Here is a 55840-nt window from a genome sequence, read left to right on the forward strand (position 1 = left end):
CCACGACGACAGCGCACAACTGGTCGCGCATTGCGACGATCTGCGGCTCGAACAGGTGCTGATCAATCTGCTCGGCAACGCGCTCGATGCAACGGCCGGCATACCGTCGCCGCGTATCTCGATCGAGATCGATGCGTCGGACAGCACGCTGTCGATTGCAGTGCGCGACAACGGACCGGGCATTCCCGACGACGTACTGCCGCGTCTGTTCGAACCTTTCTTCACGACGAAGGAGATGGGGCAGGGGCTGGGCCTCGGGCTCGCGATTTCGTCGTCGATCGCGCGCGACTGCGGCGGTTCGCTGACCGCGCGCAATGCGTCGGACAGCGGCGGTGCTGTTTTCGTGCTGACGCTGCGCCGCGCGCGGGCGACAGCCACCGACCCGCTTGTCGCGGGCTCCTGATTTCGGGTGACAACGATCATGGTCAACAACGGTCTGCAGGTGCTGTACGTCGAAGACGACGAACTCGTGCGGCGCGCCAGTGTGCAGAGTTTGCAGCTGGCTGGCTTCGATGTCGTCGGGCATGCGTCCGCGGAAAGCGCGGCGCGCACGATCGGGCCGGACTTCGCGGGCGTGGTCGTCAGCGATATCCGCCTGCCGGGCGCGAGCGGGCTCGATCTGCTCGCGCAGTGCCGTGAACGTGCGCCCGACGTGCCGGTGATTCTCGTCACCGGCCACGGCGATATCTCGATGGCCGTGCAGGCGATGCGCGACGGCGCGTACGACTTCATCGAAAAGCCGTTCGCGTCCGAGCGGCTGATCGAAACGGTGCGACGCGCGCTCGAACGCCGCAAGCTCGTGCTGGAAAACCTCGCGCTGCGCCGCGAACTCGCCGGACAGAGTTCGGTGGCGCCACGCATCATTGGTCGCAGTCCGGCGATCGAACAGGTGCGGCGGCTGATCGCGAACGTCGCGCCGACCGATGCGTCGGTGCTGATCAACGGCGATACGGGCGCGGGCAAGGAACTGATCGCGCGCAGTCTGCACGAACTGTCGCCGCGTCGCGATAAACCGTTTATCGCGGTCAATTGCGGCGCGATGCCGGAGACGATGTTCGAGTCGGAGATGTTCGGCTACGAGCCTGGTGCTTTCACCGGTGCGGCGAAACGCCGCATCGGCAGGCTCGAGCATGCGTCCGGCGGCACGCTGTTTCTCGACGAGATCGAGAGCATGCCGCTCGCGCTGCAGGTGAAGTTGCTGCGCGTGCTGCAGGATGGCGTGCTGGAGCGGCTCGGTTCGAATCAGCCGATCCGCGTGAACTGCCGGATCGTGGCCGCCGCGAAGGGCGACATGACGGATCACGTCGCGGCCGGCACGTTCCGGCGCGACCTGTTGTACCGGCTGAACGTCGTGACGATCGCGCTGCCACCGCTGGCCGAGCGTCGCGAGGACATTGTGCCGCTGTTCGAACATTTCCTGCTCGATGCAGCCGTTCGCTACGACCGGCCCGCACCGCTGCTCACCGACCGGCAACGGACTGCGCTGATGCAGCGCGACTGGCCGGGCAACGTGCGCGAGCTGCGCAATGCGGCGGATCGTCTGGTGCTCGGCGTGCCCGACGAACAGGCGACCGCGATGCCCGAACACGACGCACCGCAGCCGCTGAAAGAGCGGGTCGAGCAGTTCGAACGGGCGATGATCGCGGAGGCGCTGGATCAGGCGGGCGGTGCGGTCGCAGTGGCAGCCGACCGGCTACAGCTCGGCAAGGCGACGCTCTACGAGAAGATCAAGCGATACGGCCTGGCGGCGCGTGGGGATGGGGAGCGATGAGGTGCTGGTGTGACGCGGTATCGACGCGTGGCGCCGATACCGTATGCGGCGGAATCAGAATCAGGCTGCGCTGAGCGCCTTCTGGAGCAACTGGTCGAGCTCGGCGAACTGCGGCTCGCCGACATAGCGCTTCAGGATCTTGCCGTTCTTGTCGACGACAAAAGTGGTCGGCGTCAGTTGAACATTGCCGAACTGCTTCGCGGCGGAGCCGTCGTCCATTGCGACCTTGAACGGAAGCTGGCGCGTCTGCGTGTAGTTCGTCACGTACATCGGCGCGTCGTAGTTCATCGCGACCGCGACGAACTCGAGCCCTTGGCCCTTGAAGCGGTTGTACGTGTTGACCATCTGCGGCATTTCCTTCATGCAGGTGTCGCAGTTCGTCGCCCAGAAGTTGATCAGATAGACCTTACCCTTCAGGTCGCTGGTCGACACTTTCTGGCCGGACAGCAGCGTGAACGTCGCATCGGGGACGTGCTGCTGGCTGCCGAACGCGAAATAGCCGGCAGTCGCGATTGCGACGGCGACCACGGCGGCCGCGATATAGCGGAACGGGCCGGCACGTCGGGTAACAGGAGTAGGGCTCATGAGCAGACCTCGGATAGCGCGGGGCGCTGAAACGGCATGGGGCATTCAGATAGCGTCCGTATTGTAGCGTCAATCCCGGAACGCGGCATCGCGGCGGGCATCGGCGGATAATGTGTTTTTCGTTTCTGTCCTTTGGCTTTCAGGTCTCATGTTCCAGTCTGTTTTTCGTTTCCTTTCCTCTGGTGTCGCGCAATCCTTGTTTCGTCGTCGATCGGCCGTTCGTGCCGCGCTTTATGCGGCCGCTGCCGGCGTCGCGCTGGCTGCCTGCTCGCCGACCTACGACTGGCGCACGGTCATGAACGACGATAACGGCTACACCGTCGATCTGCCGGCCAAGCCGAGTGACGACGAGCGGCAGATCGTCATCGGCGGCACGTCGATGACGATGCGGATGCAGGTCGCCGAAGCCGACCATACGGTGTTCGCTGTCGGTACCGTGATGCTGCCGTCCGACGATCCGCAGATGCAGCGCGCAGCGCTCGACTTCCTGCGCTCGGGGCTCGCGCGCAACGTCGGCGCGGCGCCCGACGCGCACGCCGCGCAGATTCCGCTGGCAGTGGGCGGCCAGGTTCCCGGTATCGAGATGACGTACAGCGGCAAGGCCGGCGCGAAGCAGGAGCAGCGGATCATCCATGTACGGCTCGTCGCGCGCGGGCGTCACGTGTATCAGGCGGCGATCATCGGGAGCGCGGAGCCGCCGCAGGAGCAGGTCGACCAGTTTTTTTCGTCGTTCAAACTTTTTTGATGGGGCGACGCCGGCTCGAAATCGGCCGGTTGCAAAGGTTGGCTCCGGATTCGCACTGAAAGTTCCGCCGTAGCTTATTGCGCTAATAGGCGGATTTAATGGGGATTTTTTTGTTACCCACAGGGCTTGTGGATAACTTTGTTGAAAACTCCTCGCGGTGTCGTCCTGAGGCCCGTCCGGTGGGCATCGAGACGGTTTGCCTGAGATCTCGGCATCGAAAAAAAGACAATAAAATCAATGATCTTGAAGATCGGGTTAACGTGGACCTTTCAGTTGTATCGAAATCTGATCGATGCGTGTCTGTGTGCATAAGTCAAGTCTTGACAGCCGTTTTTTGCCCTTTCTTGACCATTCATCGCCCGGCCATTGCCCTTCGATACTGCACCGCTTCGGCAACCTGGCCCCCGTTTGGTATGTCGTCGCCGGCGAGATCGGCGATCGTCCGGGCGACTTTGAGCACCCGGTAGTAAGCGCGCGCTGACCAGCCGAAACGTTCGCCTGCGTCGCGCAGCAGCGCTTCGCCGTCGGCGTTCGGCCGACAGACCTCATCGACTTCACGGCCGCTCAGTTCGCGATTGGTTTTGCCTTGTCGTGCGAGTTGCCGGTCGCGCGCGACGCGCACCCGTTGCGCGATCGATGCGCTCGACTCGCCTACCATCGACGAGCGAGCCGATAGCTCGGCGGGCGACAGCGCAGGAATCTCGAGCTGGATATCGATACGATCGAGCAGCGGTCCCGACAGCTTGCGCAGATAGCGCGCTGCGTTATCGGGCGTGCAGCGGCAGCGGCCGTTCGGGTCACCGCGCCAGCCGCACGGGCAGGGGTTCATCGCTGCGACGAGCTGGCACGCGGCGGGGAAGTCGGTTTGCCACGCCGCGCGCGAGATCGTGATGCGGCCGGCTTCGAGCGGTTCTCTTAGCGTCTCGAGGACATGACGATCGAACTCGGGCAGTTCGTCGAGGAAGAGCACGCCTAAATGTGCGAGGGTGATTTCGCCGGGCTGCGGCGGATTGCGTCCGCCGACCAGCGCGCCGGCGCTCGACGAATGATGCGGCGCGCGGAACGGCCTGCGCCGCCAGTGTGCCGGCGAGAAGCCGGCCGCGCTCGCGGACAGCAACGCGGCAGAGGTCAATGCCTCGTCGTCGCTCATTGGCGGCAACAGGCCGGGCAAGCGCGCCGCGAGCATCGATTTGCCCGCGCCAGGCGGCCCGACCATCAACACGTGGTGACCGCCAGCGGCGGCAACTTCCAGCGCTCGCCGCGCTGCGCGCTGGCCGATCACGTCGAGCATGTCGGGCAGCGGTGCGGAGGGCGTGTTTTCAACGCTGACGGGAGGCTGCGCAGGCGAAAGACGCCCGTCTTCCGAACCCGCGAGATGTGCGCAGAGCGACAACAGATCCGGCGCACCGTAGACGACGACACCGGGCACAAGCGCAGCTTCCTGCGCGCTCGCGGCAGGCAGATACAGTTCGGCAGTGTGGTCCGGCGGCGTTTCATGTTCATGCGCGATGCTGCGCGCGACACCGCACGCCATCGCGAAGGCGCCACGCATCGGACGCAGCGCACCCGTCAGCGACAGCTCACCCGCGAACTCGCGATGCAGCAGCGACTCAGCGGGTAACTGGCCGCTTGCGGCGAGGATGCCGAGCGCGATCGGTAAATCGAAGCGGCCCGATTCCTTCGGGAGGTCGGCGGGCGCGAGATTGACCGTGATGCGGCGAACGGGGAAATCGAGGCCGCAGTTCTGCAGCGCCGCCCGCACGCGTTCGCGGCTTTCGCGAACTTCGAGATCCGGTAGGCCGACGATCGAAAACGACGGCAGCCCGTTCGCGAGATGAACCTCGACGGTTACTTCTGGCGCGCGGCCAGAGGCCGGCGCGCGACTGCGCACCACGGCAAGCGACATGTTTTCTCCGTCGGACCGTGCGCCCTGCGGCGCACCTTTCTCTAGAACACTGACGACGTCATGGCTCGCTTGCCGATGAGGCGTAGATCAGCGGGAGATCAGGACGACTGCGTAACGGGCAGCTTCTGTTCGAGTTCCGCGACCCGCCGTTCGAGTTCCTCGAGCCGGGAGCGCGTGCGCACCAGCACCTGGGTTTGCGTGTCGAATTCCTCGCGCGTTACGAGGTCGAGTTTCGAAAAGCCTTGCGACAGCATCGCCTTGACGTTGCGCTCCACGTCTTTCGCCGGCGAGTTCTTGAGCAGATCGCTGATACGCGCCTGAAAGTCGTTGAAGACGTCGTTCGGTTGTTTCATCGTAAATCCCCTTGATTGCACAAAAACCGTGCGTGTTTCATTACCGCTGTGCCCCGCATCGGCGCGTGACCGATGCTGGTGCATCGATGATGGGCGCCGGCTGACGGATGAACGCGTTTGGTGCGCACCCCGATGCCCGACCCTTGCGTTCACTCTAGCAACGATCCACGCGGCATGCCACCGCCCACCGCGTACGTTGGCCGTTCGGCCAGTCCCGCCGACAACCCTCCGCAGCACCGCGGGCGACAGTCTGCCACACACATGGCATGCGAGTTGCTGTTACTGCCCCGCGCGCATCCCGGGCGACCGGACGGCGCAGAAAAAGCGATCCGGCAAACGGGTTGCCCTGTCGACGTACCACGCAAACGGGTTACCAGAAAGTTACGCAGCAATTACGGGTTAGCAAGGTTACGCAACTAAAAGCGAGGCAGTCATGAAACTCATCACCGCAATCATCAAGCCGTTCAAGCTCGATGAGGCGCGCGAAGCCTTGTCGGCCATCGGCGTCTCGGGGATCACGGTTACCGAAGTCAAAGGCTTCGGACGTCAGAAAGGGCACACGGAACTGTATCGGGGCGCCGAGTACGTCGTCGATTTCCTGCCGAAGGTGAAGATCGAGGCCGCGGTCTCGGACGACATCGTCGATCAGGCCATCGAAGCGCTCGAGCGTGCAGCGCGCACCGGAAAAATCGGCGACGGCAAGATCTTCGTCACGCCGATCGAACAAGTGATTCGGATTCGTACCGGCGAGACCGGCGCGGACGCCCTGTAAAAAAACAGCGACAAGAGGAAACAGAGATGCGCAAATTATTGATGTCCCTGCTGATGGCAGGTTCGCTGGTCGCGGGCGGTATCGGCGCCGCGCTGGCGGATGACGCTTCGGCGCCCGTTGCCGCATCGGCTGCCGCTTCCGCGACGGCAAGCGCGCCGGACGCATCGGCTGCAGCGCCCGCTTCGGCACCTGCCGCCGACGCTTCCGCCGCCCCCGCGGCGAGCGCCGCCGCAGCACCTGACGCATCGGCTGCTTCGGCCGCTGCCGCAGCCGCCGCTCCCGCTGCGCCGACCGCACCGTTCTCGGTCGATTCGTCGAAGATCAACTCGGGCGACACCGCGTGGATGCTGACCTCCACCGCGCTCGTGCTGTTCATGACGATTCCGGGCCTCGCGCTGTTCTATGCGGGCATGGTCCGCAAGAAGAACGTGCTGGCGACGCTGATGCAAAGCTTCGCGATCACCTGCGTCGTGACGATCATCTGGACCGTCATCGGCTACAGCCTTGCGTTCACGCCGGGCGGCTCGTTCATCGGCGGCTTCTCGCGGGTCTTCCTGTCGGGCATGAACTACATCAAGGGCGACAAGGCCACGACGCTGACCGTCAGCCATCTGGCCACGTCGATTCCGGAATCGGTCTACTTCGTCTACCAGATGACGTTCGCGATCATCACGCCGGCGCTGATCACCGGTGCGTTCGCCGACCGGATGAAGTTCTCGTCGATGCTCGTGTTCATGTCGCTGTGGTCGATCATCGTCTACTCGCCGATCGCGCACATGGTGTGGGAACCGACCGGCTGGCTGGCCAGCGCGGGCATCCTGGACTTCGCGGGCGGCACGGTCGTGCACATCAACGCGGGTATCACGGGCCTCGTGTGCTGTCTGGTGCTCGGCAAGCGTGTCGGCTACGGCAAGGACGTGATGGCGCCGCACAACCTCGTGCTGACGCTGATCGGTGCATCGATGCTGTGGGTGGGCTGGTTCGGCTTCAACGCGGGCTCGGCAGTTGCGGCTGACGGCCGTGCCGGCTTCGCGATGCTGACGACGCAGATCGCAACCGCGATGGCAGCACTCGGCTGGATGTTCGCCGAATGGATCGCGAAGGGTAAGCCGTCGGTGCTCGGCATCGTGTCGGGTGCGGTGGCGGGTCTGGTGGCGATTACGCCGGCTTCGGGTTTCGTCGGCGTGATCGGTGCGCTGGCGATCGGCCTTGTGGCAGGCGTGGTCTGCTTCTGGTCGGCGACGTGGCTCAAGCACAAGTTCAAGTACGACGATTCGCTCGACGCGTTCGGCGTGCATGGCGTCGGCGGGATCATCGGTGCGCTGCTGACCGGTATTTTCGCGGTCAAGGACATCGGCGGCGCGGACGGCAGCGTGATCCTGCAGGCCAAGGGCGTGCTGACGACGCTGATCTACAGCGGCGTGGTGAGCTACATCCTGCTGAAGGTGATCGACAGGGTGATGGGCCTGCGCGTGACGGAAGAAGAGGAACGCGAAGGTCTCGACGTGGTGCTGCATGGCGAGCACGTCGAATAAGCGGATTTAACGGTAACAGGTAAGAGCAGCAGATTCGTCCGGCATGCGAGACCCTGCCGGACGAATCAGGCGCAGCGAACTGGCCCGCCCCTCGGCGGGCTTTTTTTCGTCCGTTGAACAGGCGTTGCAGGCATCTCCCAGGTGCCGCCGTTCTCCCTTTAAAGGGGCGACAGCCCCGTCCCAAGCCGCCAGCCGGCCGCCCCCGATAATCACGCGCTATCGCAGCGATATAAAACCTTGCTGACAGCAGGGTGGATGCGGGCTTGCGACTTGCGAGATCATCCCAACATGCAGGGGGCAAATACCCCGCTACCCTCTTACAATCGTTGCTTTAAGCCCGTGAGTGCTCAATGGTTCCGCACCTTGTCACCGCGTTGAATGGTCCGCTGCTCGAACTCGAGCGACGGATTCTCGACGCCACGCCTGCCATCGAACGCTGGTTCCGGCTCGAATGGCAGGAACATACGCCGCCGTTCTACTGTTCGGTGGATCTGCGCAACGCCGGCTTCAAGCTGGCGCCCGTCGACACGAACCTGTTTCCCGGCGCATTCAACAATCTGCCGCAGGAAGTGCTGCCGCTCGCCGTCCAGGCGGCGATGGCCTCGATCGAAAAAATCTGCCCGGACGCAAAAAATCTGCTGGTGATTCCGGAGCGTCACACACGCAACGCGTTTTATCTGGAGAATGTCGCCCGGCTCGCGATGATCATGCGCCAGGCCGGCCTGAACGTCCGCTTCGGCACGCTCGACGAAAGCATCTCCGGCCCGGTGACGATCGCGTTGTCCGACGGCCAGAAGCTCGTGCTCGAACCGCTCGAACGTTCGACGCGCCGGCTCGGCCTGAAGAATTTCGATCCGTGCTCGATCCTGCTGAATAACGATCTGTCGGGCGGTATCCCGCCCGTGCTCGAAAATCTGCACGAGCAGTATCTGCTGCCACCGCTGCATGCGGCGTGGGCAGTGCGCCGCAAGTCGACGCACTTCTCGTGCTACGACGAAGTCGCGAAGAAGTTTTCGAAGATGGTCGACATCGATCCGTGGATGATCAACCCGTATTTCGCGCACGTCGAAGATGTCGACTTCCAGGCGCGCACCGGCGAGCAACCGCTGGCCGATGCGATCGACGGCGTGCTGAAGAAGATCGCGAAGAAGTATCGCGAGTACGGCATCTCCGAGAAGCCGTACGTCGTCATCAAGTCCGATGCGGGCACGTACGGAATGGGTGTGACGACGGTGCACGATGCATCGGAAGTCGCGTCGCTGACCGCGCGCGAGCGCACGAAGATGTCGGCGACGAAAGAAGGCCTTAACGTTCGCGACGTGATCGTGCAGGAAGGCGTGTACACGTTCGAACGGATCGGCGAAGAGGTTGCCGAACCGGTCGTGTACATGATCGACCGGTACGTAGTCGGCGGTTTCTATCGCGTGCACGGTAGCCGCGAACGCGATCAGAATCTGAACGCGCCCGGCATGCATTTCGTACCGCTAGGTTTCGAACACACGGCGCTGCCGGATGCGCATGCGAAACCCGGCGCTGCGCCGCCTAATCGCTTCTATATGTACGGTGTCGTCGCGCGGCTTGGATTGCTGGCAGCATCGGTGGAACTGGAAAGAACGGACCCGGAAGCCATTCAGGTCTGACGTGCGCGGCGGCGTCAAGCTGCCCGCATGTCGATCGACCATCACAAGCGAAGCCCGCGAGGGCGCATCAGGGACTTCATGGACATTCTCTTTATCGCGGACCCGTTGGACCGCTTCAAGATCTACAAGGACTCCACCTACGCGATGATGGCGGAGGCGGCGCGGCGTGGTCACACGCTGTATGCGTGCGAGCCGGAAGATCTCGCGTGGACCGGCTCGGATGTCGAGGCGAACGCACGACGTTTTGCGATCGTCGGCGACGAGGCCGATGGCCACCGTTCGCCGTGGTACGAAGCGCAGTCGGCAGCGGTGCGGTCGCTGAAAAGCTTCGGCGCGGTGTTGATGCGCAAGGACCCGCCGTTCGACATGGAGTACGTCACGTCGACGTGGCTGCTCGAACTGGCCGAACGCGGCGGCGCGCGCATCTTCAACAAGCCGCAGGCGATCCGCGATCACTCGGAGAAGCTCGCGATCGGCGAGTTTCCGCAATTCGTGGCACCGACGCTGGTCACGCGCGACGCCGCGCGTCTGCGTGCGTTCCACGCGGAGCACGGCGACGTGATCCTGAAACCGCTCGACGGGATGGGCGGCATGGGCGTGTTTCGCGTGAAGGCCGACGGGATGAACCTCGGCTCGATCGTCGAGATGCTGAGTCACGATGGCGCGCGGTCGGTGATGGCGCAGAAGTTCATCCCCGAGATCAAGGCGGGCGACAAGCGCATCCTGCTGATCGGCGGCGAGCCGGTGCCGTATTCGCTTGCGCGGATTCCGCAGGGCAACGAAGTGCGCGGCAACCTGGCCGCAGGCGGCCTCGGTGTCGCGCAGCCGCTGACGCCACACGATCGCGAGATCGCCGCGACGCTCGGCCCTGTGCTCGCCGCTCGCGGCTTGTTGCTGGTCGGGCTCGACGCGATCGGCGACTGGCTGACCGAAGTGAACGTCACCAGCCCGACATGCTTCCGCGAAATCATGGATCAGACGGGCTTCGACGTCGCCGCGATGTTCATCGACGCGCTGGAGCGCGCGGCAGGCTGAAGTAGAAGCGCAGCAACGGCGATCGCCGGGCATTGCAACAAACCGCAACACCGGCGGGCACGAACCCGCCGGAAGCGCGAAAATGGGCTGGTACAATGCCGGCTCCCGAGGCTTGCCCCCGGATGCCCGTCGCGTCTGACTAAAACCTGACGAGGCTTCCGGCACCGGATGCCGGGCACGGTCACTGCATCGCGATCCATGAGTCGTTCGTGGACCGACGCATTCCGGCTCTTTCGACCATCGGCCGATCGAAAGGGTTGTCACAGGCGAACTGGCGCGCGGTCGCGCGCCGCGCCAGACCGCGAATCAGGCCGTTTAGCTGCAAGACTGACATGGCAGGCATTCTGATTATTGCGCACGCTCCGTTCGCTACCGCGCTTCGCGAGTGTATTGCTCACATTTACGGCGGGCTTCCGGCCCGCATCGGCGCGATCGACGTCACGCCCGATTGCGATCCCGCGCAGATCGTCGCGCTCGCGCATAGCGAGATCGACCGTCTGAAGGAAGAGAACGGCGCGCTCGTGCTGACCGACATATTCGGCGCAACGCCGTCGAATATCGCAGGCCGGCTCGCGACCTTGCCGGACGTGCGCGTGCTCGCTGGCGTGAATCTGCCGATGCTGGTGCGCGCGGTCTGCTATCGCGCGACGCCGCTCGACACGCTCGTCGACAAGGCGCTCGCCGGTGCGACCAAAGGCGTGCATTCGATCAACGCGAACACCCCGGCTCCGACGACAGTCGCCTGTGCGAACGATTGCCTCGCGGCCGCGCAGCCCGAAGCCGCGATCGCGCAGAAATTCCATTCGTAAGACCGTTACCGTTTCATTCTCGAACAACACACACCGCGCCTCGGACCCAATACATGCTGCAACAGGAAACGACCATCGTGAACAAGCTGGGGTTGCACGCGCGTGCCTCGGCCAAGCTGACGCAACTCGCCGGCAACTATCAGGCGGAAATCTGGATGAGCCGCAACGGTCGGCGCATCAACGCGAAGAGCATCATGGGCGTGATGATGCTGGCGGCGGGCATCGGCAGCACGGTGCTGATCGAGACCGAAGGCACGGACGAGAAAGACGCGATGGATGCGTTGCTCAAACTGATCGCCGACAAGTTCGGCGAAGGTCAGTAAGCGATCCTTACGCGCAGTCGATGCATGAAACGCCGCGCTTCGCCGCGGCGTTTTTTATTGTCGCGCTACGCTATTTCGCGAACCCTGCGATGTTGCGTCGCACATAGTCCTCTTACGCGTGAGCGTGCTGCGGAATTTATAATGGCCGTCGGGGTCTGAGAGCATTGCAGCGGTTTGCCGCGGCATCACACAACTAGAGGAGGTGCGCGTGTCGTTCACGCTGCATGGAATTCCCGTGTCACGCGGTATCGCCATCGGGCGGGCCTATCTGATCGCCCCGGCTGCACTCGACGTTGACCACTATCTGATCGAACACGCCCAGATCGAGGGCGAGATTGAGCGTTTCCGCTCCGCGCAGCAGCGCGTGCATCTCGAACTCGACGCGCTGCGTGCGGATCTGGCCGCCGACGCGCCCAGCGAAATGGGCGCGTTCATCAATGTCCATTCGATGATCCTGAACGACGCGATGCTCGTGCAGGAAACGATCGATCTCGTGCGCACGCGCCGCTACAACGTCGAGTGGGCGCTGACCGAACAGCTCGAACGGCTGTCGCGCCATTTCGACGACATCGAAGACGAATACCTGCGCGAGCGCAAAGCCGACATCCAGCAGGTGGTCGAGCGTGTGTTGAAGGCGCTCGCGGGTGCGTCGGTGCTCGACGGCGTACACGGCAGTTGCGAAGAGATGATCGTCGTCGCGCACGACATCGCGCCCGCCGACATGATGCAGTTCAAGACGCAGACCTTCCAGGGCTTCGTCACGGATCTCGGCGGCCGTACGTCGCATACCGCGATCGTCGCGCGCAGTCTCGGCATTCCGGCCGCAGTCGGCGTGCAGCAGGCGAGCGCGCTGATTCGCCAGGACGATCTGATCATCGTCGATGGCGACCACGGCATCGTGATCGTCGATCCGGCGCCGATCGTGCTCGAAGAATATTCGTACCGTCAGAGCGAAAAGGCGCTCGAACAGCGCAAGCTGCAGCGCCTGAAGTTCTCGCCGACGCAAACGCTGTGCGGCACGCGTATCGAACTCTGCGCGAACATCGAGCTGCCGGAAGACGCACGCGCGGCCGTCGATGCGGGCGCGATGGGCGTCGGCCTGTTCCGCACGGAATTCCTCTTCATGAACACGAAGGATCATCTGCCGGAAGAGGAAGAGCAGTTCGCCGCGTATCGTCGCGCGGTCGAGTTGATGAATGGTCTGCCGGTGACGATCCGCACGATCGACGTCGGCGCCGACAAGCCACTCGATTCGATCGGCGGCGGCGACGGCTACGAGACAGCTGCAAACCCGGCGCTGGGTCTGCGCGCGATCCGCTGGAGCCTGTCCGAACCGCAGATGTTCCTCACGCAGTTGCGCGCGATCCTGCGCGCGTCGGCGTTCGGTTCGGTGAAGATCCTGATCCCGATGCTCGCGCATGCGCAGGAAATCGACCAGACGCTCGATCTGATCCGCGAGGCAAAACGTCAGCTAGACGACGCGGGCCTTGCGTACGACCCGAACGTGCGCGTCGGCGCGATGATCGAAATTCCCGCTGCGGCGATCGCGTTGCCGCTGTTCTTAAAGCGGCTCGATTTCCTGTCGATCGGCACCAACGATCTGATCCAGTACACGCTCGCGATCGATCGCGCGGACAACGCGGTCGCGCATCTGTACGATCCGCTGCATCCGGCGGTGCTGCATCTGATCGCGTTCACGCTGCGCGAGGCGAAGCGTGCGGGCGTGCCGGTGTCGGTGTGCGGAGAGATGGCCGGCGATCCGGCGTTGACGCGTCTGCTGCTCGGCATGGGGCTCACCGAGTTCTCGATGCATCCGAGTCAGTTGCTGGTCGTGAAGCAGGAGATCCTGCGCTCGCATCTGAAGACGCTGGAGAAACCGGTCGCCGACGTGCTCGCATCGTTCGAACCGGAAGAGGTGCAGGCGGCGTTGAAGCGGGTCGCGGCGGCCTGAGCGTGACGCGGTGTAGAGAAGCGCGCTAGGCGGCCGCGTGTCGCTTGCCGCAGACCGGGCAATCCGGCTGCCGCGCGACGCGCATCGTGTTCCATTCCATCCGCAGCGAGTCGAGCATCATCAACCGGCCGACGAGCGGCGTGCCGATACCGGCGATCACACGCAGCGCCTCCGCAGCCTGCATCGCGCCGATGATGCCGACGGTCGGCGCGAACACGCCCATCGTCGAGCACGCGACTTCCTCGAACGGCTGGTCTTCCGGAAAGATGCACGCGTAGCATGGCGATGCATCGTCGCGGAAATCGAACGTGCTGATCTGGCCGTCGAAACGCAGCGCGGCACCTGACACCAGCGGCACCCGATGCGCGACGCACGCGCGATTGATCGCGTGGCGCGTCGCGAAGTTGTCGGTGCAGTCGAGCACGACGGTTGCGTGAGGCACCGCCGCATCGAGCCACGCATCGTCGACGCGTTCGGCCACCGCGTTCACGATAACTTCGGGATTCAGCTGCGCGATCGCATCGCGTCCCGACTCGACCTTCTTCCGTCCGACCGACGCCGTCACGTGCAGGATCTGCCGCTGCAGGTTCGTCAGATCGACGGTATCGGCATCGACCAGCGTGATCCGTCCGACACCGGCAGCCGCGAGATACATCGCGGCCGGCGACCCCAGCCCACCCGCACCGACGACGATCGCATGCGCGTCGAGAAAACGCTGCTGCGCCTCGATGCCGAGTTCGTCGACGAGGATGTGGCGGGAATAGCGGAGAAGTTGATCGTCGTTCATGGCGGGGCGCGTTGTCTTTATCGTTATTCTAGTCGCGCGGGGGAGCGTGTCTTCGCAGCAGGGCTGCGAAGACACGTCATGCGGAGGGTTACTTGCTCTGCGACGCCGGCACCGGTGCCGACGCAGGCGCCGAACCGGAAGCACCCGGCGTGACCGGCAGCGCCGGTTTCACCGCGACCGGCGCGGAAGCCGACTGGGCCGGCTTGTTCTGCGCGAGCCGGCGTTCCATCGCCGACTTCGATTCCTGCACCGGCTTGCCTTCCAGCTTGTTCAGCGCCTGTTGCAGCATGAAGTCGTCGGTGGAACCGAACTCGATCGGCTTGCGATCGCGTTCCTTCTGACGCTGTTCCGGCGTCTTCTTGTCGTTCTGCTCTTCGAGTGCGCGCAGCTGGTCCATGCGCTCCTGCTCGCGCTGTTCCTGCTCCTTCTTCTCGTTCGGATCCTGCGTGTTCGCAAGGTGGTTCGAGTAGTCGACTTCGCGCGTGACGAGTGCATCGTCCGGATCGCCTTCGGCGTACTGATCGACCGGAATGTCAGGACGGATGCCCTTGTTCTGGATCGAACGGCCGCTCGGCGTGTAGTAGTACGCGGTGGTCAGACGCAGCGCGGTGTCGGCCGTCATCGGACGCACGGTCTGCACCGAGCCCTTGCCGAACGTCGTCTTGCCGACGATCAGCGCACGATGCTGATCCTGCAGCGCACCCGCGACGATTTCCGACGCCGACGCGGAGTACGCGTTGGTCAGCACGATCATCGGCACGGTCTTGAAGACCGCCGGCAGACCCTTCAACGGATCGCTGTCGAAAGACGGCAGACGATAGTTGTCGTAGTTGTCGCGGTACACCTGCTTCGAATCCGGAATCTGGCCGTTGGTCGACACGACTACCGAATCCGGCGGCAGGAACGCGCCGGCGACGCCGACCGCGCTTTGCAGCAGACCGCCGCCGTTGTTGCGCAGATCGAGGATCAGGCCTTTCAGGTTCGGCTGCTGGCGCGCGATGTCCTGCAGACGCGCGGCGAGATCAGGTGTGGTGCGTTCCTGGAAGCTCGTGATACGGATATAGCCGTAGCCCGGCGCGAGGATCTTCATCTTCACGCTCTGGACCTTGATGATCGCGCGCGTCACCGTCAGCGGGAACGTGCGGTCGTCGGTCTTGCGGAAAATGGTCAGCGTGACCTTCGTGCCCGGGTCACCGCGCATCTGCTTGACCGCCTGGTCGAGCGTCATGCCGCGTACCGGCTTGTCGTTGATGCGCGTGATCAGGTCGCCCGGACGGATGCCGGCGCGGAACGCGGGCGTGTCTTCGATCGGCGAGATCACCTTGATGAGCCCGTCTTCCGCCGAGATCTCGATACCGAGACCGGCGAAGCGGCCCTTGGTCTGTTCCTGCAGTTCCTGGTAATCGGTCTTGTCGAGATACGAGGAGTGCGGGTCGAGGCTCGAGACCATGCCCTTGATCGCGGCGGTGAGAAGCTTCTTGTCGTCTACCGGCTCGACGTACTCATGCTTGATCTGCCCGAACACTTCGGCGAAGAGACGCAGCTGGTCGAGCGGCAACGGAGCGGAAGCGGCTTGCTGGGCCGACGCGGATAACTGCAAGGTTGCAAATACGCCGGTGGCAAGGCCCGCGGCGATCAGGCCGATGTTTTTCAGATTCTTTCGCATAGAGTGGGGCGGTCGGAAGCGCGTGGCAGCGTCAGGTAGAAAAGCGACGGACAAGTATAACTGCACACCTGCCCGGCTGTGGGCGAGGGCGCAATCGCGTTTCGACAGCGCTCGTCGGGGTGGGTTCGGGTTTTTGCGCCTGGGGCAGCAAAGAAATGTGCGGTAATGAAGCGCCGGACTGGCTTATTCGGGAAGTCGGGCACGCCGGCAATACGACACGGCGCACGCGTTACCTGCGTGCGCCGCTGCTGCGATCAGCCGGCCTTGCCCTGCTTCGCGACGGCCGCCTGGGCTCGCGCGATCGCTTCCTGGTCGCCGAGATAGTAGTGCTTGACCGGCTTCAGGTTCTCGTCGAGTTCATAGACGAGCGGGATACCGTTCGGGATGTTCAGCCCGACGATGTCGCTGTCCGACACGTTATCGAGATACTTGACCAGCGCGCGCATCGAATTGCCGTGCGCGGCGATCAGCACCTTGCGGCCCGACTTGATCGCCGGCGCAATCGATTCGTTCCAGACCGGCAGCACGCGCGCGACGGTGTCTTTCAGGCACTCGGTGAGCGGCAGATCCGCGCGCGGGACTTTCGCGTAGCGCGGGTCGTTGTACGGGGCGCGCTCGTCGGACGCATCGAGTGCGGGCGGCGGCGTGTCGTAGCTGCGGCGCCAGACCAGCACTTGCTCGTCGCCGTACTTCTTCGCGGTCTCGGCCTTGTTGAGCCCTGCCAGCGCGCCGTAGCTGCGCTCGTTCAGACGCCACGCATGCACGACCGGGATGTACATCAGGTCCATCTGGTCCTGCACGTGCCACAGCGTGCGGACCGCGCGCTTGAGCACCGACGTGTACGCGATGTCGAACGTGTAGCCCGATTCCTTCAGCAGGACGCCCGCCTGCTGCGCCTCGCGGTTACCCTGTTCGGTCAGGTCGACATCGACCCAGCCTGTGAAGCGGTTTTCCTTGTTCCACGTAGATTCGCCGTGGCGGATGAGAACGAGTTTGTACATGGTGCCGGTCGGTAGTAAGGAAGCGGTAAAGCGTCGCGTCGCTGGGGGGCGAAACGAAGCGGCAGCATCGCTGCAGTGGGTTATTTTATAATGCGCGGATTGCCATTTCCGATTTCTCTCTTTTCCGGCGGTTTTTCGTGAAGTTCTTCACCGATTACACAAACCTTGTACTCATCGCTGTCGCCCTCATCTCTGGAGCATTGCTCCTGTGGCCGGCGATCAGCCGCCGCGGCCGCGGCGGGCTGTCGTCCGCCGAAGCCACGCAGCTGATCAACCGGCGCAACGCCGTGGTGGTCGACCTGCGTTCCGCGGAAGATTTCGCGAAGGGTCATCTGCCGTCGGCGCGGCATCTCGAGTTTGCCGAACTGCAGGCCAAAGTCGGCCAGCTCGTGAAGAACAAGAGCAATCCGGTCCTGCTGGTGTGCCAGACTGGCCAGCAGTCGAACAAGGCGGTCCGCGTCGTACAGGATGCGGGTTACGCCGAAGTTTATGTGCTGCAAGGCGGTGTCAACGCGTGGCAGCAGGCCGGCATGCCGGTCGTGAAGCAAGGAGCAGCGAGATGAACAAGGTAGTCATGTACAGCACGCAGGTGTGCCCGTATTGCCAGATGGCCGAACGTCTTTTAAAGTCGCGCGGCGTCGAGCATGTCGAAAAGGTGCTCATCGACAAAGACCCGGCCCGGCGTGAAGAAATGATGACACGTACCGGCCGCCGTACCGTGCCGCAGGTGTACATCGGCGACACGCACGTCGGCGGCTACGACGATCTCTCGGCACTCGACCGCAAGGGCGGTCTGATGCCGCTGCTCGAAGCAGAAGCCGCGTAAGCGCTTGTCGCAGCACGCATGTCTGGCCGCGACGCGGGCCGGGTTTGCGGCGGCATGCTGTCATGCGCGGCGGCGCGTAGCACCCGAACTGGCGGACCATGGCGACATGGCCCGCCGTAACTCCATCCACGGAACCACTCCATCATGTCTGACGAGAATAATCAGCCGTTCTTCAATATCCAGCGCGTCTATCTGAAGGACATGTCGCTCGAGCAGCCGAACTCGCCGGGCATCTTCCTCGAGCAGGAAATGCCGTCGGTCGAAGTCGAAGTCGACGTGAAGGCCGAGCGCCTCGCGGACAGCGTGTTCGAGATCATCGTCACGGGCACGGTCACGGCGAAGGTGTCGGACAAGGTCGCGTTCCTGATCGAAGCGAAGCAGGCCGGTATTTTCGACATCCGCAACATCCCGGCGGAACAGATCGATCCGCTCGTCGGCATCGCCTGCCCGACCATTCTGTTCCCGTACCTGCGCTCGAACATCGCCGACGCGATCACGCGTGCCGGCTTCCCGCCGATCCATCTCGCGGAAATCAACTTCCAGGCGCTCTACGAGCAGCGTCTCGCGCAACTGTCGCAAGACGGCGCGCAAAGCACCGCAACGCACTGACGTGAACGCACGGTGCCGGGTATGAAGGTTGCCGTTCTCGGCGCCGGTGCGTGGGGCACCGCTCTCGCCGGCCATCTGGCCGCGCGTCACGATGCGGTGCTGTGGGCGCGCGACAGCGCGCTCGCTGCCGAACTCTCCGCGTCACATCAAAATGCCCGCTATCTGCCGGGCGTCGGGCTGCCGCCCGCATTACGCTACGAAACCGATCTCGCCGCCGCGCTCGCGCACGGTGCCGCGGACGACGCGCTGTGCGTCGTCGCGACCCCGGTCGCCGGGTTGCGCGGCATGCTGCACGCGATGCGCGATGCGGCGTCGGTGCCCGCGCATATCGTCTGGTTGTGCAAGGGCTTCGATGCGGACACGCAGCGTATGCCGCATCAGGTCGTCGCGGAAGAACTCGGCGGACATCGCAGCAATGGCGTGCTGTCCGGCCCGAGCTTTGCGCGTGAAGTCGCGCAGGGCTTGCCGGTTGCGCTGACTGTCGCGAGTACGTCGGCGGCGTGCCGCGAGCGCACGGTCGCCGCGTTCCATCACGGCGCGATGCGTATCTATACCGGCGACGATGTCGTCGGCGTCGAAGTGGGCGGTGCGGTCAAGAACGTGCTGGCGATTGCCACGGGTATCGCCGATGGTCTCGGCCTTGGGCTGAACGCGCGCGCGGCGTTGATTACGCGCGGCCTCGCTGAGATGTCGCGCCTCGGTGCGACGCTCGGCGGTCGAACGGAAACCTTCACCGGTCTCACGGGGCTCGGCGATCTGATCCTCACGGCTACAGGTGATCTGTCGCGTAACCGTACGGTCGGTGTGCAGCTTGCCTCGGGTCGTACGCTCGACGACATCCTCGGCGCACTCGGCCACGTCGCCGAAGGCGTGCGCTGTGCACAGGCGGTTCTTGCGATTGCACGCGCGCACGGCATCGATATGCCGATCACGCAGGCGGTCTGCGCGGTGCTGTTCGAAGGGGTTGCGCCGCGCGATGCGGTGAGTGCGTTGCTGCGAAGGGACTCCAAGGCGGAATAGCGGGGCTGACGTCGTAGCGTCGTTGTTCTTCTTTGCCCTGAACGCGGCTTCGTCATCGCGATGCGATGTTGGCGTTCGCGCTTTAGCTGCGGGTCAGAGTTGGCGCTGTAGTGCTTGCTCTGATCCTCGCAGAGCGCCCCGCCCCATCGGCACGTTCACCCCCACCTCGCTGTCCACGTCTCAATCGACGCCGCGCACACGGAGGTCCTCATGTTCACCACAGGCCATTGCACGCTCGAAGCGAGCGTCGTCGACATCACGACGCTCTCCGTCGATGCGATCGTCAACGCGGCGAACACATCGCTGCTCGGTGGCGGAGGCGTGGATGGTGCGATCCATCGTGCGGCAGGCCCTGACCTGCTACGCGAATGCGAAGCGCTCGGCGGTTGTGCGACCGGCGATGCAAAGCTCACCGCCGGCTACCGGTTGCCCGCGAAGCACGTGATCCATACGGTCGGTCCGGTATGGCACGGCGGCGCACGCGACGAAGCGACACTGCTCGCGTCGTGCTACCGACGCTCGCTCGAACTCGCACACGACGCGCACTGCACGAGCATCGCGTTTCCCGCGATCAGCTGCGGCGTCTATCGTTTTCCCGCCGACGAAGCGGTGCGCATCGCGGTAACGACAACGATCGACGTGCTGCCCCGCACGTCAAATATTCGTCGCGTGATCTTCGCGTGCTTCGACGACGCGATGTTCGCCCGCTACGAAGCGGAACTCGCGCGCCGTTATTCGCCGCCCTCGAAGCCGGCCTGACGCCACGCTTCGAACACCACGATCGCCACCGTATTCGACAGGTTCAGGCTGCGGTTGTCCGGCCGCATCGGGAGTCGCACGCGCTGATCGGGCGCGAAGCGGTCGAGCACCGTGTCGGGCAGTCCACGCGTTTCCGCGCCGAACACGAACCAGTCGCCCGGCAGGAAGGTGTGCGCGTGAAAGCGCCCCGAACCGCGCGTCGTGAACGCGAACATGCGCGCCGGGTCCGGCGCTTCGGCAGCGACGAACGCGGACCAGTCCGCATGCACGTGCATCTGCGCGTACTCGTGATAGTCGAGACCGGCGCGACGCATCTTCGCGTCGTCGAGCGGAAAGCCGAGCGGTTCGATCAGATGCAGCCGCGCGCCGGTGTTGGCGCACAGGCGGATCACGTTGCCCGTGTTGGGCGGAATTTCGGGTTCGACGAGAACGACGTTGAACATGATGGAGTCGGGTAGAAAACGTTGATCCGGGTTGAGCTAGTCTTTCGGCGTGCGTAGTGCGACGAAGCCGGTCACGCGCCGTGCGCCTGCCGCCTTCAGCATGCGCGCGAGCGCGTCGAGCGTCGCGCCGCTCGTCATCACGTCGTCGACGATGCCGACGTGCAGACCACGCACTGGCTTCGCCACCACGAACGCCGCACCGACGTTGTGACTTCGCGCGATGCGATCCAGCTGCGATTGCGGCGCGGTGTCGAGCGTGCGCACGAGCAGCGTCGCGTCGGCGGGCACCGCGAGCGCACGGGCGAACGGCCGCGCGATTTCCCACGCCTGGTTGTAGCCGCGCTCGACGAGCCGTCGTCGCGCGAGCGGCACGGGCGCGATGACGTCGAGCCTGTGCGATGTATCGAGCGCGTCGTCGGCAGTCCGAGCGAGACGCCGCGCAAACTCTTTCGCGAGCATCAGCCTCGCGCGGAATTTCAGCCCTAGCGCGAGCGCATCGAGCGGCGGACGGTAATCGGCGAGCGCGAAGGTCGCATCGAACGGCGGCGGCTGCGCGATGCACTCGGCACAGCGATAACCGCTCGCGGCCGCACGCCGGAAACCACCGAGCGGTATCGCGCAGACCCGGCACCGCAACCGCGGCTCGTTCCAGTACGCGGCATCGCAACCGGCACACAGCGTACGCTGCGACAAATTGCCGCACAGTGCGCACATCTGCGGCAGCAACGCATGCATGACGACCGGCAGTGCTGCGTCGACGCGACGTTTCGCATCCGCGAGACGGATCGTCAACGACGAACGGAATGACGACAGAGCCGGCAATGACATGACTGGACCGCCCGCGAAGGCCTCCCACGCTGAACGGACAGGAGCGAACGAGTATACTTCGCACACTTCGCCCGTACGACTCCCATGTCCTCAGCTCCTGCAAAATCTAGCCGTCCGGCCTACGATTCCCGGCGCCTGCGGCGGATTTTCGACCGCCGTGCCGCCACCTTCGACGACGTGGCGTTTCTTCCACGCGAAATCGCGCAGCGCATGCGCGAGCGTCTCGACTACATCAAGGTAAACCCGTCCAGCGTGCTCGACGCAGGCTGCGGCGCGGGCGACGATCTGCCAGCGCTGCGCGAGCGTTTTCCCGAGGCACCGGTATTCGGCACGGACCTGTCGCACGCGATGCTGACCCGCGCGCTGCATCACGATGCAGGCGACACGAGCTGGCGCCGCTTCCTGCCGGCATCGATCGGCAGGGCGCTCGGCACACGCGGTCCGCGTTTTGCGCAGGCCGATTTCTCCGCGCTGCCGTTCGCTGCCGGCGCATTCGAATTCGTCTGGTCCAACCTCGCGCTGCACTGGCATTCCCGTCCCGACCTCGTGTTCCCCGAGTGGCAACGCGTGCTCAAGGTGAACGGTCTGCTGATGTTCAGCACGCTCGGGCCCGACACGCTCAAGGAATTGCGCGGCGCGTACGCGCAGGTCGATGCGGCGCACGGCATCGGCTCGCGTGCGCACGTGATCGATTTCGTCGATATGCATGACCTTGGCGACATGCTCGTCGAAAGCGGCTTCGAGATTCCGGTGATGGACCAGGAGACGCTGACCATCACGTACCGCTCGCCCGAGTCGCTGCTCGCGGATGTGCGCCGCTGGGGGGCATACCCATTCGAGCGCGACCAGGCAGACAGCCCGCACGCCGCACGCCGCCTGCATCGCGCGCTGCTCGCCGCGCTCGACGCACGCCGGCAGGCCGACGGCACGATCGCGCTGACCTTCGAGGTGATCTACGGCCATGCATGGAAAGCCGTGCCGCGCACGACCGCCGAAGGACACGGCATCGTGCGACTCGAGGACATCGGACGCGGTCCGACAAAGAATCGTTGAAGCGGTAAAGAGGGCATCCGTTATGTCTGGAATTCGCGGCGAAGAAGCGTTGACGAAGGTGCGTCAAAACGGCGCAGAGGCTTGTCGCGCCTGGCTTGCGGGCCGATAGACGCTTGCTTGTGGATGCCATTGAACCCGCCTATAATGCGTCAGTTTGTCGCTCGGGGTCCCACATCCGCAGCGGCAGGCCCGAAGCGCCGGAGGGCAATTCATCGCTATCATCGGCGCCGGTTCGCGGGAGGCAGCGATGGAAGCAACTGATCTGCTGACGGAGTCTGAGCCGGTCTTGCGAGACTGGGTCATGAAGCGCAACTGTTCGGTGTCGCCGCGGCAGTTCGTGTATTTCTATGTGTCGCTTGCTGCGTTCTCGTTGTTGATTGCACTGCTGCTGGTTTTACGTGGCGCCTGGCTGGTGCTGCCATTTACCGGTATCGATTTGCTGGTGGTCGGTGCGGCGTTTGCCATATATGCGCGCCATGCTGTCGATTACGAACGCATCCGGCTGTTTCCCAACCGGCTCGTCATCGAACAGGTCAGTGCCGAACGCGTGACGCAGTTCGAATTCAATCCGCGCTGGGTGCGGATCGAACCGGGCAAGACACCGCGTGACCGGATCAGGCTGGTGTCGCGTGGAGAAACGATCACGATCGGGCAGCATCTTGCGCAGTACCGGCGCGCGCAGTTCGCCGCCGAATTGCGCATGTGGCTCGGGCGGTGCTGAAACGGTTTCGCCGTAACGGTCAGCTGTAGCGGCTGACCGTGTGTCGTAGCGAGGAGGCACGACACAACCTTCCTGCGGGGTCGAGGGTTTGAATGCAAAATTTGGGTAAGGAAGCTATGAAAACAATCAAGCGAGCCCTGTCGGGCGTGCTGGCGTTCAGCGGATTGCTCTTCGCCGGTGCGGCCTTGGCAGTCGGCGACAGTCCTGGCGGTCCCCGCGTCAACGAGATTAATCTCCAGCCGCCCGCATCCAGGATCGCCGAGGAGCTCTACGGCCTCCATACATTCATGCTGATCCTCTGCACGGTGATCTTCATCGGCGTGTTCGGCGTGATGTTCTATTCGGTCTTTGCGCATCGCCGGTCGAAAGGCCACAAGGCGGCCAATTTCCACGAAAGCACCACTGTCGAAATCATCTGGACCATCGTCCCGTTCATCATCGTCGTGTTGATGGCGCTGCCCGCCACCAAGACCGTCGTCGCGATGAAGGACACGACGAACGCCGACCTCACCATCAAGGTCACCGGCTACCAGTGGAAGTGGGGCTACGACTACGTGAAGGGTCCGGGCGAGGGCATCAACTTCCTGTCCACGCTGTCCACGCCGCGTAGCGAAACGAACGGCACCGCGCCGATCACCGACACTTACCTGCAGGAAGTCGATCACCCGCTCGTCGTGCCGGTCAACAAGAAGATCCGCATCATCACTACCGCGAACGACGTCGTTCACTCGTGGTATGTCCCGGCATTCGGCGTGAAGCAGGATGCGATTCCGGGCTTCGTGCGCGACACGTGGTTCAAGGCCGACAAGACCGGCACGTTCCGCGGCTTCTGTACCGAACTGTGCGGCAAGGAACACGCGTTCATGCCGGTGGTCGTCGAAGTGCTGTCCGATGCGGACTACACGAAGTGGGTCGACGACGAGAAAAAGAAGATGGCGTCCGCGGCTGACGATCCGAACAAGACCTACACGCTCGCGGAACTGACCGAGCGCGGCGCGAAGGTCTACGCGGCGAACTGCGCGGTGTGCCACCAGCCGAACGGCAAGGGCGCAGGCGCATTCCCGGCACTCGACGGCAGCAAGATCGCCAACGGTCCGATCGCTCAGCACGTGAGCATCGTGCTGCACGGCAAGGGCGCGATGCCGGTGTGGGGCAACACGCTCAACGACGTCGAGATCGCTTCGGTGATCACGTTCGAACGTAACTCCTGGGGCAACCATACCGGCGACGTACTGCAGCCGAAACAGGTGGCCGATGCCCGCAACGGCAAGATGCCGGAAGGTGGCGACCATCTCGCGAGCAGCTCGGCAGCGGCAAGCGATGCAACGGCCGCGAGTGGCGCGGCTGCGTCTGATAGCGCATCGGCTTCGGGCGCCGCGGCATCGAGCGGTGCGGCTGCATCGGACAGCGCATCGGCTCCGCAGGCTGCATTGCCCGCGACGGTCTATTTCGAAACCGGCAAGAGCACGCTGCCCGCCGACGCGAAAGCGGCGATCGACGCAGCGTCGGCTTACGCGAAAGCACATCCGGATGCGAAGTTCACGCTGTCGGGCTTCACCGACGCGACCGGTTCGGCGAGCACCAACGCCGACCTCGCGAAGCGCCGTGCACAGGCCGTGCGCGATGCGCTCAAGGGCGCGGGCATCGCCGAAGACCACATCGTCTTGAAGAAGCCGGAAACCGTCACGGGCGGCAGCGATGCGAAAGAAGCCCGGCGTGTCGAGATCAGTCCGGCTGCATGATGCGTTTGCAGACAGCCGCAGCAGTATTCGTTTTAGGAGATTGTCATGTCTAGCATCGGACACGATGTAGCCGCGGGCCACGAACACGTGCACGGCGACCATGCGCACGAGTTGCCGCACGGTTGGCGCCGCTGGTTGTTCGCGACCAACCACAAGGACATCGGGACGCTGTACCTGTTGTTCTCGTTCATCATGTTCCTGTCCGGGGGCGTGATGGCGCTGTTGATCCGCTCCGAGCTGTTCGAGCCCGGCCTGCAGATCATGCGTCCGGAGTTCTTCAATCAGCTCACCACGATGCACGGGCTGATCATGGTGTTCGGCGCGATCATGCCGGCGTTCGTCGGCTTCGCGAACTGGATGATTCCGCTGCAGATCGGCGCGTCGGACATGGCCTTCGCGCGGATGAACAACTTCAGCTTCTGGCTGCTGCCGGTTGCCGCCGTGCTGCTGATCGGTTCGTTCTTCGCACCGGGCGGCGCGACTGCCGCGGGCTGGACGCTGTACGCGCCGCTGTCGACGCAGATGGGCCCGGGCATGGACTTCGCGATCTTCGCGATCCACATCATGGGCGCGTCGTCGATCATGGGCGGGATCAACATCGTCGTGACGATCCTGAACATGCGCGCACCCGGCCTCACGCTGATGAAGATGCCGATGTTCGTGTGGACGTGGCTGATCACCGCGTACCTGCTGATCGCCGTGATGCCGGTTCTGGCGGGCGCGATCACGATGGTGCTGTTCGATCGTCACTTCGGCACGTCGTTCTTCAACGCGGCCGGCGGCGGCGACCCGGTGATGTACCAGCATATCTTCTGGTTCTTCGGGCACCCCGAGGTGTACATCATGATCTTGCCGGCGTTCGGGATCGTGTCGCAGGTGATCCCGGCGTTCGCGCGCAAGCCGCTGTTCGGCTATAGCTCGATGGTGTACGCGACGGCGTCGATCGCGATCCTGTCGTTCATGGTCTGGGCGCACCACATGTTCGCGACGGGCATGCCGGTCACGGGCCAGCTGTTCTTCATGTACGCGACGATGCTGATCGCCGTGCCGACGGGCGTGAAGGTGTTCAACTGGGTCGCGACGATGTGGCGCGGCGAGCTCACGTTCGAGACGCCGATGCTGTTCGCGGTCGGCTTCCTGCTGGTGTTCACGTTCGGCGGTCTGTCGGGCCTGATGCTCGCGATGGCACCGCTCGACATCCAGTATCACGGCACCTACTTCGTGGTCGCGCACTTCCACTACGTGCTGGTGGCGGGGTCGCTGTTCGGGTTGTTCTCCGGGTGGTACTACTGGGCACCGAAGTGGACCGGCTGGATGTACAACGAGACGCGCGGCAAGATCCACTTCTGGGCGTCGATGATCTTCTTCAACCTCGCGTTCCTGCCGATGCACTTCGTCGGGCTCGCCGGCATGCCGCGTCGTTATGCGGATTACCCGGCGCAGTTCACCGACTGGAACCAGGTGATCACGATCGGCGCGTTCGGCTTCGGTCTCGCCCAGGTCTACTTCCTGTTCGCAGTCGCGCTGCCGGCGTATCGCGGCGGCGGCGAACTCGAGAAGGCATCGGACAAGCCGTGGGACGGCGCGACGGGCCTCGAATGGACCGTGCCGAGCCCGGCTCCGTTCCATACGTTCGAAAATCCGCCGACGGTCGAATAAGCTTTGCGCGCAGTGCGTTCCGGTTCGGCATCAGTCGGCCCGGAACGCCGCACGGCAGATAAGCCACGAACCGCGGTTCATGAATGAAGCAGCCAGATAGTCCAGCATGACCGGGAATCCACAAAAAAGACGTACCCCCGAGCAGATCCGCGCGGGCAACAAGCGGCTTGGTTTGATCCTCTTTGCTATCGCCGCCGTTTTCTTTGTGGGTATCTTCATCAAGCAGTGCTTTTTCGCGTGACGTGTGTGCGCGACGTCTGCCAGATGTTCTGCTGAGGTAGTGAGGTAGTCGATGTCGAAGCCGCCGGCCGAGGCCGATCGCTCTTTTAATCGCACGATGCGGGTGAAGCTCGTCGTCGTCGTGGTGCTGATGTTCGGCTTTGGGTTCGCGCTGGTGCCGATGTATCGCGCGATCTGCCGGGTCACCGGCATCAACAACCTCGTGCAGCGCGATGCAACCGCGCGCGAGGCGAAGAACACGCAGGTCGACACGAGCCGCACGATCTCGATCGAATTCGATGCGAACGCGCGCGGCCCGCTCGGTTTCAAGCCGGAGCAGCACAGTCTCGACGTGCATCCCGGCGCGGTGACGACAGTGATGTACGAGGTCTCGAACCAGCAGGCGCGCGCGATCCAGGCGCAGGCAATTCCGAGCTACGCGCCGCAGCAGGCGACCGAGTACTTCAAGAAGATCGAATGTTTTTGCTTTACGCAGCAGACGCTCGCTGCGAACGAGACGAAGCGGATGCCGGTGGTGTTCGTCGTCGATCCGAAGTTGCCGAAGGACGTGAAGACGATCACGCTGTCGTACACGTTCTTCGAACTGAATACGCCGGCGCCGGCCGTGCGCGATACCACGGGCGAGAGTCCGTCGTAAGCGATGGTGTGAAGCAAGGCTGAAACGAGGCAACGAAGATGGGCGACGACAACAGCAAGGGCAGTAGCGCAAGCAGCTTCGGCCGCTCGATGAAAGCCGTGATGTGGTCGTTTTTCGGCGTGCGCAAGCGCCGCGACCTCGAAGCGGATGCCACGCAGCTGAATCCGCTGCATGTGGTGATCGCAGCGCTGATCGGCGCGGCGATTTTCATCGCGATACTGATCGTGGTCGTGCGGCTGGTAGTCGGCTGATGCACGGATGACGCGCGGCGACGCATGAAGAAGCAGAGAGTGAACGGCGCGCTACCGACGCGCCGAAGAAGATACAGCCGGAGCTTCCGGAACAACTGGACTGAAGTGGAGAATCAAGCATGAGCGGTCAAAACGAGAGCCCGTACTATTTCGTACCGCACCCGTCGCGGCATCCGATCACCGCAGCCCTTGGGCTGCTGGTCATTCTCGGTTCGCTGGCGGCCTGGGTGAACGGTGAGACGTGGGCGCCGATTACCGCGCTCGTCGGCCTGCTGTGGCTGTTGTTCGTGCTGTATCACTGGTTCGGCGATGCGATCTCCGAATCCGAAGGCGGGATGTACGGCAAAAACGTCGACAAGTCGTACCGCTGGAGCATGAGCTGGTTCATCTTCTCCGAAGTGATGTTCTTCGGTGCGTTCTTCGGTGCGCTGTTCTACGCACGTCAGATCGCGCTGCATCAACTCGGCAGCCTCGACTACAAGCTGATCTGGCCGGACTTCTCGGCGGTGTGGCCGAACAACGGGCCGGCGGCGCTCATATCGACCTTCAAGTCGATGACGCCGTGGCCGGTGCCGACGATCAACACGGCGCTGCTGCTGTCGTCGGGCGCTACGCTGACGGTGTCGCACCATGCGCTGCGTGAAGATCATCGCAAGAAGGCAATCGCGTGGCTCGCGGCGACGATCGTGCTGGGCGTGACGTTCCTTTTCCTGCAGGGCTTCGAATACTTCCACGCGTACAACGAACTCAACCTGACGCTCGCGTCGGGCGTGTACGGCTCGACGTTCTTCCTGCTGACCGGCTTCCACGGTTTCCACGTGTTCCTCGGCGGAACGATGCTCACGGTGGTGCTGGTGCGGATGATCCGCGGACACTTCACCGCAGAGCATCACTTCGCGTTCGAAGGCGCCGCCTGGTACTGGCACTTTGTCGACGTCGTGTGGCTCGGGCTGTACGTCGTCGTCTACTGGCTGTAAGAACGGTTGACCCGTGCGCGGCGAGGCGCTGCGCACGACATCCGCCGCCGCGAGTCGAACTGCGGCGTGCGGTGCAAGATGCAGAGTGACTGCGCCGCCCTCGACCGTGTCCGGGCGGCGTTTTGTTTTGCGGCGCGGTGTGTGTTCACCGATGCGTGCTCACGACACGCACGAAGAGGCGCGACATGCTGTCGCAGCAGCACGCCCGCGATGCGGCGTAGAGTCGCGTAGCGCGACGGCCTAGCGTCCGTACGGAATGCCGGTGGACTGAATCCAGCCCATCCAGTGTGCGAACAGGATGAACAGGAACAGCGAGATCGACAGCCCTACGCGCATGGCAAGCGACCAGACCATCCGCTTCGTGCGGCCGCGGTCGTGCATCATGAAGTAGAGCGCCGAGACCATGCTGGCAATGATCAGGACGAAGGCGATGGGAACGAGTATGTGCATGAAACCCACTTTGAATCGGAATCGCGGAAACGGTGTGACCATTATCGCACCGCACATTCCGTACCGCGCACGATGAAGATCCGCTGGATTCCCGCGCTGCTGATTCTCGTCGTGGTCGCGTTGACGGTGCGGCTCGGCTTCTGGCAGCGCGATCGCGCGCATCAGAAGGAAGCGCTGCAGACGCACATCGTGCAATTCGAGCACGCGGCGCCGGTCGCGGTAGGGTCGCAGCGCATCGACCTGAAGGACATCGAATTCCACCGCGTGCGCGCACGCGGGCAGTTCATGCCGGACCTCGTCGTCTATCTCGACAATCGCCCGTATAACGATCAGGCGGGCTTCTATGTCGTGATGCCCTTTAAACTCGCGGACGGCGGCTACGTGCTCGTCAATCGCGGCTGGTTGCCGCGCAATTCGAGCGACCGCACGGCGATCGAGCCGTTCGATACCCCGAAGGGCGACATCGAGATCGAAGGCATCGCGCGCGCCGATGCGAGCAAGGCATTCGAACTCGGGCAGGGCGGCTCGGCTGCGCATCAGAAGATCCGCCAGAATCTCGACGTCGCCGCGTATGCGACGGAAACCGGTCTGCCGCTGCAGCCGTTCGTGATCCAGCAGGTCAGCGACGATGGCGATCGGCTGGTGCGCGACTGGCCGGCGCCGACCACCGGCGTCGAGCGCAATTACGGCTACATGCTGCAGTGGTGGGGCATGGCGATTGCCGCGATCGCGTTCGGGCTGTATGCGGCGCGGCGCGCGGCGAAGAAAGAGCAGCAGGTATCCAGTTTGTAGAGCGCGATGCGTTGACGCTTTACCGCATGCATCGTTTTCTTTTGAAAGAGGTCAGCAGTGTCGATACGAACTTCCCGTACGTCGCCTTCCGGCGAAGCAGCCGGCAGCGGCGCCCGTCAACCGGGCAACAAAGGCAGTAACGGTGGCAAGGGCAACAAGGGCTCGTGGAAGCGTGGCCGCTGGATGCTGCTGCTGCTCGCGATCATCTGCGCGGCGCCCGTGATCGGCTCGTACGTGACCTACTACATCATCAAGCCGACCGGCGGCACGACGAGCTACGGCACGCTAATCGAGCCGCAGCGTCCGATTCCCGAGTCGCTCGTCGTCACCGGCGAGGACGGCAAGCCGATCAAGCTCGCGTCGCTGCACGGTCGCTGGGTGATGATCTCGATCGACAGCAGCGCATGCGACAAAGCCTGCGCGACGAAGCTCTATTTCATGCGCCAGATTCGCGTGGCGCAAGGGGGCGAACGCGAGCGCCTGGTCACCGTGTGGCTGCGCACCGATGCGAACCCGGTGCCGGACGTGATCCGCACCGCGTACCCCGACACCGGCAAACTCATCGCGGATCCGGCTGCGCTGGCCGCATGGTTGCCCGTCGATGCGGGCACGCAGCTCACCGATCACATCTACATGGTCGATCCGAACGGCAACCTGATGATGCGTTTCCCGAAGGATCCCAATCCGGGCAAGATCAAGGGCGACGTGACGAAGCTGCTGAAGTGGTCGAGCATCGGTTGATGCGACGGCTCGCATCGCGACAAGGGTAAAGAGATGTTCGTACTGCAACTGGGCCTGATCGGCGTGTGCATCGCGCTGCTGCCGCTGTCCTACGTGTGGGTCAAGGCCGACGACAACAAGTTTCGCAAGCTCGTGTGGGTCACGACGTTCCTCACGCTCGACCTCGTGATGTTCGGCGGCTTCACGCGGCTGACCGATTCGGGGCTCGGCTGTCCGGACTGGCCCGGTTGCTATGGCACGTCGTCGCCGTTCATCGCGCACGCGGCGATCAGCGCCGCGCATGCGGCATTGCCGAGCGGTCCGGTCAGCATGACGAAGGCGTGGATCGAGATGATCCACCGTTACTTCGCGATGGCGATCGGCGTGCTGATCGTCGCGCAGACGTTGATCGCATGGAGTGCGCGGTTGCGGCGCAAGCCGCTTCACGTGTCGCCGTGGTGGCCGACGTCGCTGCTGCTGCTGATCCTCGTGCAAGGCGCGTTCGGCGCGTGGACCGTGACGATGAAGCTGCAGCCGGTGATCGTCACGACGCATCTGCTGCTCGGGCTCGCGTTGCTTGGCGGCCTGGGCTGGCTGGCCGCGCGGATGACGCCGTTGCCCGCTTACGATCCCGGCGCTGCGCGCTGGCGCACGGCCGCGCTCGCGGGCCTCGCGCTGCTGATCGTGCAGATCGCGTTCGGCGGCTGGGTCAGTACGAACTACGCAGTGCTCGCGTGTACCGACTTCCCGACCTGCAACGGCCAATGGATCCCGCCGATGGACTTCGCGCACGGCTTCCATCTGTGGCGCGCGCTCGGCATGACCGGCGACGGCGAGGTGATCACGCAGGACGCACTCGTCGCGATCCACTGGACGCACCGCACGTTCGCGTTCGTCGTGATCGCGTACCTCGTGTGGTTCGCCGCGAAGATGCGCCGGTTCGAGTCGCTGCGGCGGCCCGCGAACGGCGTGCTGCTGGTGGTCGCGATACAGTTCGCTACCGGTCTGTCGAATATCGTGCTTCAATGGCCGTTGCCGGTCGCCGTCGCGCACAACGGCGGCGCTGCGATCCTGTTGCTGCTGCTCGTTATGCTAAACTTTCGAATCGCTTTTAGCCGTCCCGGCCGCGCCGTGTTGCCTGCGCGCGATGCCGCGCCAGCGTGACCCACATGGACAGCACAACACTCTCCCAATCGCCCGGTAGCCGGATCTCCCAGTATCTCGCGCTGACCAAGCCGCGTGTGACGCAGCTTGCGGTGTTCTGCGCGGTGATCGGTATGTTCCTGTCGACGCCGGGCATGGTGCCGTGGACGGTTCTGATCGGCGGCACCGTGGGCATCTGGCTGCTGGCCGGCGCCGCGTTCGCGATCAATTGCCTCGTCGAACAGAAGATCGACGCGAAGATGCGTCGCACCGCATGGCGTCCTTCAGCACGCGGCGAAATCACCACCACCCAGATCCTGCTGTTTTCCGCCGTGCTCGGCGGTCTCGGCATGTGGACGCTCTACACGTTCGCCAATCCGCTGACGATGTGGCTCACCATCGCGACCTTCGTCGGCTACGCGGTCATCTACACGCTGCTGCTCAAACCGGCCACGCCGCAGAACATCGTGATCGGCGGTGCGTCGGGCGCGATGCCGCCGGCGCTCGGCTGGGCTGCCGTGACCGGCCACGTGCCGGGCGATGCGTGGATTCTCGTGCTGATCATCTTCGTGTGGACGCCGCCGCATTTCTGGGCGCTCGCACTCTATCGCCGCAAAGACTACGAAAACGCCGGCCTGCCGATGCTGCCGAACACGCATGGCGAGAAGTACACGCGGCTGCACATCTTCCTGTACACGGTGATTCTGTTCGCCGTGACGCTGATGCCATTCATCTCCGGGATGAGCGGGCTGTTCTATCTGATCTCGGCAGTGCTGCTCGGCGCGGTGTTCCTCGCGTATGCGTGGAAGATCTACCGCGAGTATTCGGACGCGCTCGCGCGCAGCACTTTCCGCTATTCGATCGTCTATCTGTCGCTGCTGTTCATGGCGCTGCTGATCGACCACTATGCGCGCGTCGTGATCGGCGCGTAACACCATGCTCACATCCTGGTTTGCGCGGGCCTCGCGCGTCGCTCTCGTCGCGTGCGCGCTCGGCGGCGTGGCGCTCGTGTCCGGCTGCGGCAAGCAGCCACCGTCGTTCGAGAATCTCGACCTCACCGGCAACACGCAGTTCGGCAGCGACTTTTCGTTGCCCGACACCGACGGCAAGGTCCGCACGCTCGCCGACTACAAGGGCAAGGCCGTCGTGCTGTTCTTCGGCTATACGCATTGTCCGGACGTGTGCCCGACGACGATGGCCGAACTGTCGCAGGCGTTGCAGCAACTCGGTCCGGATGCGGCGAAGCGCGTGCAGGTGCTGTTCGTCACGGTCGATCCGCAGCGCGACACGCCTGCTTTGCTCGCGCAATACGTGGCAGCGTTCAATCCGTCGTTCGTCGGACTGCATCCCGCCGACGATGCGCAACTCGTCAAGATCACGAAGGACTTCCGCGTGTACTACGCGAAGGTGCCGGGCAAGACGCCCGACAGCTACACGATGGATCACACGGCCGCGAGCTATGTGTTCGATCCGTCCGGCAAGCTGCGGCTGTTTGCACGCGACGGCCAGGGCGCCGGCCCGTGGGTGCACGATCTGAAACTGCTGCTCGACTGAGCGTGTGTTTCTTCGCGCACGGCGTTCGGTCCGTGCGCTTCTTCCTTGATGATCTTTATACCGGCTCGGGCAGCGTCACGCCTGCAGCGAGCCGCGTCGCCTTGAATTCCGTGATGTCGTAACGCGCGAGCTGCCGTTGAGCAAACGGATCGGCGGCGAGAATCGCGTCGAGCCTGTCGCGCTCGATTCCCACCGCGACGATGACGCCGCCGTCGCGCGGCACCTTCGGTCCCGCCATCACGAATACGCCTGCTTCGAATTGCTGCGCGAGAAACGCGCGGTGTGCTTCGAGTTCGTCGTCGACGCGCTCGAGCGGCGCTGTGTAGGTGATCGAAATGACGTACATGATGGGACCTCGCGATGAAGGAGACGGGCGCGCGCCCGCGATTCGCCATTATCTGTCAGTGGGCTTCGTGGTGCTGTGGCGCCGGCCTCTTGCGCCGCTCGGCGGGCTGCATACCGATATGAGATCGCGATATTTCACTTCCCGCCGCGCGTATGCGACCATCTGCGGCCGAGCTGGCGACACCGCACAACGCATCGCAAACCCGTCGCCGGCGTGTTACCCGAGTTACCCGAATCCGACATCGATCGGACAAGCGAGAAAGAAATGCAGCGCAGACATATCCTCAAAGCCCTCTCGGCAGTCGCGGTTACGGCCGCATTCGTCACCAGCATCGGCGTGCATGCCGAAGACAAGCCGATCAAGGTCGGCACCATCAGCGGTCCCGACGCGCAGATCTGGGCCGTCGTGCAGAAGGTCGCGAAGCGCGAAGGGCTCGACGTGAAGGTCATCGAGTTCAACGACTACGTGCAGCCGAACGCCGCGCTCGACGCAGGCGACCTCGATGCGAACAGCTTCCAGCATCAGCCGTACCTCGACAGCCAGGTGAAGCAGCGCGGCTACAAGATCGTCAACGCGGGGCTCACGTACATCTCGCCACTCGGCATCTACTCGAAGAAGCTGAAGTCGCTGAAGGATTTGCCGCAGGGCGCGAAGGTCGCGGTGCCGAACGATCCGTCGAATGAAAATCGCGCGCTGCTGTTGCTGCAGGCGCAGGGCGTCATCAAGCTGAAGGCCGGCGCGGGCACGAACGGCGGCAGTGCGACGCCGCTCGACGTCGCGGAGAATCCGAAGAAAGTGAAGCTCGTCGAACTCGACGCGGCGCAACTGCCGCGCTCGCTGTCGGACGTCGACGCTGCGGCGATCAACACGAACTACGCGCTGGCTGCCGGTCTGCAGCCCACTAAGGATGCGATCGCGCTCGAAGACGTGCACAGCCCGTACGCGAACCTGATCGCCGTGCGCGCGCAGGACAAGGACAAGCCGTGGGTGAAGAAGCTGGTGGCGGCGTATCAGTCGGAAGACGTGCGTGCGTTCATCAAGACGCAGTTCAAGGGCTCGGTTGTGCCTTCGTTCTGATGATGGGCTGATCGATGTCGATCGGGTGAGCGGTACTTAAGCCGCACCGGATGCGATACGAAAAAGCGCCGTGGGATGCCACGGCGCTTTTTCTTTTTGCGCGACAGGGATTGCCTGGTACGGATCGCACGCAGCGTCCGCTCCGCCCGCTACAAATCCCGCTCCCAATGCTCGATCGGCAGATCCCGACCAAAGCGCCACTCGGAAGTATTCGCTGCGCACACGAAGCCCCTGCGCTCGCAAAGTCGCCGCGCGTCGTGCAGAAACGGCGTGGTCCACAGCGTGAGCTTCGTGTACCCGGCGCGTGTCGCGAACTGCACGCATTCGTCGAGCAGTTGCGTACCGATGCCGAGGTGCCGCGCTTCCGGTTCGACGTACAGCAGCCGCACGCGCGCGACGGTCGTCGACACGCACACCACCATCGCCGACCCGACGATCGCTCCAGCCTGCTCGGCGACCCAGCCGGTTTCGCGCAGCGGGTCGCGGTGTCGCAGGAAATCGGCGACGACGCGCGACAGCATGCCTTCGAACGTCGGATCCCAGTCGTACTCGGCGGCGAACCACTGCGCCTGACGATGCACGAGCCAGCCATATTCGCCGGGGCCCACCGCGCGCAGCGTCACGGGGCTGCGGCGCAACTCCGGATCGAGCAGCCATTCGATGCGTTGCATCGCATCGATCAACCATTCCTGCGACTCGGGCGGAATCTGCGCGAGCACGGCCGCGACTTCCGCGCGCGCGGCTTCGTCGAGCGGCTGCCAGATCGTCATGCCGGCGTCGGTCAGCGACAGCAGCGACTGTCGCGCATCGCTTTCCGACGGGCGGCGCGTCAGCAGATTGCGACGTTCGAAACTGGTGAGCAGGCGGCTCAGATAGCCGCTGTCGAGCCCGAGATTGCGCGTGAGCGCCGCAGCGGTCTGCGCGTGTCCACGCGCGAGTTCGTGCAGCACGCGCACCTCGGTCAACGAGAAAGCGCTCTTTTGCAGGTACTCATGCAGCGCGCCGATGTGCTGGGTATAGAAACGGTTGAAGTGGCGGACGGCCTCGGCGCGCCGCTGCGCTTCGGAATCGTTCAAAACGCGTGCCCCCGGAAATCTTGCGGATCAAGGCAGCACTATATGGCATTGCATCGGATAGTTGAAACGGGCCAGACGGCCGCGCCGGGCAAGCGCTGGTATTAGAGAGGTCTCGTGAGTGGTGCGCAAGGCGGCTCGCCGGTACGGACCAGTCTATCGAGGTGGTCTTATCGTGTGGCCCGAATACGGGTAAATCCTGGGCAAGTTCGAGCCCACTCCATATCGCGATAAACTCTTTGTAAGCCTTTACCAGTAAGGATTTCAGGCGATTTTCATCGATAGATACCAGTTTATTGACTGGTACTAAGTTGGTTATATAATGGGCTCGCTTTCGATGGCCCCACACCATCGCTTTTTCTCGGCCAGGTCTTCTGAACGGATTCGCCGGAGCCCCATGGAAACACGCTGGTCCGCGCTGACGCCCGACGCGCGCAACATCACTCCGCTCTACCTGCAGCTCGCTCGCAATCTGGCGACCGCGATCCATTGCGGCGTCTGGTCGGCGGGTGAGGCGTTGCCGTCGGAGCGCACGCTGTCCGATGCGATCGGCGTGTCGCGGATCACCGCGCGCAAGGCGATCGAGCTGCTCGTCGAGCAGGGCTTGATCCGGCGTGCACGCGGCGCGGGCAGCTTCATCACGCCGCGCGTCGAGGACCCGCTGTCACGCCTCACGGGCTTCACGAAAAAGATGGAACAGCGCGGCTTCCGTCCCGATTCGATCTGGCTCGAGCGCGACATTCGCCCGGCGAATCGTGACGAGGTCGTGCATCTCGGGTTGTCGCCGGGTGCGGCGGTTGCGAGTCTGCGTCGGTTGCGTCGTGCGGATGGGATCGTGATGGCGGTCGAGCATTCGACGCTGCCCATCTCGATCGTGCCGGACCCGCAGGCGGTCGGCACATCGCTGTACGGTTTTCTGGAGCAGCGGGGCCACGCGGTGGTACGCGCATTGCAGCACTTCCGTGCAGTCAACGCGACGAGCGAGATCGCGTCGCTGATGGACATGGAGCCGCGCACCGCGCTGCTGGTGATCACGCGCATCGGCTTCAGCGCCGATCAACGCGCGATCGAACTGACGGACACCTACTGCCGCGACGACTACTACGACTTCGTCGCCGAACTGCGTAGCTAGCGAGTAGCGAGCTAGCGACGCGGAAATTTTCGTGCGGCACGGAACAGCGCGCCATACGAACAGTCATGCATTGCATCACGCATCATCAGAGAGACTCATGCTGACCGGAAACATACTGACGCCCGAAGGCTGGATCCACGGCACGCTCGAATTCGAGAACGGCCGCATCACGTCGCTCACGGGCAACGCGGCGGACCCCGCGAACAACGACGCGCCGTACATCCTCCCTGGCTTCATCGATCTGCACGTGCACGGCGGCGGCGGCTCGGACGTGATGGAAGCGGGCGACGCGATCGACACGATCACGCGCACGCACGCACGCCACGGCACGACGAGCCTGCTCGCGACGACGATGACCGCGCCGCGCGAAGAGTTGATGAACGTCGTCGCCGGTCTCGCCAGCGTGACGCGCAACCGGACGACGAACGGCGCGCGCGTGCTCGGCGTGCATCTCGAAGGGCCGTATATCAATCCCGGCAAGCTCGGCGCGCAGCCGGACGCGGCGGTATCGGCGGTACTCGACGAAGTGTTGAAGTATCTGTCGATCGCGCCGATCCGCGTCGTCACGCTCGCACCGGAAATCGCCGGCCACATCGAGATCATCTCGGAGATGGCGGCGCGCGGCGTACGCGTGCAGCTCGGCCATTCGCTCGCGACCTACGACGACGCGGTCGCCGCGCTGAAGCACGGCGCGTGTGGCTTCACGCATCTGTTCAACGCGATGTCCCCGCTGCATCACCGCAATCCGGGGCTCGTCGGCGCGGCGCTCGCGCACGCCGAATACGCGGAAATCATTCCCGATCTGCTGCATGTCCACCCGGGCGCGATCCGTGCGGCGATGCGCGCGATTCCGCGTCTCTACGTGGTCACCGACAGCACGTCGGCAACCGGCATGCCGGACGGCGAATACCGGCTCGGCAGCCAGCATGTCACCAAGTGCCTCGGCGGCGTGCGTCTCGCCGACGGCACGCTCGCAGGCAGCACGCTGACGATGGATCAGGCGCTGCGCAACCTCGTCTCGCTCGGCCTGCCGATGGCCGACGTGTCCAACCGCCTGTCGCGCTATGCCGCCGACTACCTCGGTCTCGAAGACCGCGGCCGTCTCACGCGCGGCGCGTGGGCCGACGTCGTCGTGTTCGATCGCGAACTGGCACTGACCGCGACTTACGTCGAAGGAGAATCGATTGTCGAATATGCTTAAAGAGGCGCTGGCGTCCGCCGATACGGTCGCCGCGCAGCTTGCCGATCCGTCGCGCGTGCAGGCGCTCGCGACCCGTCTCGCCGAAGCGCCGCGCGATGTCGCGCTGACCGTCGCGCGCGGCAGCTCCGATCACGCGGCGAGTTACTTCGCGAGCCTGACGATGAGTCGTCTCGGCGTGCCGGTCGCGTCGCTGCCGATGTCGGTCGCGACGCTTCAACAGGCGCCGCTGAAAGTGCGCGGCCAGCTCGCGCTGGCGTTCTCGCAGTCCGGCAAGAGCCCCGACCTGATCGGCACGATGATCGCGCTGCGCGATGCGGGTGCGTTGACCGTCGCTGCGGTGAACGCGCCGGACTCGCCGCTCGCGGATGCGTGCGAGTGGCATCTGCCGCTCGCGGCCGGTCCCGAACTGAGCGTCGCGGCGACGAAGAGCTACATCGCGATGCTGTCAATGTCCGCGCAGCTGGTCGCGCACTGGCAACGCGACGACGCATTGCTCGGCGCGCTCGACACGCTGCCCGATGCGCTGCGTCGTGCGGGCACGCTCGACTGGTCTGCTGCAGTCGACGCGCTGCGCGGCGTCGAGCGGATGATCGTGATCGGCCGCGGTCTCGGCCTCGCGATCGCGCAGGAAGCCGCGCTCAAGCTAAAGGAAACCTCGGGCATCCAGGCCGAAGCGTTTTCGAGCGCGGAAGTGCGGCACGGTCCGATGGAACTGATCGATCGAGACTACCCGTTGCTCGTGTTTGCCCCGCGCGGTCCCGAACAGCAGGGCCTCGTGCAACTCGCACAGGACATGAAAGCGCGCGGCGCACATGTGCTGCTCGCCGCGCCCGACGACGTCGCCGACGGTGTTGCCGACATCGTGCTGCCGGTCGTGCAGACCGCGCACGCGGCGCTCGATCCGATCGCCGCGATCCTGTCCTTCTACGTGATGGCCGCGGCGCTCGCCGCCGCTCGCGGACGCAATCCCGATGCGCCGCGCCATCTGAACAAAGTCACTGAAACTCACTGATCGAGATAGCGGATGCGACGTGTCGAGGAGTCCCGTTTGATGAGCCCTGCTGAAGGCCATTTTGTTCTGCTCGCGCCGCTGACCGGTCCGGTCGTGCCGCTCGAGAAAGTCCCCGATCCTGTGTTTTCCGGCGGTATGTTCGGCGACGGCATCGGCATCGATCCGCTCGCTGGAAAGCTGGTTGCACCGTGCGACGCCGTCGTGATGCATCTCGCGCGCACGGGTCACGCGGTGACGCTGCGTACCGAAGAGGGCGCCGAGATCCTGCTGCACATCGGTATCGATACGGTCGAGCTGAACGGCAAGGGCTTTGCGCCGATGGTCGAACAGGGTGTGCCGGTGCGTGCCGGCGACGTGCTGATCGAGTTCGATCAGGATCAGATTGCGTGTGCGGCGCCGAGTCTCGTGTCGGTGATCGCGATTGCGAATTCGGATGCGTTCGAGATCGTCGAGCGTGTGCAGGGCGGCATGGTCGTCGCGGGTGAAACGCCGCTGCTCGTGCTGCGTGCACGCGACGGCGCGGCTGCGCAGGCATCGCGTGAAGCGAGCGTGGTGGTCGATGAAGCGCGTCGTCAGGTGACGCTCGCGCATGCGGGCGGTCTGCATGCGCGGCCTGCTGCGCGTGCGCGTGAAGCGGCGCGCGGTTTCGATGCGAAGGTTGAAGTGCGTTACGACGGTCGCAAGGCGCCGCTCGAAAGCGTCGTCGGTTTGCTCGGTCTCGGTGCGGGCGAAGGCGCGACCGTCGAGCTTCTTGGTGTCGGCGCGCAGGCGCAGGCCGCAGTCGATGCGGTCGCGGCGGAACTGCTGCGCGACGCGCATGGCGAGGTCGAAGAAAAACCGGCACGGCTGCGTTCGCCGGCGCTTGCATCTGCGCAGGCGGCGGCAAGCGGCACCGCGCTCGCGCCGAACACGCTCGCAGGCGTGTGCGCGGCGCCAGGCGTTGCGGTCGGCAAGCTGGTGCGCTGGGACGACGCGGACATCGATCCGCCCGAGCTGGCGAGCGGCACGTCCGCTGCCGAAAGCCGGTTGCTCGACAAGGCGCTCGCCGCCGTCGACGCGGAACTGAACACGACGGTCCGCGATGCATCGCAACGCGGTGCGGTGGGTGAGGCGGGCATCTTCGCCGTGCATCGCGTGCTGCTCGAAGACCCGACGCTGATCGACGCCGCACGCGATCTGATCAGCCTCAACAAGAGCGCGGGCTTCGCGTGGCGCGAAGCGATCCGCGCGCAGATCGCGGTACTCGCGAAGCTCGACGATGCATTGCTCGCCGAACGTGCTGCCGATCTGCGGGACATCGAAAAGCGCGTGCTGCGCGCGCTCGGTTACGCAAACGCGACGACGCGCGCACTGCCCTACGAAGCCGTGCTCGCCGCCGACGAATTCACGCCGTCGGATCTGTCGTCGCTCGATCGCACACGCGTCACCGCGCTCGTGATGGCGCGTGGCGGTGCGACGTCGCACGCGGCGATCATCGCGCGGCAGATCGGCATTCCCGCGCTCGTCGCGGTCGGCGATGCGCTGCATGCGATTCCGGAAGGCACCGAGGTCGTCGTCGATGCATCGGCAGGGCGGCTCGAACATGCGCCGACCGCACTCGATGTCGAACGTGCGCGTACAGAGCGCTCGCGTCTGGCCGGCGTGCGCGAAGCGGATCGCCGCACGTCGCAGGTTGCCGCTGCGACCCGCGACGGCCGCGCGATCGAAGTCGCCGCGAACATCGCGACGCTCGACGACGCGAAAGTCGCCGTCGACAACGGCGCCGATGCGGTCGGCCTGCTGCGTACCGAACTGCTGTTCATCCATCGCCAGGCGGCTCCGACCGTCGACGAACATCGCGCGAGCTATCAGGCGATCGTCGATGCGCTGCAGGGACGCACGGCAATCATCCGCACGCTCGACGTCGGCGCGGACAAGGAAGTCGATTACCTGACGCTGCCGCCCGAGCCGAACCCCGCGCTCGGCTTGCGCGGCATCCGGCTCGCGCAGGTGCGCCCCGATCTGCTCGACGATCAACTGCGCGGCCTGCTCGCCGTGCAGCCGATGGGTGCCGTGCGCATCCTGCTGCCGATGGTCACCGACGCAGGCGAACTCGTGCGACTGCGCAAGCGCATCGACGAATTCGCACGTGCGGCGGGCCGTACTGAATCGATCGAAGTCGGTGTGATGGTCGAGGTGCCGTCGGCCGCGCTGCTCGCTGATCAGCTCGCGCAGCACGCGGATTTTCTGTCGATCGGCACCAACGATCTCACGCAGTACACGCTCGCGATGGACCGCTGCCAGGCCGATCTCGCCGCGCAGGCGGATGGGCTGCATCCTGCTGTGCTGCGGCTCGTCGATACGACGGTGCGCGGCGCGCAGAAGCACGGCAAGTGGGTCGGCGTGTGCGGCGCGCTCGCGGGCGATCCGCTCGCGGTGCCGCTGCTCGTCGGACTCGGCGTGACGGAGCTGTCGGTGGATCCGGTGTCGGTGCCGGGCATCAAGGCGCGCGTGCGCAACCTCGACTACGCGCTGTGCCGGCAACGCGCACAGGACGTGCTCGCGCTCGATTCGGCGCAGGCGGTGCGGGCGGCCAGCCGTGAAATCTGGCCGGTGGACTAAGAGCAACGATAAAAGCAGCAACATTTAACGCAAGACAACGACTCGACCAAGAGACAAAGGAGTGGAGGTATCGATGGATGGAAACCCGTTTCTGAAAGTGCAGCGGCTTGGCCGCGCACTGATGCTGCCGATCGCAGTGCTGCCGGTAGCCGGCCTGCTGCTGCGCTTAGGCCAGCCCGATGTGTTCAACATCAAGATGATCGCCGACGCGGGCGGCGCGATTTTCGACAACCTGCCGCTGCTGTTCGCCATTGGCGTCGCGGTCGGGTTCGCGAAGGACAATAACGGCGTCGCGGCACTCGCCGGCGCGATCGGCTATCTGGTCGAAATCGCGGTGATGAAGGACATCAACGACAAGCTCAACATGGGTGTGCTGTCGGGGATCGTCGCCGGGATCGTCGCGGGGATGCTGTACAACCGCTACAAGGACATCAAGCTGCCGGACTACCTCGCGTTCTTTGGAGGGAAACGCTTCGTGCCGATTGTCACGGGGGTGGCGTGTCTCGTGCTCGGCATCGTATTCGGCTACGTGTGGCAGCCGGTGCAGGGCGCGATCGATCTCGCCGGCCACTGGCTCACGACGGCCGGCGCGCTTGGCGCATTCGTGTACGGGCTGCTGAACCGTCTGCTGCTCGTGACCGGGTTGCACCACATCCTGAACTCGCTCGCGTGGTTCGTGTTCGGCACGTTTACGCCGGCGGGCGGCGCTGCCGTGACCGGCGACCTGCACCGCTTCTTCGCCGGCGATCCGACGGCCGGAGCGTTCATGACGGGCTTCTTCCCGGTGATGATGTTCGGCCTGCCGGCCGCGTGTCTCGCGATGTTCCACGAAGCGCCGAAGGAGCGCCGCGCACTGGTCGGTGGTCTGCTGTTCTCGATGGCATTGACGTCGTTCCTGACTGGCGTGACCGAGCCGATCGAGTTCACCTTCATGTTCCTCGCGCCGGTGCTGTACCTGATCCACGCGGTGTTGACGGGGCTCTCGCTCGCGATCTGCTCGGCGCTCGGCATCAAGCTCGGCTTCACGTTCTCGGCGGGCGCGATCGACTACGTGCTGAACTACGGCCTGTCGACGAAGGGCTGGGAAGCGATTCCAATCGGCCTCGTGTACGGCGTCGCGTACTACGGTCTGTTCCGCTTCTTTATCCGCCGCTTCAACATGGCGACGCCGGGCCGCGAACCGGCCGCTGCCGAAGCGCAGGCCGATTCGTTCGCGACCGGCGGTTACGTTGCACCGACGGCCGGCGCGAGCGTGCCGCGCGCGGTGCAGTACATCGCGGCGCTGGGCGGCGCGTCGAACCTGACGCTCGTCGATGCGTGCACGACGCGGCTGCGGCTTTCTGTTGTGGACCCGGCGCAGGTGTCGGAAGCCGATCTGAAGACGATCGGTGCGCGTGGGGTGCTGAAGCGCGGCGGCAACAGCGTGCAGGTGATCATCGGGCCGGAAGCGGACATGATTGCCGATGAGATTCGTACGGCGATCGAGCAGGGTGTTGGAGTTGAAAGTGCGGTTGCTGCTCGTGCTTCTTCGCCTGCTGCATCTGCTGCGCCTGTTGCTTCTTCGGCTGCGAAGGTAGCGCCTGTAGAGGGTAGCGGTCCGCTCGATCCAGATCCGCTGCGCTGGCTCGCGGTGTTCGGCGGCGCGACCAACATCGTGTCGCTCGATGCGGTGGCGTCGACGCGTCTGCGGATCGTCGTGCGCGATCCTTCCTCCGTCGATCGTCAACGGCTTGCGGCGCTTGATGTCGCGTGGGTGTCGGCGGATACGTTCCACATCGTTGTCGGCGATGCGGCTCGACGATATGCACAGCAGTTGTCGACGCGTTTGCCTGCGGTGGGTGGTGGTGCGGGCGCGGCACCGTTGCCGGCGTGATCGGATTGAAGCGAGGGGCACTCCTGCTGTGGCTGTAGCGCGTGTACTTCGCTTCGTAGCGTAGCGTTAAGTGAAAAAGCGGCACCGTTTGTTCGGTGCCGCTTTTTTTCATGCCTGTGAGTTTCGTGCGTCGTGTGATCTTGCGGTGCCGAGCGCTACGCTGCCGCGTCGCACGCGTGTCGTCAGTACATCGAATGCGTATTCTGCTCGACCGAATCCGCCGTGACCTTGCCGCGCATCACGCGATACACCCAGCTCGTGTACAGCAGGATCAACGGCAAGAAAATTGCGACCGCGATCAGCATGATCTGCAGCGTCATCCGGCTCGATGTCGAGTCCCACACGGTGAGGCTGCTACGCCCATCGAGCGACGACGGCATGATGAACGGGAACATCGAAAATCCCGCTGTGAGGATCACACCGACGATCATCAGCCCAGTCGACAGGAACGTACTCTTCTCGAAGCGTGAACCACCGAGCAGCAGCGCGAGCACACCGCCCGCGAGGCCCGCGACGGGCGCGGCGATCATCCACGGGTAGGTCGAATAGTTCGACAGCCACAGACCGGGCGCGCCGGTGACGTTCTTCAGCAGCGGATTCGCAACGGCATCGGTGGGCGCACCATCGATGATCTGATAACCGCCGATCATCGTCGCGATCAGTGCACCGGCAATCAGGAAGCACACGATGTTCACGAGCGCCGCGATGCGCAGCGCAACCGACGCACGCCGCGCGACGATGCCGTCGCTCTTCATCTTCACGAACGCAGCACCGTGCGCGGCGAGCATCGACAGACTCACGACGCCGCAGAGCAGCGAGAAAGGATTCAGCAGCCCGAAGAAGCTGCCGTGATACGTGACGCGCAGATCGCGATCGAATGCGAACGGCACGCCCTGCAGCAGGTTGCCGAACGCGATGCCGAACACCAGCGCCGGCACGAAGCCGCCGATGAAGAGTCCCCAGTCCCATGCATGTCGCCAGCGCGGATCGTCGCGCTTGCCGCGATAGTCGAACCCGACCGGTCGAAAGAACAGCGCGAACAGCACGAGCAGCATCGCGAAGTAGAAGCCCGAGAACGACGCGGCGTAGACGAGCGGCCACGCGGCGAACATCGCACCGCCCGCCGTGACGAACCACACCTGGTTGCCTTCCCACGTCGCGCCCACCGTGTTCACGATGATGCGCCGCTCCGCATCCGTCCTGCCGATGAACGGCAGCAGGAACGTGGCCCCCATGTCGAAGCCGTCGGTGACTGCGAAGCCGATCAGCAGCACGCCGATCAACACCCACCAGATCAGTTTGAGCGTTCCGTAGTCCATGATGATCTTCCCGATTTCCGAGTGACGTGCCGCGTTGGATCAGACCGCCGAGCTGTCGCGAGCCAGTTGCGTGGCGGCGACCCGTTCGTGGTGATAGCGTCCCGTGTGCAGCGACGACGGTCCGAGGCGCGCGTACTTGAACATCAACGTGATCTCGATGATGAAGAGCGCCGTGTAGAACACGATGAATCCCGCGAGGCTCAGATACAGATCGTGCGGCTGGAGACTCGACGCGGATAGCGCAGTCGGCAGGATTTCAGCGATGGTCCACGGCTGTCGACCGACCTCGGCGACGATCCAGCCGAATTCCGCCGCGAGCCATGGCAATGGAATCGCCCATACGGCCCAGCGCAGGAACCATCGTCGGTTGTCGAGCAGCAGTGAACGCTGCGCGCAGAACCAGAACGCGAGCACGAACGTCGCAAGAAACAGCAGGCCGAGTCCGACCATCAGACGGAACGAGAAGAACACCGGAGCGACCGGCGGAATCGTTTTCTTCGCGGCCTGCTGGATCTGGTCGGGGGTCGCGTCGGTGACGGTCGCGGTGAACTGCTTGAGCATCAGCCCGTAGCCGAGGTCTTTCTTGTGCGCGTCGAACAGTGCGCGGGTGTCGTCGGACGTGTCGCCCTGTTTCAGTTTCTGCAGCGCGCCGTACGCGATGATCCCGCTCTTGATCCGCGTTTCGGCGTGCGCGATCAGCTCCTTCAATCCTGCAACCGGCTCGTCGAGCGAGCGCGTCGCGATGATGCCGAGCGCGTACGGTACGCGGATCGCGTAGTCGGTGCGCTGTTCCTGCTGGTTCGGGATCCCGATGATCGTGAACGGCGCGGGTGCGGGTGCAGTTTCCCATTCGGATTCGATCGCGGCGAGCTTCACCCGCTGCACTTCGCCGGTGCGGTAGCCGGATTCGTCGCCGAGCACGATCACGCAGATCGTCGACGCAAGACCGAAGCCTGCGGCGATCGCGAACGAGCGCAACGCGAACTCGGTATCGCGGCGCTTCAGCAAATACCATGACGACACGCCGAGCACGAAGATCGACGCCGTCACATAACCCGCCGACACCGTGTGCACGAACTTCACCTGCGCGACCGGATTGAAGATCACCGCGTAGAGACTCGACAGCTCCATGCGCATCGTCTCGTAGTTGAACTCAGCGCCGACCGGATTGTTCATCCAGCCGTTCGCGATGAGAATCCACAGCGCGGACAGATTCGAGCCGAGCGCGACGAGGAACGTGACCATCAGATGCTTGACGCTCGACAGCCGCTTCCAGCCGAAGAAAAACAGCCCGACGAACGTCGATTCGAGGAAGAACGCCATCAGCCCCTCGACGGCCAACGGCACGCCGAAGATATCGCCGACGTAATGCGAGTAATACGACCAGTTCGTGCCGAACTGGAATTCGAGCGTGAGGCCGGTGGTCACGCCCATCGCGAAGTTAATCCCGAAGAGCTTGCCCCAGAACTGCGTCATGTCCTTGTAGATCTGCTTGCCGGTCATCACGTAGACCGACTCCATGATGACGAGCAGCCAGGAGAGACCGAGCGTCAGCGGAACGAACAGGAAGTGGTAGAGCGCCGTGACGCCGAACTGGAGGCGCGAAAGATCGACGACTTCGCTAGTGGGCATGCTGGTCTCCCTGGGGCGGAGTGGGGGCGGGCACGGACAGCAGCGCCTGTGCGACCTGCGCGGGCGGCAACGACATGTTGTCCGCCTGCGGATGATTGAAGAACGCGTACTTGAGAATCATCAGCAAGATGAACTTGATGACGAGCACGATGACGATGTCGCGTGCGAAGGTCGGACCGCGCGCCCATGCGGCAAACCGGCTGCGCAGTGCGAGGCGGGATGGGGGACGGCGATCGAGCGAAAGGGTCATGGTCGGTGGTGCGACTACCTGACGGGTACATCTGCGAAGCCGGACGATCGTTGTCCGGCGCGGCATGCATGACTGATTCTAGAAGCAGCGTCGCGGGGTGCGCGCATCGCGCAGTGCGGCAAAGGGTCGCGAGCGGACGTCTGCGATGAAACTAATACAAGTATTGTCGAGCCAAGTCAATCGCGCAGCGGATCGCATTACGGCGTGCAGAAAAAAGCCCCGCCGTCTTGCGAGGGCGGGGCTTGCTTGTGTTGCAGCTAATGCGCAATTAGCGCGCGATGCGTTATGCGTATTCGTTCAACGCGCTGCGCATCTTCTTCATTGCGCTGGCTTCGATCTGGCGGATACGTTCCGCCGACACACCGAATTCGTCGGCGAGTTCGTGCAGCGTCGAGCCACCCGAACCGTCGTCGTCGACATGCAGCCAGCGTGCCTCGATGATGCGACGGCTACGTGCGTCGAGCGATTCGAGCGCGGTGGCGATCCCTTCGCTTTGCAGCTTGTCGCGCTGGCGCGATGCGAGCACGGCGGTCGGCTCGTTGTGCGAGTCGGCCAGATAGGCGATCGGCGCGTACGACTCTTCGCCGTCCTCGACCTGGCCTTCGAGCGCGACGTCGCCGCCGGACAGCCGCGTTTCCATCTCCGCGACTTCCTCGCGCTTCACGTTCAGCTCTTTGGCGAGGCCTTCGATCTCTTCGGGCGTGAACGCCTGCAACCCTTGCTTGTGACTACGCAGGTTGAAGAACAGCTTGCGTTGCGCCTTCGTGGTCGCGACCTTCACCGTGCGCCAGTTGCGCAGGATGTATTCGTGGATCTCGGCCTTGATCCAGTGCATCGCGTACGACACGAGACGCACGTTCTGCGTCGGATCGAAGCGCTTCACGGCCTTCATCAGGCCGATGTTGCCTTCCTGGATCAGGTCGGCATGCGGCAGCCCGTAGCCGAGGTAGTTACGTGCGATCGACACGACAAGCCGCAGGTGCGACAGCACCATCTTGCGGGCCGAGTCGAGATTGTTCTGCTCGCGAAATTCGGTGGCGAACTGGCGTTCTTCCGCCGGCGTCAGCATCGGGATCCGGTTGACGGCCTGGATGTAGGCGTCGATGTTGCCCAGCTGGCCGGGCAACATCGAAAATTGCGCGAGCGCCAGTGCACCTGCCGGAGCGGCCTTAGCCGACGACGGGCTCAGAGTACTCGGGAGGGTCATTGCGTTGCTCACGTGAAAAACTCCTTCGGAATCAGCAAAAAGCAGCAAAAAAGCTCAGTCGGAAAACGACTTCACGGTGGATGTTAGCACTCTCAATATCCGAGTGCTAACACTTAGAGTCCGTGGGGTCATCGAGGTTCCCCTCTACCTATTGAAATTTGAAGATCAATAGCATTGTACCCCTTCTGCAGTTTTCCCGCGTTGGGCGTAGCATTTACCCGCGAAGGGCATCCCACCTTTCAATAACCTGCGATTTTTTCGGAATTTGAAGGAGCTATTTGCCGGATTCGGCCGGTTGCCGGGCGGCTCGTTCCTTGCTCGATGCTCCAGAATAACGGCTTCCTTCCCCTCGGCGGCTTATCGGTCCACCGGGTAACAAGAGGTGTTCATGAAGAAAAAGAACTGCGCCGCACGTGGTCTGACACTGAAAATTTCACTGTTTGCGGGCCTGCTGGCGGCGTCTGGTTTGGCCAGCGCCGACCAGTTTGGCGTGCAGATCGCAGGAGGCGTCGCGGATCACCACGTGCGCAAGCTCGACCTCGGCGTCGTGTGGGATCCGGGTTTGAACTGGTGGTACATCGGCGACTGGCATTTCAGTCTGATCGGCGAAGCGCACGCCGCGTGGTGGCATACCGACGAAGGCAACGTCCACGAGAACGTCGGCGAATTCGGCGTGACGCCGGTGGTGCGTTTCATCAAGGGGTCGGGCGCGATCCGTCCGTATTTCGAAGCGGGCGTCGGCGTGCGGTTACTCACGAGCCCGACGATCTCCAGTCGCTACACGCTCAGCTCGGCGTTCCAGTTCGCCGACATGGTCGGTGTGGGCGCGCAGTTCGGCAATCGTCAGCAGTATCAGGTCGGCTATCGCTTCCAGCACGTTTCCAACGCCAGTATCAAAGAGCCGAATCCTGGTATAAATTTCAGCCAGCTATATTTGCAATATAACTTCTGACGACCGCGGCCGGATGACGGCCCTTGTCGGTGCAAAGGGGTCGAGCAATGGCGGCAAAGGTGATCGACGCGATCCGCGAACTTGAGCGCGACCGCTTTCGGGCGATGGTCGACGGCGATGGGCCGTTGCTGGATTCGCTGCTTTCCGACACCGTGAGCTACGTGCACACGAACGGCAAGCGCGAGACCAAGCGGCAGTTCATCGACGCGATCACCGCGGGCCGCCGTCGCTACCGGCAGATCGAGATCCAGTCGCAGGAGGTGATGCCGGTCGGACGCGAGACCTGCGTCGTGACCGGCCGCGCGCTGATCGAGATGGAAGCGAATAACGGCGCGCTGCTGTTTCCTATCGCGTACACGGCCATCCAGGCGCAGGAGGGTGGCCAGTGGCGGCTCGTGGCGTGGCAGGCGACTCGCTGCGCGATCGAATGATCGCGTGACTGTGTGTTGAAGGGGCGGGACGGCGGCTGAAGCGTGTCGGCTTTTTGACCCGGTCCGCCTTGTGGGCGGATTGCCTGTGTCGGCTGCCTGTTGTGCGGCCGGCGTTGTCCCTTGGGTGTGCTTTCTTGCTGCTTCTCTTTACTTCAGCGGTGGCTCGGAGTGAGGCATCGCTTTACGCGGCTGCCCGTTGATCGACCGCCGGCCACGCCGCGCGATTGACCGCGCTGACCACTGCATCCAGGGCAGCCGCTTCCGGCGCATCGCCGATCCCGACGCCATATCTCACCGCCTGTCCACCGACCCGGCAACCGACGAATACGGCTGTGCGCCCGTCGGCCGTCTGCACGCTTTCGCACGACGTCACGTCGACGCTCTCGCCCGATGCCGCCGCGATAGCCCGCGCGACCCGTCGTGCGTGTGTATCGTCGGCGCGCTGGCCGACCGTTTCCTCGGCACCACTTTGTACAGACGATACGTCGACGTCACGGCCTTCCCAGCGCATCGCACCTTCCGCGCCACGGCCCGCCGGTCCGACGGTCTTGAGATATTCGCCTGCGAACAGCGCGCAGATCGCGTCGCCGGTCATCTCGGCGCCTGACCTGTCCGCAGCGGCCTGCACGGCCTGGCTGAATTCGATCTGCACGCGACGCGGCGGCGCGAAGCCCATCCCGCGCTCGAGCAGGAAGGTCGTACCACCCTTACCCGACTGGCTGTTCACGCGGATCACCGCGTCGTAGCTGCGACCGACGTCGGCGGGATCGACGGGCAGGTAGGGCACTTCCCAGATCGCGTCGGGCGCCTGCTGCGCGAGGCCCTTGCGGATCGCATCCTGATGCGATCCCGAAAACGCCGTGTACACGAGGTCGCCCGCATACGGATGACGCGGATGCACGGGCAGCCGGTTGCAACGCTCGACGACACCGCGTACCGCATCGATGTCGGAAAAATCGAGACCGGGGTCGATGCCCTGCGTGTAGAGGTTCATCGCGAGCGTGACGAGATCGACGTTGCCGGTGCGCTCGCCGTTGCCGAACAGGCAGCCTTCGATGCGATCCGCGCCCGCGAGCAGCGCGAGTTCGGCAGCGGCGACCGCCGTGCCGCGATCGTTATGCGGATGCACCGACAGCACGATGCTGTCGCGATAACCGATATTGCGATCCATCCATTCGATCTGGTCCGCGTAGACGTTCGGCGTCGCGGCTTCGACGGTGGCCGGCAGGTTGACGATCATCTTGTGATCGCGCGTCGGGCGCCACGTCTGCGCGACCGCGTCGCACACTTCGCGCGCGAACGACAGCTCGGTCATGCTGAAGGTTTCGGGGGAGTACTGGTAGGTCCAGTGTGTATACGGACGGGCATCGGCGTACTGCCGGATCAACCGCGTACCCTCGACAGCCAGTGCCTTCACCTCGGACTGCGACTGGTTGAAAACGATGCGCCGGAACGACGGGCAGATCGCGTTGTACAGATGGACGATCGCGCGTGGCGCGCCTTCGAGCGCATCGAACGTGCGTGCGATCAGGTCTTCGCGTGACTGCACGAGCACTTCGATCGTCACGTCGTCGGGAATGCGGCGTTCGACGATCAGCTTGCGGACGAAATCGAAGTCGGTCTGCGACGCGGACGGAAATCCGACTTCGATTTCCTTGAAGCCGATCGCGACCAGCATCTCGAAGAACTCGAGCTTCTGTGCGATGGTCATCGGTTCGATCAGCGACTGGTTGCCGTCGCGCAGATCGGTGCTCATCCAGATCGGTGCCCGGTCGATCGTGCGACCGGGCCATTTTCGGCCGTTCAGACGGACAGCGGGGAAGGGGCGGTATTTCTCTGCGGGATTGCGCAACATGGCGAGCCTCGTTCGTCTCGTCGCCTGCGAGGGGTACGGCATCGGGCGGCTGGCTCGATGCTGTCGGTGCGCGCTGCCGTGGCCTGAGCCGATGGAGCGACACGCACCCGCCTTCGCACTTTGTCCGCCGGATAAGCAGACGAAAGGTAACGACTTACAGGTTTAAAAAGGAACTGCGGTTGGGGTGAAACGGGTAACAGCGGTGCTGCAGAAACTCGGGAGGACCGCGCGGACAGCTGGATGCGCGGCGCTACGTCAGCGACTTACGCTAGACGTAGCGATAGGGGCCGCGCGAGGCGGCCGGAGGTAATTCGGAAGGTGTTCGGGATGGAACGCATGGATCGAATGTATGTCAGCGCGGCGCGCGCTGTCAACCTGGCCGGCCAGGTTTCGCGATATCCGCGATGACCGCCACCTGCCGCGCGATCGCATCGGGCACCGGCGCATCGCCGCGCAGAACGGCGTCGATCCATGCGGCGGTGGTCTGCGCGTCGAGTGCATCGGGCAGATCGACGGGCGGCGCATCCGGCGACGAGCGCACCGCCTCGAGCCGAGTTTCGCAGAGGCCGTCGTGCAGCCAGTCGACCTGCACCTGACGACGCGTATCGGCGACTGCTTCGCCCTCGGTGCCGCGCGCGAGCAGCGCACCGCCGGCCGCAGCCTCGGGATGCGCGTTGAACAACTGCGTGAGGCTGTCCCGATACGGCGGATGCGTGTAGTTCACCAGACGCAAAGCGGGCGGCGCGAACGGCTGCAGAATCTTCACGAGCGTGTGCGTCGAATTGCGCACGCCCATGCGTGCGCGCAGCGCGAGCAGCCGCGCGAGTTTCGGCGCGAGCGTCGCGATCGGCGCGAACGCGACGCGTCGTGACGCGAGACCTTGCTCGATATCGTCGCGTGTTTGCGCGGACGCGATGCCGAGCTGCGCGAAAATTTCCGCGCTGGTGACGCGGCCCGGATCGACGACGACGCCATGCACGAGCACCGGTATCCCTTCGCGTGCGAGCAGCAACGCGAGTAGCGGCACGAGATTCGGCTGTTTGCGCGCGCCGTTGTAGCTCGGAATCGAGACAGCCTGATACGCGCTTTGCGACGCGCCCTCTGCGAGCCGCACCGGTTCGAACGATGCGTGCGCGGCGGCCAGCATCGCGGCGAGTTCGTCGGCGCTTTCGCCTTTCACGCGATACGCGAGCAGCACCGCGCCTAGCTCCAGATCGGACACGCGTCCGTCGAGCATCGCGCTGTACAGCGCGTGCGTGTCTTCGGGCGTCAGCGCGCGAGCGCCGTTCGGTCCGCGACCGATCTCCTTGATGAAGCGGGCGCACGGAAAAGCGGACGAGGTGACGGAGTCGGTCATGGGCGGTGAGGCGAACGGATGTGGCAAGAGGGACGTCAGGAGGGGCGCTTTAGAAGCGGTCTCTATATCGCCCGGTCTTGTTTAACTATGAACTCAGAACGACTCCCGAGATCAGTGCGACGATTCCTGCATACCAGGCACTCATCAGCGCACGTCCCACGGGATGTCGCCTAGCGTACGCCCAAACGTACAGCGGCACGACAAAACACAAAATCCCTTTAAATGGATTGCCGGAAAATGCATGCAGTCCAATAAAGATCTGCGAAAGCGCCAGCAGCGCGATGCCGCCAATAATCAGCAATGATGCGAATGAGTGAGTCATCCTGGAACCGTTAATGTTGCGTCTGGGTATTTGCGTTATTTTAACTCGCCCGGATTGCGTGACGAGTGGCACGTGGGCTCGCGGAGGGTCGCCGAATCTGTATTGTAGGACCATCGCGAACTGCGTTCCCGACAGGCCTGTGCGTCGATACGCCGCTACGTCGGTGCTCCGACGTGCCGGGCAAAGCGTGCATCGTCCAATCCAGGCGTTACACTCGTTGCCTCCGGCGTCGCCCACTGCGACGCGCCTCAAATCACGCTCACGACGGAGAATCGGATGACTTACGTGTTTGCCCCGCCGCCGGTTGTCGCGGTGCCGGTCGCCGGATCGAACGATCGCTTCGCGGTGCGCCGCATCTACTGCGTCGGCCGCAACTACGAAGCGCATGCGCGCGAGATGGGACACGATCCCGATCGCGAACCGCCGTTTTTCTTCGGCAAGCCAGCCGACGCAGTGGTCTACGTCGCGCCCGGCGAGATCGGCGTGTTCCCGTATCCGTCGCAATCGAAGAACGTGCACTTCGAGATGGAACTCGTCGCCGCGATCGGCCAGGCGGGCAAGGACATTCCGGTCGAGCGCGCGCTCGATCACGTGTACGGTTACGCGCTCGGTCTCGACATGACGCGTCGCGATCTGCAGGCCGAAGCGAAGAAGCTCGGTCGTCCGTGGGATACCGCGAAGGGCTTCGATCATGCGGCGCCGCTCGGACCGATTCATCCGGTGTCCGCAGTCGGGCATATCGGCGACGGCGCGATCTGGCTGTCGGTCAACGGCGACGAGAAGCAGCGTTCCGATGTGTCGCAGCTGATCTGGTCGGTTGCGGAAACGGTCGCGTATCTGTCGACGCTGTTCGAGCTGCAGCCCGGTGACCTGATCTTCACCGGCACGCCCGAAGGCGTCGGCTCGGTGACGAAGGGCGACACGATGACGGGCGGCGTGGAAGGGCTCGGCGAATTCAGCGTGCGCGTCGCGTGAGCGCGCGAGGAGGAGACATCAGATGAAGCTATACAGCTATTTCCGCAGCTCCGCGTCGTATCGCGTGCGGATTGCGTTGAACCTGAAGGGGTTGCCGTACGACTACGTGCCGATCCACGTGCTGCGCGATGGCGGCGAGCAGTTCAAGCCCGAGTATCGCCAGCTGAATCACGGCGCGGTGGTGCCGACGCTGGTCGACGGTGACGATGTGCTGACGCAGTCGCTCGCGATCATCGAGTATCTCGACGAGACGCATCCGCAGCCGCCGCTGCTGCCGGCGGTGCCACGCGATCGCGCGTATGTGCGATCGGTCGCGCTGCAGATCGCGTGCGATATTCATCCAGTCGACAACCTGCGTGTGCTGAAGTATCTGAAGCACACGTTGGGTGTCGACGATGCGGCGAAAGATGCGTGGTACCGGCACTGGATCGAGTCCGGTTTTGCCGCGCTCGAAGAGCATCTGTCGAGCGATCCGCGCACCGGCAAGCTGTGTTTCGGCGATACGCCGACGATGGCCGATACGTGCCTGATCCCGCAGGTGTTCAACGCGCAGCGCTTCAAGATCGACATGACCGCGTATCCGACCATCCAGCGCATCTTCGACTACGCGGAACAGCTCGACGCGTTTGCGCGCGCTGCGCCCGGGGTGCAGCCCGACGCGGAATGAGCGTGACGTTGCGCGGATTTTCGTCGCGATAAAAAAGGGCGCCTGGGTCAGTTCATGACCCGGCGCCCTTCTTGTGCAGTCGCGACTACGCGCGATGCGGACCGTCGGCTAGCTACCGAGCAACGCGTCCGCGAACTCTTCCGCGCTGAACGGCTGCAGATCCTCGACCTTCTCGCCGACGCCGATGAAGTACACCGGCACCGGACGCTGCCGTGCGATCGCCGCGAGAATGCCACCCTTCGCAGTGCCATCGAGCTTCGTCACGATCAGGCCCGTGAGGCCGAGCGCATCGTCGAACGCTTTCACCTGCGACAGCGCGTTCTGACCGGTGTTCGCGTCGATCACCAGCAGCACTTCGTGCGGTGCGCCGTCGAGCGCCTTGCCGATCACGCGCTTCACCTTGCGCAGTTCTTCCATCAGATGAAGCTGAGTCGGCAGACGGCCGGCGGTGTCGGCCATCAGCACGTCGATCTTGCGTGCGCGCGCGGCGCCGACCGCGTCGAAGATCACCGCGGCCGGATCGCCGCTTTCCTGCGACACGACTGTCACGTTATTGCGTTCGCCCCAGATCGCGAGCTGTTCGCGCGCAGCTGCGCGGAACGTATCGCCGGCAGCGAGTAGCACCGATTGATTGAAGTGCTGCAGATGCTTCGCGAGCTTGCCGATGCTGGTCGTTTTGCCCGCACCGTTGACGCCCGCGATCATCATCACGAGCGGTTGCGCGCGGCCGAGCATCAGCGATTTTTCGAGCGGCTGCAGCAGATCGATCAACAGCGTGCGCAGCGCGCCCTTCACTTGCTGCGGATCGATGAGCCGATCGCTGCGCACTTTCTCGCGCAGCGCTTCGAGCAGGAACTCGGTGGCTTCGACGCCTGCGTCGGACATCAGCAGCGCTGTTTCGAGTTCTTCGTACAGGTCTTCATCGATGCGCGCGCCGACGAAAATGCTGGTGAGGTTCGAGCTTGTTTTCGACAGACCCGTTTTGAGCCGCGTGAGCCAGGATTTTTTCGCGGCGGGCTCGGGCGGAGGCGGCGGGACGATTTCGACGGATTCGGCGACTGTCGTGGTGTCTTCGAACGGGGTGTCTTCCGGTTCGGGTTCGGGTTCAGGCTCGTTGGCTTTGGCGACTTCGGCAGTCGGAGCAGCGTCGACGTGCGGAGCCGGAGCCGGTGCAGGCGTTGCAGGCGACGGCTCGACGTCCGCCTCGACCACAGACGAATCCGCGACGGCGGCTTCTTCTGCGGCGGCGTCGGAC

General features: G+C 64.0%; 57 protein-coding genes (2 of these 57 only partly in view). 38 read left to right on the forward strand and 19 right to left on the reverse strand.

Annotated features, from left to right (window positions below; all coding sequences use genetic code 11):
* A protein-coding gene (locus E1748_RS25280) for a sensor histidine kinase (protein WP_205965312.1) crosses the window boundary here: on the forward strand, positions 1 to 403 show its 3' portion. It extends 1616 nt beyond the left edge of the window; the window shows 403 of its 2019 coding nt (coding positions 1617-2019); the start codon falls outside the window, past its left edge; the stop codon is at positions 401 to 403.
* Between the two features lie 18 nt (positions 404 to 421).
* The gene (locus tag E1748_RS25285) at positions 422 to 1771 is read left to right on the forward strand and encodes a sigma-54-dependent transcriptional regulator (RefSeq protein ID WP_133650521.1); all 1350 of its coding nucleotides are present in this window, start codon (positions 422 to 424) and stop codon (positions 1769 to 1771) included.
* 60 nt (positions 1772 to 1831) lie between these two features.
* On the opposite strand, the gene E1748_RS25290 is transcribed toward E1748_RS25285, so the two are convergent.
* Complete coding sequence (locus tag E1748_RS25290) at positions 1832 to 2356, reverse strand: peroxiredoxin family protein (RefSeq protein WP_133650000.1); 525 nt, start codon at positions 2354 to 2356, stop codon at positions 1832 to 1834.
* Between the two features lie 148 nt (positions 2357 to 2504).
* On the opposite strand from E1748_RS25290, the gene E1748_RS25295 reads away from it, so the two are divergent.
* Positions 2505 to 3101 carry a hypothetical protein gene (locus E1748_RS25295; protein ID WP_166653628.1) on the forward strand — a complete coding sequence of 199 codons (597 nt, stop codon included), beginning with the start codon at positions 2505 to 2507 and terminating at the stop codon, positions 3099 to 3101.
* 352 nt (positions 3102 to 3453) lie between these two features.
* On the opposite strand, the gene E1748_RS25300 is transcribed toward E1748_RS25295, so the two are convergent.
* Together E1748_RS25300 and E1748_RS25305 are read right to left on the reverse strand one after the other, a co-directional pair.
* Positions 3454 to 5007 (reverse strand): YifB family Mg chelatase-like AAA ATPase, encoded by a 1554-nt coding sequence (locus E1748_RS25300; RefSeq protein WP_133650001.1) that lies wholly within the window; start codon positions 5005 to 5007, stop codon positions 3454 to 3456.
* A gap of 98 nt (positions 5008 to 5105) precedes the next feature.
* The gene (locus E1748_RS25305) at positions 5106 to 5360 is read right to left on the reverse strand and encodes an accessory factor UbiK family protein (protein ID WP_133650002.1); all 255 of its coding nucleotides are present in this window, start codon (positions 5358 to 5360) and stop codon (positions 5106 to 5108) included.
* 433 nt (positions 5361 to 5793) lie between these two features.
* On the opposite strand from E1748_RS25305, the gene E1748_RS25310 reads away from it, so the two are divergent.
* The 7 genes from E1748_RS25310 to ptsP (E1748_RS25340) all read left to right on the forward strand — a co-directional run bounded on the left by E1748_RS25310 (position 5794) and on the right by ptsP (E1748_RS25340) (position 13425).
* The gene (locus E1748_RS25310) at positions 5794 to 6132 is read left to right on the forward strand and encodes a P-II family nitrogen regulator (RefSeq protein ID WP_006048089.1); all 339 of its coding nucleotides are present in this window, start codon (positions 5794 to 5796) and stop codon (positions 6130 to 6132) included.
* Between the two features lie 26 nt (positions 6133 to 6158).
* Positions 6159 to 7667 (forward strand): ammonium transporter, encoded by a 1509-nt coding sequence (locus E1748_RS25315; protein ID WP_133650003.1) that lies wholly within the window; start codon positions 6159 to 6161, stop codon positions 7665 to 7667.
* Between the two features lie 350 nt (positions 7668 to 8017).
* Complete coding sequence (gene gshA, locus E1748_RS25320; RefSeq protein WP_133650004.1) at positions 8018 to 9307, forward strand: glutamate--cysteine ligase; 1290 nt, start codon at positions 8018 to 8020, stop codon at positions 9305 to 9307.
* Between the two features lie 78 nt (positions 9308 to 9385).
* Entirely contained in the window at positions 9386 to 10342 is a 957-nt protein-coding gene (gshB, locus tag E1748_RS25325; RefSeq protein ID WP_133650005.1) for a glutathione synthase, read from the forward strand.
* Between the two features lie 332 nt (positions 10343 to 10674).
* Complete coding sequence (locus E1748_RS25330) at positions 10675 to 11151, forward strand: PTS sugar transporter subunit IIA (protein WP_133650006.1); 477 nt, start codon at positions 10675 to 10677, stop codon at positions 11149 to 11151.
* A gap of 53 nt (positions 11152 to 11204) precedes the next feature.
* A complete protein-coding gene (locus E1748_RS25335; protein WP_133650007.1) occupies positions 11205 to 11474 on the forward strand; it encodes an HPr family phosphocarrier protein in 270 nt (89 codons plus the stop codon).
* A gap of 208 nt (positions 11475 to 11682) precedes the next feature.
* Entirely contained in the window at positions 11683 to 13425 is a 1743-nt protein-coding gene (gene ptsP / locus E1748_RS25340; RefSeq protein ID WP_133650008.1) for a phosphoenolpyruvate--protein phosphotransferase, read from the forward strand.
* A 25-nt stretch (positions 13426 to 13450) separates the two neighbouring features.
* Here ptsP (E1748_RS25340) and E1748_RS25345 read toward each other — a convergent pair whose 3' ends face one another.
* The 3 genes from E1748_RS25345 to gpmA all read right to left on the reverse strand — a co-directional run bounded on the left by E1748_RS25345 (position 13451) and on the right by gpmA (position 16879).
* Complete coding sequence (locus E1748_RS25345) at positions 13451 to 14212, reverse strand: HesA/MoeB/ThiF family protein (RefSeq protein WP_133650009.1); 762 nt, start codon at positions 14210 to 14212, stop codon at positions 13451 to 13453.
* A gap of 88 nt (positions 14213 to 14300) precedes the next feature.
* Positions 14301 to 15878 carry a S41 family peptidase gene (locus E1748_RS25350; RefSeq protein WP_133650010.1) on the reverse strand — a complete coding sequence of 526 codons (1578 nt, stop codon included), beginning with the start codon at positions 15876 to 15878 and terminating at the stop codon, positions 14301 to 14303.
* A 254-nt stretch (positions 15879 to 16132) separates the two neighbouring features.
* On the reverse strand, positions 16133 to 16879 hold the full coding sequence (gene gpmA / locus E1748_RS25355) for a 2,3-diphosphoglycerate-dependent phosphoglycerate mutase (protein WP_133650011.1): 747 nt from the start codon (positions 16877 to 16879) through the stop codon (positions 16133 to 16135).
* Between the two features lie 137 nt (positions 16880 to 17016).
* On the opposite strand from gpmA, the gene E1748_RS25360 reads away from it, so the two are divergent.
* The 5 genes from E1748_RS25360 to E1748_RS25380 all read left to right on the forward strand — a co-directional run bounded on the left by E1748_RS25360 (position 17017) and on the right by E1748_RS25380 (position 20093).
* Positions 17017 to 17442, forward strand: a complete 426-nt coding sequence (locus tag E1748_RS25360) for a rhodanese-like domain-containing protein (protein ID WP_133650012.1) — start codon at positions 17017 to 17019, stop codon at positions 17440 to 17442.
* The gene (gene grxC / locus E1748_RS25365) at positions 17439 to 17705 is read left to right on the forward strand and encodes a glutaredoxin 3 (protein ID WP_133650013.1); all 267 of its coding nucleotides are present in this window, start codon (positions 17439 to 17441) and stop codon (positions 17703 to 17705) included. Before E1748_RS25360 ends, grxC begins: the two co-directional genes overlap by 4 nt.
* Positions 17706 to 17849: 144 nt before the next feature.
* A complete protein-coding gene (secB, locus tag E1748_RS25370; protein ID WP_133650014.1) occupies positions 17850 to 18314 on the forward strand; it encodes a protein-export chaperone SecB in 465 nt (154 codons plus the stop codon).
* A gap of 21 nt (positions 18315 to 18335) precedes the next feature.
* Positions 18336 to 19334, forward strand: a complete 999-nt coding sequence (locus E1748_RS25375; protein WP_133650015.1) for an NAD(P)H-dependent glycerol-3-phosphate dehydrogenase — start codon at positions 18336 to 18338, stop codon at positions 19332 to 19334.
* Positions 19335 to 19544: 210 nt separating this feature from the next.
* A complete protein-coding gene (locus E1748_RS25380) occupies positions 19545 to 20093 on the forward strand; it encodes an O-acetyl-ADP-ribose deacetylase (protein WP_133650016.1) in 549 nt (182 codons plus the stop codon).
* Here E1748_RS25380 and trmL read toward each other — a convergent pair.
* Together trmL and E1748_RS25390 are read right to left on the reverse strand one after the other, a co-directional pair.
* On the reverse strand, positions 20066 to 20536 hold the full coding sequence (trmL, locus tag E1748_RS25385) for a tRNA (uridine(34)/cytosine(34)/5-carboxymethylaminomethyluridine(34)-2'-O)-methyltransferase TrmL (RefSeq protein WP_133650017.1): 471 nt from the start codon (positions 20534 to 20536) through the stop codon (positions 20066 to 20068). The genes E1748_RS25380 and trmL overlap by 28 nt on opposite strands.
* Positions 20537 to 20572: 36 nt before the next feature.
* The gene (locus E1748_RS25390) at positions 20573 to 21364 is read right to left on the reverse strand and encodes a ComF family protein (protein WP_133650018.1); all 792 of its coding nucleotides are present in this window, start codon (positions 21362 to 21364) and stop codon (positions 20573 to 20575) included.
* Between the two features lie 84 nt (positions 21365 to 21448).
* Here E1748_RS25390 and E1748_RS25395 point away from each other — a divergent pair, with 84 nt between their 5' ends.
* From E1748_RS25395 to E1748_RS25425, 8 genes are all read left to right on the forward strand, one after another.
* Complete coding sequence (locus E1748_RS25395) at positions 21449 to 22417, forward strand: methyltransferase domain-containing protein (RefSeq protein ID WP_133650019.1); 969 nt, start codon at positions 21449 to 21451, stop codon at positions 22415 to 22417.
* Positions 22418 to 22664: 247 nt separating this feature from the next.
* Complete coding sequence (locus E1748_RS25400; protein WP_133650523.1) at positions 22665 to 23138, forward strand: DUF2244 domain-containing protein; 474 nt, start codon at positions 22665 to 22667, stop codon at positions 23136 to 23138.
* Between the two features lie 92 nt (positions 23139 to 23230).
* Positions 23231 to 24880, forward strand: a complete 1650-nt coding sequence (coxB, locus tag E1748_RS25405) for a cytochrome c oxidase subunit II (RefSeq protein ID WP_133650020.1) — start codon at positions 23231 to 23233, stop codon at positions 24878 to 24880.
* Between the two features lie 45 nt (positions 24881 to 24925).
* The gene (ctaD, locus tag E1748_RS25410; protein WP_133650021.1) at positions 24926 to 26539 is read left to right on the forward strand and encodes a cytochrome c oxidase subunit I; all 1614 of its coding nucleotides are present in this window, start codon (positions 24926 to 24928) and stop codon (positions 26537 to 26539) included.
* A gap of 106 nt (positions 26540 to 26645) precedes the next feature.
* Positions 26646 to 26780, forward strand: coding sequence for a cytochrome oxidase small assembly protein (locus E1748_RS31845; RefSeq protein WP_240766787.1), 135 nt, complete (start codon positions 26646 to 26648; stop codon positions 26778 to 26780).
* Positions 26781 to 26831: 51 nt separating this feature from the next.
* Positions 26832 to 27416 (forward strand): cytochrome c oxidase assembly protein, encoded by a 585-nt coding sequence (locus E1748_RS25415; RefSeq protein ID WP_133650022.1) that lies wholly within the window; start codon positions 26832 to 26834, stop codon positions 27414 to 27416.
* Positions 27417 to 27454: 38 nt separating this feature from the next.
* Entirely contained in the window at positions 27455 to 27667 is a 213-nt protein-coding gene (locus tag E1748_RS25420; RefSeq protein WP_133650023.1) for a DUF2970 domain-containing protein, read from the forward strand.
* A gap of 119 nt (positions 27668 to 27786) precedes the next feature.
* The gene (locus E1748_RS25425) at positions 27787 to 28644 is read left to right on the forward strand and encodes a cytochrome c oxidase subunit 3 (protein ID WP_133650024.1); all 858 of its coding nucleotides are present in this window, start codon (positions 27787 to 27789) and stop codon (positions 28642 to 28644) included.
* A 240-nt stretch (positions 28645 to 28884) separates the two neighbouring features.
* On the opposite strand, the gene E1748_RS25430 is transcribed toward E1748_RS25425, so the two are convergent.
* The gene (locus E1748_RS25430) at positions 28885 to 29094 is read right to left on the reverse strand and encodes a twin transmembrane helix small protein (protein ID WP_133650025.1); all 210 of its coding nucleotides are present in this window, start codon (positions 29092 to 29094) and stop codon (positions 28885 to 28887) included.
* A 72-nt stretch (positions 29095 to 29166) separates the two neighbouring features.
* Here E1748_RS25430 and E1748_RS25435 point away from each other — a divergent pair, with 72 nt between their 5' ends.
* From E1748_RS25435 to E1748_RS25455, 5 genes are all read left to right on the forward strand, one after another.
* Positions 29167 to 29886 carry an SURF1 family protein gene (locus E1748_RS25435; protein WP_240766788.1) on the forward strand — a complete coding sequence of 240 codons (720 nt, stop codon included), beginning with the start codon at positions 29167 to 29169 and terminating at the stop codon, positions 29884 to 29886.
* Positions 29887 to 30069: 183 nt separating this feature from the next.
* Entirely contained in the window at positions 30070 to 30627 is a 558-nt protein-coding gene (locus E1748_RS25440) for an SCO family protein (RefSeq protein WP_205965313.1), read from the forward strand.
* Between the two features lie 33 nt (positions 30628 to 30660).
* Complete coding sequence (locus tag E1748_RS25445; RefSeq protein WP_133650028.1) at positions 30661 to 31770, forward strand: COX15/CtaA family protein; 1110 nt, start codon at positions 30661 to 30663, stop codon at positions 31768 to 31770.
* Positions 31771 to 31775: 5 nt separating this feature from the next.
* Positions 31776 to 32681, forward strand: coding sequence for a heme o synthase (cyoE, locus tag E1748_RS25450; RefSeq protein ID WP_133650029.1), 906 nt, complete (start codon positions 31776 to 31778; stop codon positions 32679 to 32681).
* A 4-nt stretch (positions 32682 to 32685) separates the two neighbouring features.
* A complete protein-coding gene (locus tag E1748_RS25455) occupies positions 32686 to 33303 on the forward strand; it encodes an SCO family protein (RefSeq protein WP_133650030.1) in 618 nt (205 codons plus the stop codon).
* Between the two features lie 55 nt (positions 33304 to 33358).
* Here E1748_RS25455 and E1748_RS25460 read toward each other — a convergent pair whose 3' ends face one another.
* Positions 33359 to 33649, reverse strand: coding sequence for a YciI family protein (locus E1748_RS25460; protein WP_133650031.1), 291 nt, complete (start codon positions 33647 to 33649; stop codon positions 33359 to 33361).
* Positions 33650 to 33913: 264 nt separating this feature from the next.
* Here E1748_RS25460 and E1748_RS25465 point away from each other — a divergent pair, with 264 nt between their 5' ends.
* Entirely contained in the window at positions 33914 to 34726 is an 813-nt protein-coding gene (locus E1748_RS25465) for a MetQ/NlpA family ABC transporter substrate-binding protein (protein ID WP_133650032.1), read from the forward strand.
* A 149-nt stretch (positions 34727 to 34875) separates the two neighbouring features.
* Here the strand turns inward: E1748_RS25465 and E1748_RS25470 are convergent, their stop codons facing one another.
* Positions 34876 to 35802: a bifunctional helix-turn-helix transcriptional regulator/GNAT family N-acetyltransferase gene (locus E1748_RS25470; protein ID WP_133650033.1), complete on the reverse strand. Its 927-nt coding sequence runs from the start codon at positions 35800 to 35802 to the stop codon at positions 34876 to 34878.
* 394 nt (positions 35803 to 36196) lie between these two features.
* Between E1748_RS25470 and E1748_RS25475 the strand changes: the two genes are divergently transcribed.
* The 5 genes from E1748_RS25475 to nagE all read left to right on the forward strand — a co-directional run bounded on the left by E1748_RS25475 (position 36197) and on the right by nagE (position 43618).
* The gene (locus tag E1748_RS25475; protein ID WP_133650034.1) at positions 36197 to 36931 is read left to right on the forward strand and encodes a GntR family transcriptional regulator; all 735 of its coding nucleotides are present in this window, start codon (positions 36197 to 36199) and stop codon (positions 36929 to 36931) included.
* Between the two features lie 97 nt (positions 36932 to 37028).
* Positions 37029 to 38132: an N-acetylglucosamine-6-phosphate deacetylase gene (nagA, locus tag E1748_RS25480; RefSeq protein WP_133650035.1), complete on the forward strand. Its 1104-nt coding sequence runs from the start codon at positions 37029 to 37031 to the stop codon at positions 38130 to 38132.
* Positions 38116 to 39144, forward strand: a complete 1029-nt coding sequence (locus E1748_RS25485; RefSeq protein ID WP_205965295.1) for an SIS domain-containing protein — start codon at positions 38116 to 38118, stop codon at positions 39142 to 39144. Before nagA ends, E1748_RS25485 begins: the two co-directional genes overlap by 17 nt.
* Before the next feature lie 12 nt (positions 39145 to 39156).
* The gene (ptsP, locus tag E1748_RS25490; protein ID WP_133650036.1) at positions 39157 to 41745 is read left to right on the forward strand and encodes a phosphoenolpyruvate--protein phosphotransferase; all 2589 of its coding nucleotides are present in this window, start codon (positions 39157 to 39159) and stop codon (positions 41743 to 41745) included.
* Positions 41746 to 41818: 73 nt separating this feature from the next.
* A complete protein-coding gene (nagE, locus tag E1748_RS25495; RefSeq protein WP_133650037.1) occupies positions 41819 to 43618 on the forward strand; it encodes an N-acetylglucosamine-specific PTS transporter subunit IIBC in 1800 nt (599 codons plus the stop codon).
* 182 nt (positions 43619 to 43800) lie between these two features.
* Here nagE and cydB read toward each other — a convergent pair whose 3' ends face one another.
* The 4 genes from cydB to rpoH all read right to left on the reverse strand — a co-directional run bounded on the left by cydB (position 43801) and on the right by rpoH (position 48038).
* On the reverse strand, positions 43801 to 44937 hold the full coding sequence (cydB, locus tag E1748_RS25500) for a cytochrome d ubiquinol oxidase subunit II (RefSeq protein WP_133650038.1): 1137 nt from the start codon (positions 44935 to 44937) through the stop codon (positions 43801 to 43803).
* A gap of 39 nt (positions 44938 to 44976) precedes the next feature.
* Entirely contained in the window at positions 44977 to 46569 is a 1593-nt protein-coding gene (locus tag E1748_RS25505; RefSeq protein WP_133650039.1) for a cytochrome ubiquinol oxidase subunit I, read from the reverse strand.
* Positions 46559 to 46819 carry a cytochrome oxidase putative small subunit CydP gene (cydP, locus tag E1748_RS25510; protein WP_133650040.1) on the reverse strand — a complete coding sequence of 87 codons (261 nt, stop codon included), beginning with the start codon at positions 46817 to 46819 and terminating at the stop codon, positions 46559 to 46561. Before cydP ends, E1748_RS25505 begins: the two co-directional genes overlap by 11 nt.
* A gap of 283 nt (positions 46820 to 47102) precedes the next feature.
* Positions 47103 to 48038, reverse strand: a complete 936-nt coding sequence (rpoH, locus tag E1748_RS25515; RefSeq protein ID WP_133650041.1) for an RNA polymerase sigma factor RpoH — start codon at positions 48036 to 48038, stop codon at positions 47103 to 47105.
* A 376-nt stretch (positions 48039 to 48414) separates the two neighbouring features.
* Between rpoH and E1748_RS25520 the strand changes: the two genes are divergently transcribed.
* Both E1748_RS25520 and E1748_RS25525 read left to right on the forward strand, forming a co-directional pair.
* Positions 48415 to 48978 (forward strand): acyloxyacyl hydrolase, encoded by a 564-nt coding sequence (locus E1748_RS25520; protein ID WP_133650042.1) that lies wholly within the window; start codon positions 48415 to 48417, stop codon positions 48976 to 48978.
* 47 nt (positions 48979 to 49025) lie between these two features.
* Positions 49026 to 49409 carry a nuclear transport factor 2 family protein gene (locus E1748_RS25525; protein ID WP_133650043.1) on the forward strand — a complete coding sequence of 128 codons (384 nt, stop codon included), beginning with the start codon at positions 49026 to 49028 and terminating at the stop codon, positions 49407 to 49409.
* 181 nt (positions 49410 to 49590) lie between these two features.
* Here E1748_RS25525 and leuA read toward each other — a convergent pair whose 3' ends face one another.
* The 3 genes from leuA to E1748_RS25545 all read right to left on the reverse strand — a co-directional run bounded on the left by leuA (position 49591) and on the right by E1748_RS25545 (position 52943).
* Entirely contained in the window at positions 49591 to 51264 is a 1674-nt protein-coding gene (gene leuA / locus E1748_RS25530) for a 2-isopropylmalate synthase (RefSeq protein WP_133650044.1), read from the reverse strand.
* Positions 51265 to 51634: 370 nt separating this feature from the next.
* Positions 51635 to 52621 (reverse strand): DNA-binding protein YbiB, encoded by a 987-nt coding sequence (ybiB, locus tag E1748_RS25540; protein ID WP_133650046.1) that lies wholly within the window; start codon positions 52619 to 52621, stop codon positions 51635 to 51637.
* Positions 52622 to 52706: 85 nt separating this feature from the next.
* Positions 52707 to 52943 carry a hypothetical protein gene (locus E1748_RS25545; protein ID WP_133650047.1) on the reverse strand — a complete coding sequence of 79 codons (237 nt, stop codon included), beginning with the start codon at positions 52941 to 52943 and terminating at the stop codon, positions 52707 to 52709.
* Between the two features lie 276 nt (positions 52944 to 53219).
* On the opposite strand from E1748_RS25545, the gene E1748_RS25550 reads away from it, so the two are divergent.
* Positions 53220 to 53918 carry a fumarylacetoacetate hydrolase family protein gene (locus tag E1748_RS25550; protein ID WP_133650048.1) on the forward strand — a complete coding sequence of 233 codons (699 nt, stop codon included), beginning with the start codon at positions 53220 to 53222 and terminating at the stop codon, positions 53916 to 53918.
* A 22-nt stretch (positions 53919 to 53940) separates the two neighbouring features.
* Positions 53941 to 54585 carry a maleylacetoacetate isomerase gene (gene maiA, locus E1748_RS25555; protein ID WP_133650049.1) on the forward strand — a complete coding sequence of 215 codons (645 nt, stop codon included), beginning with the start codon at positions 53941 to 53943 and terminating at the stop codon, positions 54583 to 54585.
* A 108-nt stretch (positions 54586 to 54693) separates the two neighbouring features.
* Here maiA and ftsY read toward each other — a convergent pair whose 3' ends face one another.
* On the reverse strand, positions 54694 to 55840 hold the 3' portion of the coding sequence (gene ftsY / locus E1748_RS25560; protein ID WP_133650050.1) for a signal recognition particle-docking protein FtsY. The gene runs 38 nt beyond the window's last position; only the last 1147 of its 1185 coding nucleotides appear in the window; its start codon lies beyond the right edge, outside the window; it ends in the stop codon at positions 54694 to 54696.

Origin of the sequence: Paraburkholderia flava (assembly GCF_004359985.1) — a bacterium.
Taxonomy (GTDB): domain Bacteria; phylum Pseudomonadota; class Gammaproteobacteria; order Burkholderiales; family Burkholderiaceae; genus Paraburkholderia; species Paraburkholderia flava.

Coding starts and splice junctions, on each gene's coding strand:
- maiA (WP_133650049.1), top strand. CDS start 53,941: ATGAAGCTATACAGCTATTTCCGCAGCTCCGCGTCGTATCGCGTGCGG.
- gpmA (WP_133650011.1), bottom strand. CDS start 16,879: ATGTACAAACTCGTTCTCATCCGCCACGGCGAATCTACGTGGAACAAG.
- E1748_RS25285 (WP_133650521.1), top strand. CDS start 422: ATGGTCAACAACGGTCTGCAGGTGCTGTACGTCGAAGACGACGAACTC.
- E1748_RS25430 (WP_133650025.1), bottom strand. CDS start 29,094: ATGCACATACTCGTTCCCATCGCCTTCGTCCTGATCATTGCCAGCATG.
- cydP (WP_133650040.1), bottom strand. CDS start 46,819: ATGACCCTTTCGCTCGATCGCCGTCCCCCATCCCGCCTCGCACTGCGC.
- E1748_RS25315 (WP_133650003.1), top strand. CDS start 6,159: ATGCGCAAATTATTGATGTCCCTGCTGATGGCAGGTTCGCTGGTCGCG.
- E1748_RS25505 (WP_133650039.1), bottom strand. CDS start 46,569: ATGCCCACTAGCGAAGTCGTCGATCTTTCGCGCCTCCAGTTCGGCGTC.
- E1748_RS25420 (WP_133650023.1), top strand. CDS start 27,455: ATGGGCGACGACAACAGCAAGGGCAGTAGCGCAAGCAGCTTCGGCCGC.
- E1748_RS25380 (WP_133650016.1), top strand. CDS start 19,545: ATGTTCACCACAGGCCATTGCACGCTCGAAGCGAGCGTCGTCGACATC.
- E1748_RS25520 (WP_133650042.1), top strand. CDS start 48,415: ATGAAGAAAAAGAACTGCGCCGCACGTGGTCTGACACTGAAAATTTCA.
- E1748_RS25475 (WP_133650034.1), top strand. CDS start 36,197: ATGGAAACACGCTGGTCCGCGCTGACGCCCGACGCGCGCAACATCACT.
- E1748_RS25395 (WP_133650019.1), top strand. CDS start 21,449: ATGTCCTCAGCTCCTGCAAAATCTAGCCGTCCGGCCTACGATTCCCGG.
- E1748_RS25335 (WP_133650007.1), top strand. CDS start 11,205: ATGCTGCAACAGGAAACGACCATCGTGAACAAGCTGGGGTTGCACGCG.
- ptsP (WP_133650036.1), top strand. CDS start 39,157: ATGCGACGTGTCGAGGAGTCCCGTTTGATGAGCCCTGCTGAAGGCCAT.
- grxC (WP_133650013.1), top strand. CDS start 17,439: ATGAACAAGGTAGTCATGTACAGCACGCAGGTGTGCCCGTATTGCCAG.
- E1748_RS25445 (WP_133650028.1), top strand. CDS start 30,661: ATGTTCGTACTGCAACTGGGCCTGATCGGCGTGTGCATCGCGCTGCTG.
- leuA (WP_133650044.1), bottom strand. CDS start 51,264: ATGTTGCGCAATCCCGCAGAGAAATACCGCCCCTTCCCCGCTGTCCGT.
- secB (WP_133650014.1), top strand. CDS start 17,850: ATGTCTGACGAGAATAATCAGCCGTTCTTCAATATCCAGCGCGTCTAT.
- E1748_RS25465 (WP_133650032.1), top strand. CDS start 33,914: ATGCAGCGCAGACATATCCTCAAAGCCCTCTCGGCAGTCGCGGTTACG.
- cydB (WP_133650038.1), bottom strand. CDS start 44,937: ATGGACTACGGAACGCTCAAACTGATCTGGTGGGTGTTGATCGGCGTG.
- E1748_RS25545 (WP_133650047.1), bottom strand. CDS start 52,943: ATGACTCACTCATTCGCATCATTGCTGATTATTGGCGGCATCGCGCTG.
- gshB (WP_133650005.1), top strand. CDS start 9,386: ATGGACATTCTCTTTATCGCGGACCCGTTGGACCGCTTCAAGATCTAC.
- E1748_RS25295 (WP_166653628.1), top strand. CDS start 2,505: ATGTTCCAGTCTGTTTTTCGTTTCCTTTCCTCTGGTGTCGCGCAATCC.
- coxB (WP_133650020.1), top strand. CDS start 23,231: ATGCAAAATTTGGGTAAGGAAGCTATGAAAACAATCAAGCGAGCCCTG.
- E1748_RS25290 (WP_133650000.1), bottom strand. CDS start 2,356: ATGAGCCCTACTCCTGTTACCCGACGTGCCGGCCCGTTCCGCTATATC.
- ctaD (WP_133650021.1), top strand. CDS start 24,926: ATGTCTAGCATCGGACACGATGTAGCCGCGGGCCACGAACACGTGCAC.
- ybiB (WP_133650046.1), bottom strand. CDS start 52,621: ATGACCGACTCCGTCACCTCGTCCGCTTTTCCGTGCGCCCGCTTCATC.
- E1748_RS25455 (WP_133650030.1), top strand. CDS start 32,686: ATGCTCACATCCTGGTTTGCGCGGGCCTCGCGCGTCGCTCTCGTCGCG.
- E1748_RS25330 (WP_133650006.1), top strand. CDS start 10,675: ATGGCAGGCATTCTGATTATTGCGCACGCTCCGTTCGCTACCGCGCTT.
- E1748_RS25345 (WP_133650009.1), bottom strand. CDS start 14,212: ATGAACGACGATCAACTTCTCCGCTATTCCCGCCACATCCTCGTCGAC.
- E1748_RS25425 (WP_133650024.1), top strand. CDS start 27,787: ATGAGCGGTCAAAACGAGAGCCCGTACTATTTCGTACCGCACCCGTCG.
- E1748_RS25435 (WP_240766788.1), top strand. CDS start 29,167: ATGAAGATCCGCTGGATTCCCGCGCTGCTGATTCTCGTCGTGGTCGCG.
- E1748_RS25525 (WP_133650043.1), top strand. CDS start 49,026: ATGGCGGCAAAGGTGATCGACGCGATCCGCGAACTTGAGCGCGACCGC.
- E1748_RS25415 (WP_133650022.1), top strand. CDS start 26,832: ATGTCGAAGCCGCCGGCCGAGGCCGATCGCTCTTTTAATCGCACGATG.
- nagA (WP_133650035.1), top strand. CDS start 37,029: ATGCTGACCGGAAACATACTGACGCCCGAAGGCTGGATCCACGGCACG.
- E1748_RS31845 (WP_240766787.1), top strand. CDS start 26,646: ATGACCGGGAATCCACAAAAAAGACGTACCCCCGAGCAGATCCGCGCG.
- E1748_RS25350 (WP_133650010.1), bottom strand. CDS start 15,878: ATGCGAAAGAATCTGAAAAACATCGGCCTGATCGCCGCGGGCCTTGCC.
- E1748_RS25305 (WP_133650002.1), bottom strand. CDS start 5,360: ATGAAACAACCGAACGACGTCTTCAACGACTTTCAGGCGCGTATCAGC.
- trmL (WP_133650017.1), bottom strand. CDS start 20,536: ATGTTCAACGTCGTTCTCGTCGAACCCGAAATTCCGCCCAACACGGGC.
- E1748_RS25400 (WP_133650523.1), top strand. CDS start 22,665: ATGGAAGCAACTGATCTGCTGACGGAGTCTGAGCCGGTCTTGCGAGAC.
- E1748_RS25550 (WP_133650048.1), top strand. CDS start 53,220: ATGACTTACGTGTTTGCCCCGCCGCCGGTTGTCGCGGTGCCGGTCGCC.
- E1748_RS25310 (WP_006048089.1), top strand. CDS start 5,794: ATGAAACTCATCACCGCAATCATCAAGCCGTTCAAGCTCGATGAGGCG.
- E1748_RS25390 (WP_133650018.1), bottom strand. CDS start 21,364: ATGTCATTGCCGGCTCTGTCGTCATTCCGTTCGTCGTTGACGATCCGT.
- gshA (WP_133650004.1), top strand. CDS start 8,018: ATGGTTCCGCACCTTGTCACCGCGTTGAATGGTCCGCTGCTCGAACTC.
- E1748_RS25440 (WP_205965313.1), top strand. CDS start 30,070: ATGCTGCTGCTGCTCGCGATCATCTGCGCGGCGCCCGTGATCGGCTCG.
- E1748_RS25300 (WP_133650001.1), bottom strand. CDS start 5,007: ATGTCGCTTGCCGTGGTGCGCAGTCGCGCGCCGGCCTCTGGCCGCGCG.
- nagE (WP_133650037.1), top strand. CDS start 41,819: ATGGATGGAAACCCGTTTCTGAAAGTGCAGCGGCTTGGCCGCGCACTG.
- cyoE (WP_133650029.1), top strand. CDS start 31,776: ATGGACAGCACAACACTCTCCCAATCGCCCGGTAGCCGGATCTCCCAG.
- E1748_RS25460 (WP_133650031.1), bottom strand. CDS start 33,649: ATGTACGTCATTTCGATCACCTACACAGCGCCGCTCGAGCGCGTCGAC.
- E1748_RS25375 (WP_133650015.1), top strand. CDS start 18,336: ATGAAGGTTGCCGTTCTCGGCGCCGGTGCGTGGGGCACCGCTCTCGCC.